This window comes from Eubacterium sp. SB2 (assembly GCF_001244405.1).
Classification (GTDB): Bacteria; Bacillota; Clostridia; order Lachnospirales; family Lachnospiraceae; genus Faecalicatena; species Faecalicatena contortus_B.
Genome location: NZ_LN865153.1, coordinates 1,475,710 through 1,533,380 on the forward strand (window position 1 = coordinate 1,475,710; position 57,671 = coordinate 1,533,380).

Genomic DNA, 57,671 nt, shown 5'->3' on the forward strand with positions numbered 1-57,671 from the left:
GTGTGCAGCTGCCAGCATGATCGCCATGGCATCATCATGCCCGGGATCGCAGTCTATAATAATTTTACGCATTTTTCTGCTCCTTTTTTGTTTTTTGAATCGAATACAGCATCATTCCTATCATTACAGCAAAGTATGGAAGTGTCATAACTAATTCTGCCGAAATATTGCTGAGCTGTAATTCATTGCTTATTGAATCAAAAATCCCAAATAAAAATGCGGAAACAGCTGTCGGAATTACCTGCGCTCGTCCCATAGCAGATGCAGCAATTCCAATCCAGCCTCTTCCGGCTATCATGCTGTTCGAAAACATTGACAAGTATCCCATTGACATATAGACTCCGCCCAGTCCGGATATCAAACCACTTATTCCGAGCGCAATCAGCTTTATATTCTTTGTTTTGATTCCCACGGAGCTGGCCGCTGTCTCGTTTTCTCCCACTGCCCTGATATGCATTCCTAATTTTGTTTTATTTAAGAGAAAATAAACAGCCGCTATGGATATGAGAGAAACATACACCAGGATGTTGTGTCCGGATAATATTTCTTTAAGTACGGGTATACTATCAATCACGGGCAGGTTGATATTGGGCAGCTGTTTGCTCGCTAATAGTGCAGAATTTGCCTTCTGCCCGGTCAGTACAAACAATAAAAATACTGTAAAGCTGGTGGCAAATGTATTTAAGGCAATACCGGCCATAATAATATTGGTTTTTAGATATAAATTTAAGTACCCCAGGAAACAGGAAAATATAATACTTATCATAACTGCGCCCGCCGCCCCAAGCCAGGCGCTTTTTGTATAGGCTGAGATCACGACGCCGCTGAAGGCTGCCAGAGTCATGCTTCCCTCCATACCAATATTTGTTACGCCCGCCCGGTCGGATACGACATTTCCCATAGCTGCAAACAGAAGAGGCGTAGATAATCGAAGGATAACGCCAATAAATTCTATATCAAAAATCTGACCGATTATATTACTCATTACACATCTCCCTCTGCATGATTTTTTTCTGCTTATAATGTCTCAAAACTACATCCGAGGTGATCAGCAGTACCAGCGTAATCTCTACGATACAAGCCACTTCACTCGGCACATCCGTATTTCTGGACATAATGAGACATCCTGTTCTCAAATAGGCAAGTCCCAGCGCAGCAAAGACTGATCCGATCGGATGGTTCCTGCCAATCATGGCGACCAGCGCCCCGTCAAATCCGTATCCGGGAAGAGCGCTCCATGTGAATCTGTCCAGCATCCCGAGCACTTCAACAGCTGCTCCCAAACCTGCAATACAACCTGAGATAATATGTACAAGCAATGTGATCGCAAAGACATTCATTCCCGAATATATTGCGAATTTTTTGTTATATCCGGTGATCCTCATCATATAGCCATGCTTTGTTTTATACAACAGCGCCCAGACCAGTACTGTAACCAGAATTAACAGAATCAGGCCGGAGGAGATACGTGTCCCCGGGATGATCGTCGACAGTTTAGACTCCTCCCTGAACGGCATGGATACAACACCTATAGAATCCGGATCTTTTAACATCTTTTTTAAAATGTAAAACCCAATTCCATACATGATGGTATTCATCATAAGGGATATCACCAATTCATTTGCATCGTATTTTGCTTTAAAAAATCCGGAAACACTCGCCGTCAGTCCTCCAACAAGGGATGCCGCAAGCACGGCCAGCACCAGTTGGAACCTGCCCATGCCCAGTGGCTGCACGGCGACCGACGCCGCTATAATCCCCGAGAAGTAGAAAATACCTTCTGCTCCCAGGTTAAACAGACCGCTCTTGAACAGCAGTGCGCTGGAAATGCCTGCAAAGGCTATGGGAATAGCCGCCTCAAATACATTTCCAAAATTACGAATACTCAAAAGAGGTCCCATTAAAAGCAGTTGGAAGGAATAGATCGGCTGCCTGCTGAATATTAACAGGACGAGAAAAGATATGATAAGGGTAATGAATATGACTACGATTGTTTTGATAATTTCAAATTTAAATTCCCACCTTTTATCATTCATCACCATGTCCCCTTTCCTGTTTTTTTAAACCAAGCATATACAGGCCGATTTCTTGTTCGGTTATCCTCTCCGGTTCATCCAGTTCGGCAGCTATTTCGCCCGAATACAGTACAAAAATCCTGTCGCATACGGCCTGTGCCTCGCTTAAATCAGCGCTGAACATCAGAATGGCTTTGCCTTCGTTTCTTAAATGAATTAAATATTGGTGAATCAAACTGGCAGACCCCACATCGACCCCTCTGGTCGGCTGCTCCGCAATCATCAGTTTACTGCCCATGTATGATTCTCTTGCAAACACGACTTTCTGGATATTCCCACCTGACAAAGAGTTGATTTTATTATTGACTCCATTGCAGAGAATTTCAAATTTTTTAACCAGCTCATTCGTTATTTTTTCAATATTTCCGTCTTTCATAAATACCCTGCCGCTGATTTCCGGAGCCGTATAAAAACTACTGATCATATTCTCTTTAATATTTCCGTCCGCCGCAGTCCCTAAAATCATGCGGTCCTCAGGGATATAAGACATGCCCTGTTTTCTTCTGTTTTTAATATTCATTCCGCTGATGTCCGTTTGATCCAGGCAGATATGTCCGGCGCTGTTCTTTTTCATTCCAAAAAGTACTTCTACTAATTCTGTCTGCCCGTTCCCTTCTACACCAACAATTCCTACAATTTCACCCGAACTCACTACAAAACTGATATCGTTTAATGCAGTTTTACCGTATTGGTCCTTATAGGTAAGATGTTCCACTGATAAGACCTTGGAGCCCGCCGTCTTCTTTCTGATATCCTCATAAGAATACGTAACCCTTCTTCCTATCATTAATTCAGAAATCTGCTCCGCATCCACGTCCTCCGTGTTATGGGTAGAGATTACTTTCCCTTTCCGCAGCACGGTAATACGATCACTGATCTGTTTTACTTCATTTAATTTATGTGATATGAAAATAATTGTTTTTCCCATTTCTTTCAATAGAATTAACTGCTGAAACAGTTTTTCCGTTTCCTGGGGTGTCAGTACTGCTGTCGGTTCATCCAGAATGATGATATCTGCTTTCTGGTACAATACCTTTAAGATCTCTACCTTTTGTTTGTTTCCAACATTAAGATTTTCCACTTTATCATCCAGATTAATATCAAACTGATATTCCCTGCATAATTTTTCTACGTTCTTTCTCTCCTTCTGCAATTGCAGAACGCCTAGTTTATTCGGTTCTCTTCCCAGTAAAATATTTTCCAGTACTGTAAAAGAAGGTATAAGCATGAAATGTTGATGTACCATACCGATTCCCATATGCACTGCATCCAGAGGCGATTTTAATGAGACTTCCTTTCCCGCTAAAAGAATCGATCCTTTTGTTGGTTCTTCAAGGCCAAATATAATCTTCATTAATGTTGTCTTTCCGGCTCCATTTTCTCCGACAATTGCATGGATTTCAGACTTTTCAAAAGCTATATTTATTTCTTTATTTGCCGCTACGCCATTGGAATAAATTTTCTCAATTCCATTCAACTCTAAAATATTCATATTTACTTACACCTCCAAATCAAATAGACATAAATAAAATGTCCATTTGATTCATACTGCAATCTTTTGCCTTTTACAATCAATTCCCGCTTTTTGCTTCTTCCCTCAATGCCTCTACTTCTTCCTGGCTCATTGTAAATGCAGAGCTTACAGTCACTTTCCCCGATTTTAAGTCCTCTTCGGCTTTTGTAACCCAATCTTTTACTTCATCCGTTGCGATCTCTTCATAGATATGGTTCTTTGCAAGATAGATTCCTCCGGTATCAAATCCATATACTTCATGGGTGCCAAATTTTAATTCTCCCTTTTGTGCAAGCTCTATTGCATGATAAATCGAGGTGTCTAACGCTTTAATACCGGATGTAATAATTGTCTTTGCCTTTTCTTCATCCGTTGCTTCATATAATAATGCCTGATCCGTATCTACACCGATTGTATATTTTTTAAGTTCTTTGGCTGCGTCCACAATTCCTGAACTTCCGGTTGCCGCCCCCAGATAAATAACATCGGCTCCGCTTTTATACTGGCTTAAAGCTAATTCCTTTGCCTTGGCTGCATCATAAAAGTCATTGCAATACCCTGTCAGCACCTGGATATCTGGTACAACATACCTTGCCCCCTCAATATATCCAACCAGGAAATCGTTGATTCCCGGAATATCCATAGAGCCAATAAACCCTATTACTTTCTCGCCGTTGGCATTCTCCATATCAGAAACTGAAGCCGCCGCTGCAGCAACGCCGCTCAGCCAGCCAATCTCATTCGTGTTATAAAACATGGTAAATATATTGTCAATTTTAGGATCCGTATCAAAATCAAAATTAATAAACTGCTTATCCGGATATTCTGCCGCTGCTTTTTCTAAGTAGGGTTCGCTCTGCCATGTTCCGGCAATGACTAAGTCATAATCCGCAGCAGCGTCCAAAAAAGCGCTTTCCCATTTTGACTCGTCGTTCCCCATCTCCACTACTTTAGCAGATACCCCCTCCAGATCACTATCAGCTGCTTTCATTCCTTCTGCAGCCGTATCATAGAATGACTGATCTCCTAAAGCCGGTACTAAAAGTACTGTCTTGTATGTATCTTCTTCTGTGCCTCCCTCTTTCAGACCACATCCTGCTAAACTGGACACCACCAAACCACACATTAACAACAAACTAATTGGCCTCTTCATTGTTTCTCCTCCTTATTTTTAGAAAACGTTTTCTAAATAATATCACCCACTAGTTCTTTTGTCAATAGAAAACGTTTTCTAATTATATGTTTTGTGCAATATTACTATTATCTGAACACTTTAAGGCGTATACGACCTCCCGGGGGTTTGGTAAAACAGGAAATTCCAAAGGAATCTCCAATATCACAAAAAACAGGGCTCTATCCGACATTTTCGGATCTGAGTCCTGTTAATATAAACGCTTTATTGTTTCAATCCACGCCTGGTATTTTGCCGTTGGCTTTCTCCATGGATATATTCATTATTACCAAAAGTCAGTCCCCGCTCTTATTACGGGGTTCATATCCCCTGCTCTTCTTTGCCTCATACATGCGTTTATCCGCAAGTTCCATCAATCCACTGCAGTCACTGCCGTCCTCCGGATAGAATGCGTATCCCGCAGACAGTCGCACAGGAATCGAGACCTGTCCGTTGATCTCTACAATGCTTTGGCTTACAGCCTTCTGCACCGCATTGATATAATCTTCCAATTCCGCCCTGTCTTTCGCGCCATAAATAAGCAGGGCAAATTCGTCTCCCCCCAGTCTGCTCACAACTTTCTTTCCGGCCGGGCAGGAGAGCAGTACATCAGCTATTCCCTGCAGGTAGTCATCTCCGCCAGCATGGCCATACTGATCGTTTACCTTTTTTAGTCCGTCGGCATCGGCAAGAAACAGCACTGCTTGGCCGCATTCCTGCTTTCCGCTCATGATTCCTTCAAACCTGCTGTAGAAAGCCCGGCGGTTATATAAACCGGTCAGAAAATCCCGGTCTCTTTCATATACAATATGGTGCTTTTCAACCATGTCTTCCGTCACATCCAGAATAACCCCCAAAGTGCCATTCTCGTAAGGAATGGAATCCATTCGGATATACCGTTCTTCTTCCCAGGGAAGTCGGTAAATCCCCCGTTCTGCTTCCTCCGGGCATCGTCGGATCTCTTCCAGTTTTGCTTCAAACAGCCCATGGTCTGACAGAATCTTCTCAGTTTCTTCCGAAGACAGACAGAGAATGCTTCTTATCCCACTCGTAGCCATCACCCGCTTCATATTCAGCCGATACTCATAGATCCCCACCGGAATCTTCACAATATCCAGCACTGCTGATAATTTATTCGGCATATCCAGCAGGCTTTCTATCATCTCATTAATCTGTTCGCTCAGTTCGGCAAATTCCGGCGTCGTATTTACGCTCACCAGGGTATCCAGGTCACCTCCGGTAATCACACGCAGTTTCTGATTGACCGATGAAATCCCCCGCACTATATATCTGTCCAGATACCTTGAAATTGCTGCAATAATAATCACGCCCAGCAGCGCAAGATACAGGGACAGCATAAGGGTATTTTTATATATATTCCGGTACATTCTGCTCTCAGGGCAGATCCGCCCAAGTATCACAGAACCTGTACGTGAGAACACACAGTAACTCCTCTCCCCGTCAAACTCCGCCCGGAATCCCTTTTCTCCATCCGCCAGAGCCTTCCCTTTTATCCCCAGTTCTTTGACATCTCTGTTAATATAATTGCCGTCTGTAGATCCCAGCACTTTATAGGTATCCGGATCTATCGCACAGATTACATTGCCCTCATCCGCAGTAACAATTGAAAATATATAGGAAAGCTCATTTCTTTTCATAGCCTCTACAACACGGTCGGGTTCCATACCGATTTGTACAATACCTTTCCCGTCTTCCTGCCAGACAGCCGCATACTGCATAAGCTTGCTCTCCGCCGTATTCGGGGTTATCTCCTGGCAGAGCTCAAGAGAACGATCCTCCAGCATTGGAAGAAAAAACTGCATCTGTTCCCCGGAATTAAAATTCATCCCAAAATATTTAGGCTGCGACCCCGCATACAAGTTTCCTTCCGTATCAAATATATGAAACTCATCGATCTGAAGCAGCTTAGCAATCTTCTCCAGTTCCGGCTGATTCCCAATAATCTCCGGCCGGTTCTGCATGATATAAGCCGCGGCCTTTGCATTAATGAGACAGTTCCTCGCAAAATCTGCTTTGATCTGTTCGACGTCCTTTTCATTCTCCACCAATATCTGATTAATCTGCCAGAATAGATTCTCAGATTCCGTCCTCATAGACTTTTCCGCCAGATTAACCTGAAGCAGAACATTCAGCAGCAGAGAGAAAAGCATGGCCGCCGATATGATCAAACATAATTTCTTCCGGATCTGATACTTCATACTGTTCCCCCTCCATCCAACTTTACTAGTACATTATACCATATAAATGAAACACTGCACCCAAAATTTAAAATCTGGTTTTAGTCGGCAGGCTTTTACCTTGTCGTTGGTTGTAGATGCTTAATGACAGAGAGTACGGGGTGACACTGGGGCTGGCTATGCCTGTGCGGGGATACACTTTTTTGGGCCCACCTAAGGAACGAGCCCTTTCCCTGCCGGTCTTTTACACCAGCTCCATAAAAGGATAGCCGAAAGCCCCCATTAGAACCTCTCTGTCATGAAATAATCGGAAAACGGATCTTAATAATTCTCGGTGTAAAATAGCCTGAAAAATGGAGTGACTTTTGGATAACGAATCCAAAAACAGCTGCCCCATCACAAGAAATTATCGTATTTCTCGTAATGGGGCAGCTGTTTCCCGCCTAGAATTATTTAGGTCCGTGTCCACGATTTTTGCATAACAGGGATGTTCTTACTAAGGGCAGTTCTCCCTTCATGAGACATCACTATCCGCGCTGGGCCGAAGCTCGGACTACTTCTTTCGCCCCCTCATTTTCCACCATATTGCCAATACGATTGCTACCGTTGCAACTATAATCAATATAAGCACTGCCGTAAGGGGGGAGGAATCTCCGGTCAATGTACCCGCCTTCTGGCTGTATCCATTTTTGCCTGAGTTTCCTGAGTTGTTGTGTTCTCCCGGCACAGGAAATTCACCTGCTTTTTTTACTTCCTTGTCCGTCAGCACGTAGCTGGAGCAGTGTGACAATTCAAATGTTGCATAACCGTCCACTACGACTATGTTCTTCTGCACCGGCTCTATTTCTTTTTTATCTGGATTATAATAGTAAAGATACAGTTTCCGGCCATCTGAAAAATGGTTTCCGACATATACTTTTATCTCTGCTCTCCCCGGAAGGCTGCCATTATGTGAGAAGTCCATAAGCAGCTTCTCTGCCTCTTTTTCCATTAGGTTCTCTATATCCTGATTCCTGACGTCTGATTTAATGTTGAAATTAACGGTTATATTCTCATTGGTGATCTGATCTCCTCTGAAAGTGAATGAGTATAAAAGTGTCCCGCCGTTTTTAAATGCAAATGTTAAGGACTTATCTTTATCTTTCAGCGCCTGGAATATGGCTTTTTGATCTTCCGCTGTTACCTCCGTCCTGTTTTCAATAATCAACGTCACCTCTGAGGCCTGGCCATTTTCCAACTCTTTTACCACGTCTGCTGCGTTGTTAAATACAGCGCCTAAAGATGGGTTGTCTGGGGTACCCGGATTGTCCGGTGTGCCTGGGCTGTCTGGAGTGTTCGGAGTCTCTGGAGTATCCGGAATGTCCGGAGTGTCCGGAGTGTCTGGAGTATCCGGTGTGTCCGGAGTGTCTGGAGTATCCGGTGTGCCCGGCACTACAGGCTCCCCACCACTTTTGTTTATTGTGACAGACATATTCTGTAAATCTTCTGCTTCGATTTTCCGGATTGTGTGGCTCTGATCCACGGATTTTACAGATACAGGCTGTATGCTAATCTGATCCTCCCCTGGCTCGGTGCTTACATTTACGGTTCCGATTATTACGCTTTTGCTCTTATCCTGAAACAAGGGGTTTGCGTCAGACAGAAAAATGTGTACTTCGCCTATGTCTGGCCTGTATGTATAGGATGTGATACGGTAGGCCTGAGCCGTGCCTTCATTAAACTCAACGGCTGCATCGGTAATTTTCTGGCCTGTATCTACTATCTGCATAGTAAGTTGTAATGTTGTTACGGCGTTCTCAAACATCTCTTCATCCGGCGTAAATATAAGCTCTGCACCTACCTGGCTTTCGTCTGCTTTCCACTGTATGAGGTCACTGTTTTTATTTTCCCCGGCAGACACCGTAACACAGCATCCGAATAGTGCAAGCAGAAGCAGCGGCACTAGTCTTTTTATTTTTTTCATTTTGTCCCCTCCTACTTGTTATCCTGAATTGTAATTTCCGGCAGTACTTCCGGCAATATTACCGGAAGTGTATCGCTTACCAGACGTTCACCCTCATTGGTATGCGCATCATCCACGCGGTAAAGTTCTGCCCTGACGCTTACGGGTACATTTCCCATACTTACAAGTGTCTCCAGATCCTGAGGCTCAATATAGTAAATCCAGGTTCCTGAAGAAATCTCTCCCAGTTCTCCTTTATCGGGCACTTCTGCAAAGATAAGCTGTGTGCCTTCCACAATCTCGCCTTTTTCATTATAGAGCTTCACAGCGTTATAGGCAGGATTCCCTTTGTATTCTCCTGTAAATATGAGAGAACCCGCAGGTATTTTTCCATGATCACTGCTCTTATCATAGTGATAGTCTGACTTCAGAATTCCGATCCCCTGCTCCGGCAGATCTACATTATCTCCTGCCGGGCCCAAAATATCAATCTCTGATATCTCGGCCTTTTTCTGTCCTTTTACCACAAACTTTAGGAAGGACGCATCATACGTATACATCCATGTGTCATTCTCTTTGCTGAAATAAACAAGCGCAGTTCCCTTATCATAGGATAAGCTTCCTGATTTTGCCAGTGTCCACTCAATGCCATCGCTGCTTACATATACTTCATACTGTTTCACTGCATCCGCGCTGCCCACCGGAGCTGTAATCTTCATGCCGGCTGCCGCAAGTGTTTCCTGGAAATGAATGACAAGCTCCGGATTTCCTGCAGACGTCCCTGTATAGCTGTCACTGTAATCATCATTATAAATCTTTCCAATCGCTGAAATAGTTTCCGGTTCGGGATTATCATCGGATCCCTCTTCCTTCATGTCGTCTGGGGAGGCCATATTTGTTGTTACCGACCAGCCTGACTTAGAGACACTTCCATCATGAGAAATCTTAATTGGATGAAGCACCGCCTTTTCTGTTATGTTAAGCAGCTTGTCGTATGCCACTACTTCATATGTAAATACCCTGTTGTTGACGGTTGCTATTGTATCTGTATATTCCGTAACACCGTTGTGTGCCTCTGCAAACCCAATCACCGTACCATTACGGTATATCTCGTATCCAAGCATTGCATCCTGATCCTGCGCCGTATTGGACATCTTAAGAGTTATCTGTCTGGAGTTGTTTTCGTGCTGCATCTCTACATTTACGATACTGCCGGAAGCTGCATCTGACTTGCCTTCGACCCTGTAAGCCCTGGCTTCATCCGTAATATAACAAATATTTCTTGTCTCTTCCGGGAAGAGCGCCGCATATGCCCTAGTCGTATCGTCCGGAATCATTCCCCACTTTTCAAAGAAGGAAAGCAGATTCTTCTGTGCCGCCGCGCAAGCCAGCCGAATCAATTTATTATCCTTATCTGCCCCGTCAAGTGACAGGCCGTTTGGTGCAATCGAGGTATTTCTTGCATAAGCATCCACTCTCGCAAAGAACAGGTTGTTAAATTGATCGGTATAGTTATCATATGTCTTATAATTATAGCCATTATCATATGCCAGGTGCAGCTGCCAGTACATGGCAAGGCTGGTGAACACGCTGGGGGCCTTCCCTTTAGTGCCGGATGTCACTTTGTCATAAACGTCGGCATACTTAAATCTTACTTTTTCATTGGTCTCATCTGCCTGTGCCAGAATCGAGAAGTAATTGTTCGTGATCTCGGCAATCGCATAATCCGGCTGGTTGATTATATGCCCTATCTCATGGGCAATGCCCCAGCCAAACAGATGGCCGCTCACATATTTCCCATTGTCGCTGACAATGGGCTGAGATGCTGCAAGTCCCGGAATACTTTCCCATTCGATCCCGATATGAAGCCCGCCCGCATACATGAAGGCTCCTGCGAACATTCTCATATATCGGATATTCAGCCTGCTCACCGGCAAGCTATTGCTTGTGCCATATTCCTCGGGCACTTCCTGATCCGTGAGCCCCTTATGCTGATAAAAGAGTGCAACCATTTGTTCCATTGCTTCCAGAGACTGATACAGCGCCTCTGTCTGGCTCTCCACTGTCACTGTTTGGCCATTTAACGCAGCACTGCGGTTTATTCCGGCAAGAATCTGCTCGGCCGAAACAGAATACATGACCTGATCCAGCACGATCTCCGTAGCTCCCAGTATACAGTTCTCCTTCTGGTATTCATAATCACAGTGGCTTACTTCCTTTCCAAGATGCAGGCTGTTATGCTGTTCTTTTATCTTCGGAACATAGGCATTGAGCTCTTGCACATAAGCTGAAACTGCGGCACGCCGCTCATCTTCAGAAGACATTTTGGATATATCCAGCATCGGAATCTTTATTCCGCCGCTCACCCGGATCTGTATGTTCAGATTCCTGTTGCTGCCGGTAAACTCAACGTACAGGCTGCCGCCATGCTCTGTATCCAGGCTGCTGATCTTCGGCATCGTGACGATGTTCTGTCCCTGCTTAAGATTCGATACAACGGCTTTACTCCAGTTCCCGGATTCTGCATGGTACTGAGTCGCGATAAGCCGTACCTGGGTATTAGATCCAATTGCGGCGTTTTCCCGGCCCACATATATTGCCAGTTCTTCTCCCTCATGGGCTGTGATACCAAGAGGCTGCCAGGAATTCAGACCCGAGGCTATTTTAAGTACATTATCTTTTGACTTAATAATCCCTGTATCTACCTTGATTGGGTCTGATATCTTTTTGTCATCCAGGATCTTTCTCGCATTTTCAATCTCTCTTAACAGAATCTGGCGCCTTGGATGATACTCACCACTGACCTCATCCTTTGTATTTGTACGATCTTCAAGTTTATCGATCATGTCTGCCGTGACACCATCTGCCAGTGTCACGTGCAGGGAATCGTCATAAAGAGCCTCTATCTCATCGTCCAAACTGTCATAGTAATAAAACTTCAGCTCAGAAATAGATAAACTGTTATTTCCGGCCCAGTATTGTGCAAGGTTTACCTGCACTTTTTTGGCGGTAAACGGTTTGTCAAACCACAACTCATAATATACCTTGCCATTACTGCTTGTTTTCGCAGTAAGGAAACCGTCAATCATATTCACTGCCCCGTTCTCATCCCAATAGCGGGTCTTCGCATAGGCATACTGTCCCACCTGCCCTGCATCCGGTACCACAGTAATACGGTTCATCTCATATAATTGGTCAAATTCTACAATAGGGGAAGGCTTTCCGCTGTTGTATCCACCCCCGTCCCAAGAAGGAAGCATCCATGATGTGGTATAGTCATTATCCACAACAGCCATTTCAGTATCCGGTTTGTTCCTCGGATATTCTACCTTTACAATATGCTCGGTTGCATTGCCGACTCCGTTATCTGTATTAATCAATTTGTAATTGGAAGTAATGGCCGGGTCAATATCCATTGTAGCGCCTGTATAAGGCTTTGAAAAATTGCTTGTCCCACACTCATTGGCAGCGGTAAGGCAAACTTCATATGTCGTCTTATTTTCCAATTCTGTGAGCCGCCAGCTTGTTTTTTTAATATTATCAACTTTCTGATATTCGCTTTCTCCCTTCACCCGGTAATAAAGCGTATAATAATCCGCGTCCTCCATCTTTTTCCATGAAATATCCAACAAACGGTATCCGCCGGTTACGCTTATATTTTCCGGTGCGGAGGGCGCTTTATCTGCGACCGGCACCGCGTCCACAGCCTCACTGTAACCACTGCTCCATTCTCCATTTACGGACTGTACTCTTACCTTATATATCTCTTTATTTTTCAGCTTTTCATTGCCGAATGATGTCACAGCCAGCCGGTTCACCGTTGTCGGTATCACGATGCTCTTTCCTTCATATGTAATCTCAACCTCATACCCGGATACATTCTGCTGTGCTTCCCAGGTAAGCGTAAACTTTTTGCTTCCCGGAGCCACCGAAAGATTCCCCGGTATATTCATGACAGGCACAGGTATCCTTGATTCCATATCATTTAGGAATTCCACTTTGGCAATATCAGCAAGTTTCGTACTTCCCGTGTCTGTCACCTTGATCGTAATCTTCTTCACAGCAACCTGTTTCCCAAGGTTTACCACCAGGGTGCCGTCCGGCTCCTGCGTCACAATGGCCGCCGCTCTGGATCGGTAGTACGCCGCCATACCGCCGATTACGGCTGTTGTTGTCTGTTCATCTCCATTCTCGTCGATGTAGACAATGTCGATCGTCCCCTCTTTGATGACATTTTCAGAATCCTTTGGCGGCGCGATCGTAATCCCATCTATTGGCGCGGTCTCCTGCCCGGATAAATCTATGCTGATTTCTACCGGATTCTCTTTGGAAATTATTTCGTCAGAGACTGGTTTCATAGAGATACTTCCCTTGCCGGTCAACACATCCGATACACTGCTGCCCGCTGCAAGTTCGGTACCTTCAGCCGTCTTTGCCTCTACCATGTCCTCGTCAATAATTACGGATCTTGTTACCGCAGACTCCAGCTGCTCTGTACCATAACTGTATGTAAAACACTGCAGGTCCGCCAGATCGACTGCTCCGTCCCCATTCACATCACAGATAAGTTCCTGGGTCTCCTCACTGATAGCGTCCAGAAGCAGGTTCCGATCCGTATTGTCTACCGCACCATCGCCATTCACATCCCCATAACGAAAAGTTCCCGGATGGGCAGACTCCTGCCCAATAAACGCCGTCATATCCACCAGGCGTATCTTTTGGTTCATCGGCTGTATCTCAATACTCTGGCTATAGGCAAAACCGCCCCCAATGATCTGCAGCTCATACGTCCCTTCAGCCAGCCCGTTGATCTCTGCTCCCGCTCTGCCATTGTCCGTACCCGAAACAGTAAAGCCCGCAGAAGCAGCCTCGCTGCCTTCCTGTGTCAATATGGCCGAAATACTTTCAAGGCGGGTCTGTAGCTCTGCGATGGGCAGATTGCACGTAAGTTCAATCGACAAATTCCCTGTCCGCTGTCTATTCGGCGCCATCTTCATCTCCGCCGTATCCTCTCCCTGAATCAGATCAGCCCCCGGCCCTTCCGTTCGATTCTCAGTTTCATCCAGAGCTGTCTCTTCCCCTTCCGGCTGTGCTGTTTCTTCCTCACCGGTACCGGCTAACTCCCCTGCCTGCCCTCCCGGCGCAGTAGTCCCTTCATCATTGTCTGTCACTATCTCCACACCTGCAGGTTCAGAGCCGCCCTGTCCTTCTTCCGCAAAAACCGTAAATGATGACAGCTGCAGTACCATGCACATTGCCAGCACCCATGCCAACTTTTTCTTCATCTGCCCATCCTCCTTAATACGCCCCCTATTCATTGCTGAAAGGGCTGTCTCTCTCCTTTTATTCAATCCTGGCAAAGTGGGCATACCCACTTCTGCTTCCCGACCCGCACTCATGAAAGGCAAAAATACTTTGGCACCGCAGCGATACCGCTTGGCTGCTATATTCTAAACACCGCGTTAGCATCCTTCAGAGAAATTCGCGATATAGAAAATCCCAGAAAAACTCCCTATATCATCAAAAAGGCGGTATCAAAAAGACTTTGATACCGCCTGCAGATTTATGCGCACTGATAGCCTGGAAAATACACTTTTCCTATTATTCTATCCGACCCACGAATAAGATATTCCCCGGCATTAATCCCCCCGGTTTTCTCCCCCTGAATATCTGCAACTCAGCCATCCTGTACAACTGCCAGGACCTGTAGCTTTGCGTCACTGCCTTACGGCAATTTTGCCTTTTTCGTATGAGTATAAAAAACTTCGCGGTCCCCATCGGCGGAGAATCCTTTATCCACCACCAACCACGTCCGCTAATCTTATATCTAGTGATTCGTCTCTTCACCTATAAAACGTAAGAATCCGTAATCATCTTGTTGCATTTAATATAGCAATTAAAACTTTCACTGTCAATGACACATAAAAAACTTTTACAAAAATCCTCCAGAATCGGGAGTTAGTCGGCTAGCTTTAGCCTAGCCGACGGATGGAGACGCTTCATGACAGGGAGGCCGGGGAGGCGCTGGGGCTGTATATGCCGTTGCGAAATGCTGGAGTGCGCTTAGTGTTTCTTGAACAGCCGCTGCCGGATAGGCGGGTACACTGAACACATCACGGGAAATCTGATGATTTCCCGCGCTGGGTTCAGCAAACACTTGATTCGGAGATCAAGTGTTTCCCCGCCTATCCGGCAGCGGCTGTTCAAGAAACACTAAGCGCACTCCAGCATTTCGCAACGGCATATACAGCCCCAGCGCCTCCCCGGCCTCCCTGTCATAAAGCTGGCTCATCCAATCGGCAGGAAAACTCGCCAACCGGGTGGGATCCCNAAAGGACGGGATAGCCGAAAACCTCCCGGAGAACATCCATGTCCTTTCAAAAATGCTCAAAGCGGGCCTTAGAAATTCTTGGTGGGAAACAGCCCTGAAAATGGAGAGATTTTTGGATTCCGAATCCAAAAATCAGCTGACCCAGCGCGAGAAATCATCGGATTTCTCGTGATGTGTCAGTGGTGCTCCATTTTCAGGGCTGTTTCCCGCCTAGAATTTCTTAGGCCCGCGGCCGCATTTTTGAAAGGACACGGATGTTCTCCGGGAGGTTTTCGGCTATCCCTTCATGGAGCGTCCCCATCCGTGCCGCGACTAAAGCGCGTCACTAATTCCCGATTTAGTTTATGTCTGTGGTTGGATGTATGTTTTGTTTTCTCCTGTTCTCTTCCAAATACCATGCCATTTTTGCGCTCTCCTCCAGTTCTTCTATCCCGTAAAATGCATCCATAAGGCTTTTTCCGCCAACCACTGGGCCATGCTGTTTTAATAGATAGCCATCGGACAGCAAAACCCTTTCCCTCATATAGGAAAAGAGTTGTTGGCTCCCCGGCTTTGCATAGGGGATCAGGCCTATGGTTCCCACCTTCATTTTTAGATAAGGTGTATAGGACGGAATCACATCCGCAGGATCTTCAACGGCCGTGCACGAATAGAGGGTTGCATAGAAGCTGTGGGTATGTATCACAGCCTTTATATCTGGTTTAGCCTGATATATTACCTGATGCAGCGGAAATTCTTTGCTTGGTTTTACTTTGTTCCTCTGTTCCCCTTCAATCGTCAGGCAGGCGAACTGTTCTTCTGTCAGTGTGCCGAAACATGTACCGCTGCCGGAGATGTAGATCTGGTTCCCTGCGCGGAAACTGATATTGGAGGACGATCCGGAGGCGCTCCCTTTTGCAAATAGGGTGTGAGCGATCCATATTGCTTCCTGAAAATACTGCTCCGTCATTTTATATCTCCTCTCCTTTTAACATTTGTATGGCCCGGAAAAAGAAATCCCGCTGTCCGAAATTTCCCGATTTCAGCACCAGGCGGTACTCGGGTCCATCTAAAGGGGTCATTATTGGGACACCCGGTGCAACGCTGCTTCCGATAAGGTACCCTTCGAATCCCAGCGCTTTCATCGCGGCGCCGGAAGTCTCACCTCCGGCTATCATATATTTCCTGATGCCGTTTTTTCTTGCAATGGTTATCAGATCGGCCATGGTATCCTCTATCTTCCGGGCTATGGCTTCCTTTCCCATCTCCTGGTTTTTCTTTACCTCCCCGGGAGATGCGGAACTGTAAATCAGTATCTCCGAGGCCTGATCTATCTGTGCCTCTCTCCATATGCCCGCTGCATCTAAAGAGCCGTCTGCCAGCCGGGCAGGTATCACCTTATAATATGGAAGGCCTTTTTTCTGATATTCAGCAATCTGTTCTAAAGTAATTTTAGAACAACTGCCTGCGATGAGCAGTGTCGGGCCTTTTACGGGTGCTTCCTCTGCCTTTTCCATTTCGAATCCATACGTTCTCCCAAAGTATTTCCCCAGATGTTCTATCAGCCCCGAGCCTCCGGTGTAAAAACCAATGCCTGGAAAGTCTTTGGCAATCTGCTGGCCCTGAACATCCGTTTCATAATCCGGCACCACGTAACAGTGCGCATTTTTATCAATTTCCCGGGCAATCTCTTTTTTCGCTTTTTCCGTTAAAGGGGTCCTTGTTTCTATACAGCGGTATTTCCCCTGGGACTTCATGAGATCCCCCAGACGTGATTTCTTCATGGGTGTCAGCGGATGGTTTTTCATGTGGCTCTCTTCTAAAAGCTTCCCATTCACATAGAGCCTGCCCTCCGTAAGCGTGCGTCCGTTGACCGGTAGCGAAGGGCATAGTACCGTATAGGAAAATCCCATTTTTTCCATAACTGCATCGATTACCGGTCCGATATTTCCCTCCTCCGTGGAATCAAAGGTGGAACAGTATTTGAAGTAAAAGATTCTGGCTCCCTGCTCTTTCAGCCACGCAAAGGCTTTGAGAGATTCAACCACCGCCTGCTTCTTTTTAACATTTCTCGTTTTAAGAGCAATGACTGCACCCTGCACGTTCTTATCTTCCAGATTTTTCTTAGGTATCCCGTTATACAGTACCGTAGAAATACCGCTTTTTACAAGGAACGAGGCCCCGTCCCCGGCGCCGGTGAAATCATCTGCCACACATCCGAATAACAGTTTGTTTTTCTGCATAGTATTCCCCCTTTTCAAACAGACGGATTTGCATAAAAAGCAAATCCGTCCTTAATGTTAAGACCATCCAATTCCCTGTGCAATTACCAGAAGAATCATACATGCCAAATACCATATACCGATCAAAGGAATAATAAACTTAAACCACTGTTCGTATTTGATTTTACCATAGCCAATACAAACCCACAGATATCCCAGAGTCGGCCACACAATATTGGACAGTCCATCTCCAAACTGGAAGGCCAGAACCGCCACCTGTCTGCTGACGCCCACCAGATCGGCCAGTGGGAACATGATAGGCATAGATACCAAAGCCTGTCCCGACCCGGAAGGTACGATAAAGTTGAAAAGCAGCTGTGTAATCAGCATCCCTACTGCTGCCACTGACGGGGGCAGAGCCTGGACCAGCTGTGCTACCGCATTAATGATGGTATCGATAATCTTTCCGTTTTCCAGCACAATTGTGATTCCGCTCGCAAAACCACTGATTAAAGCGGCGCCGATAAAGGCGGAAAGCCCCTCTGAAAATTTATCACAGATTTCCGTCAGGGACAGCTTACAGATAAAACCTACAAGCAGACCCGTGATCAGGAACATCGTTCCGATCTCAATCAGTCCCCAGGAGAATTTTAATGCTCCCACAATCAGAATCGCAAAACAGATTAAGAAGGCAAACATAGCCACCTTTCTGCGGCCGGTCATTTCTACCTTTTTGCCAACCCCATACTCTTTTCTCAGCTCAATGTCTGTTTGATAAGTTATGCTGAGCTCCGGTTTTTTCCGGACTTTTATGGCATGGCGCATGACATACGCGATCCCGATTGCAGTAATCACGATGAGACAGATGGTGCGGTATCCCGCGCCGGAATACAGGGGCAGTTCCCCAATCGGCTGAGCCACAACCACAGTAAAAGGATTGGCCACGGCGGCGCCAAAACCGGCTGCCGTGGAAACCAGGGCCATGGCAATCGCTGTCAGGGAGTCAAAACCCAAAATCAGACATATGGGGATCAATATTGGAATAATAACCATGGAAAGCTCCAGCAGGCCGATGAAACAGCACATTACGGAGGCGGCAGCCATAATGATAGGGATCATTAGCAGCTCTCTGCCTTTAAATACCTTTTCAACTTTACCCAATGCTGATTGAATCATACCCGTTGATACGATAATGGTAAAGGAACCTCCAATAAGCAGAACTCCAAAAATGATGGTAGCCGATTTGACCATCCCCTGCGGAATCGCCATAAACCCTTCCCACACGCTTACCGGACTCGCCTCTACTCCGTGATAGGAACCGGCTACTACCAGGGTTTTCCCGGCATCATTCATTTCCCGGTCAAACTCTCCTGCGGGCAGGATCCAAGTGGCGATCACGCCAATTAAAATCATAACAACCAGCAGGGCAAATGCCGGGGGCATCGAAAATTTTTTCTTCTCTTTTACAGCTGTATCCTTACTTGACATAAATTCCCTCCTCATCTAATCAGAGTACTCAATCAAAGAACTATTCCAAAACAAAAGGCAGCGCCGCATAGATCTTCGCGGCCTGATAAACGTTGCTCAGGCTGACTTTTTCGCATTTTGAATGGGCGTCTTTTATACTTCCCGGTCCAAACAGTATACAGTCGCACCCTGCATCATATAAGACTCCTGCATCCCCCCAGAAGGGAACGCCGAAGATCTCCGGCTCCTTTCCCAGCACTTCCATGCCTGCTTTTTTCATCCCCTGTACGATGGGATGCCCCTCGGGAATATCCATGGGCGTTTTGCTTACCTTCAGGCTGTAGGGCATAGATTCGTAAGTAATCGCGTACTCTTCCTCATATCCTTCATTGCACTTTTTTACTGCTTCATCTAATTCCGCTTTTACACTCTCCAGAGTCTCTCCGGGGATGTATCTTCTTTCTACCTGAAGATGAGCGTCTCCCGGTACCACGTTAGGCTGTTCCCCGCCCCATGCTTTTCCCAGATTCACCAGCGACGGTCCCAGAAGGGGATGTATTCTTTCCTTCAGCTTTGGTTCCAGCTCTTCATTGATGCAGGTCATCAGCTTATTGAGACGCTTCAATGCATTGATCCCCGTAGATGAAACACTGGAATGGGTCCGCCTGCCGGGAATATCAAACTGGAACCAGTGAAGACCTTTCTGTGCAGAACCAATCTTCATGTCCGTTGGTTCCCCACAGATCCCATAATCAGTCAGTTTGGTATGCTTTGCGTAATAAGTGGCGCCGTCGCTTCCATACTCTTCTCCGATCATGGCCGACAGCACGATATCACCCTTTGGGATAAGGCCTGCCCTTTTAATGGCTATCATTGCGTAAGCCATGGCAATAATGCCGCCCTTCATATCGCAGGCCCCCCTGCCGTACAGGTCATCCCCCACGATTCTGCCTGAATAAGGATCTTCCATATCAATCGGAGGGATGCTGTCCATATGGCCGTTAAAGGTAACGCTTTTGCCCTCACCGGTTCCGTGAATAGTGGCAAGCACGTTAGCCCGTTCTCCTTCTACCACTTGGAGTTCTGTTTCAACTCCTTCGGCAAGCAGCTTTCCGGCGATATACTGCCCAATTTCTTTTTCCTGGCTTTCCAGCTCAATATGGCTGGGGATCTGAACTGCCTTCTGCAAAAAATCAGTCAGCTCCTGCCTGTCAATCTGTTTCATTAATTTTGCTAAATCCATTTTTTACACCTCTTTTCTTATAACGAGCGTGCTCATAACTGATGTTTTCTCATAGTTTCTTCTATGGCCTGCTCCAGCATGGCAGCCACCTGGTTTATTTCTTCCTCACTAATGATAAACGGGGGGGCTATCTGCAATGCATCCCCTAAAATACCATCAGCGCTTCCTGTTACACCTCCCGTTATCATAATTCCATGCTGAAAACAATATTGTGAAATTTCCGTGGAAAAATTAAAATCCAGCGGCTCTTTTGTTTTGCTGTTTTTTACAAATTCTACGCCAAGTAAAAGGCCGATCCCCCGGATATCACCCACAACCGGGTATTTTTTCAATGGCTGCAGCTTTTCCAGAAAAATCTCGCCCATTTTCCGGCTTTGTTCAATCAGGCCATGATCCATGATGTAATCCAGTACGGCCTCTGCCCCCGCACATGCCAGCGGGTTCCCAGAGAAAGTAAAGCTGTGTGTTAAGGCCCCTGTACCAGCCGCGATAGCGTCTACAATTTTCTTATGTACGATAACGCCGCCTATGGGCACATAACCGCTGCCAAGCCCCTTGGCAAATCCAATCAGATCCGGGGATATCTGGTAATGGTCTACTGCAAAATTCTTTCCGGTTCTTCCAAAGCCGGTAATCACTTCGTCTACGCAGAACAACACATCATACTTATCACAGATTTCCCGGATTTTCTTCATATATTTTTGAGGCGGTGTAATGGCTGCCGCAGTGGTTCCCGTAATAGGCTCCATCACAAAGGCTGCTACCGTGTCCGGCCCTTCGTATTTGATTTTTCTTTCCAGTTCCTGGGCGCACTGACAGGAACAGCTCTCCTCTTCTAAACCATAAGGACACCGGTAACAATTACAGGGGGCGATCTGGGAAATATTCTTAGGAAAGAAATCCTCATATTTTTCCCGCCAGGACGGCCTTCCGCCCAAAGCCAGCGTTCCCATAGTATTCCCGTGATAGCTCTGCCACCGGGATATGATTTTATTTTTCTTTGGCCTTCCGGCTTCCAACTGATACTGCCGGGCGATCTTCATCAGTGACTCCATAGCTTCGGAACCACCCGAACAGAAAAAGACTTTGTCCATGCCCTTTGGTGCAATCGAGACAATCTTAGCCGCCAAACGCCTTCTGACATCACTGGTAAATGTGCCTCCGTAAACAAAACTGATCTTTTCCGCCTGCCTTGTCATCTTATCAATGACATCTTTCACCCCGTGTCCGATATTTACCACGCCGATTCCGGCTGCACAGTCCATGTATCTTTTTCCCTGTTTATCATAGATATACATTCCTTTTCCGTAATCTACTTCCGGATATTCTTTCTCTATTACTGCATATAATGCGCTCTCCTTATTCATACTGATTCTCTCCTGTCGTCTATAATTTAATATCTAATATTTTAGATTAAGCTAAAATATCTCAATTGTTCAAAAATGTAAGAATACTTCGATAGCTCTGCGGGCAAAGCGCAGCCTTCGGACATGCTGCCTCATGCTCTTTAATCGCGGTGTCAATCGCTTCCTGAAGCGTGTCATACTTCTCCATGTGCATAGCTGCCAGGTCTTCTTTCGATACATTTTCTGAGACAACCATGACTCTGGTTTTCTTTTTCAGGATCTCTCTTATAGGAACGATGTGATCCATCTGTATCTCATAGTGGCTCCAGACGTATTCCTTCAATTCCTCAAGATCCGGATAGGCCCGGAAAGGTTCAATAAAATCCGGAGCGTTGATACCCTCGTTGAAATCGCCGTACAATATCACCGTAGTATTCTCATCTGCCAGTTTGTGCAGGGCAATTAACGGCTTAACACCCTGGTACATATCGATATTTAAGGGATGCCCGGGACATACCACATAGATATCTGGCTTTGCCGGAAGCTCCACCATACAGAACCCTTTTAAAAAGGCAGCCGCAGCCTCATGTGATTCCCGCAGTTCCCCTGAGAAGATTCCCGCAATCTCATATTCCTGATTCATTACGATATTCACCGAATAGTCCACACCACACATGTTAGCGGCCTCGAGCATATCCTCGTGAATGGGATTTCCCTCCAGATTGCCTGCATAGCTTTTGGGATGCACCATCATCTCCGGCCTGTGGTTGATCACAATCGTCTCCTGTGAAGCAACACCCGGCAATATGGACTTTCTTCCCCCTGAAAATCCGGCCATATCATGCAGCTCTACTTTACCGATCGTGATCACCACGTCGCTTTCGTACACCTTCTTATTTACCTTCACCGGTGTATGGCGGGAAGTCATACCAAGATATACCAGCTTAGTGTCGTCGAAAGCATCATGATTTTCAATCGCAATTTCTCCCATGAGAGTGCCCAAGAATCCCTTCATTTCACTTTCCGTGGCATCCCTGTGGACTCCTAGAGCCACAACAAAGACAATATTCTCCTTTTTCATACCGGCCGCTGTCAGCTCCTGAATGATATACGGTGCAACCCGCTCCGTTGGTACGCCGCGGGTAGCGTCCGATATAATAACCGCTGCCGTTTCCGCCTGCTTCCTGCTTACAATATCCCTTAAACGTTCCCCCTTTCCCACCGGGCTTATTACGGCGTTCTTGATTTCTTCTGCCTGAATGGACGGAGGATTTCCGGTTTCGTACATTCCCATGAAATTCTCTAAAGGCAGAAATGCGTCTCTTTTTTCTTCGTCGTCAATGTAATGTATTTTGTCTCCGGCCGCTTCGATTCTGTACATATTTCCCCTCCGATTTTTTGAAATGTAAAATTTCACATTTTTCTTTTTGAAAGGCGCCGACGATCTTACGCCGGCACCAACTGCCTCACCACTGATTAATAATTTCAAAACAATCCATAATCTCTTCTTTTGTGTGGTGTATATCCGTGGAAATCCACCGGATGCTTTCTTCTAACTCTTCATTGATCAAAGTTTCAATTAAACGGACATGAATTTCTATCTCTTCTTTAAAGCACTCCCAGCCTGCCTTGTGCAATTTATAAATTATATGGAGTTTACGAATCCGCTTGGTCAGATCCACCAGATTCATGATCTCCGCTCCGATAATGGATGGACAGGCGTCGATTAAATGCTCATGGAAATTAATCTCTATCTCAAAAAACTTCTCCACGACATCCAGTACCTGCTCTTCCCCCTCCACAGAAGAAACACTTAAAATAAGCCGGAACTTTTCCCCGAATTCTTTTAGCTTCTTCTTATCCAGCTTTGTAATGGCTTTCCGGATTACCTGGGCTTCTAATACCTCCCGGAAATCAAAAATATATTCCAGCTCTTCCTTTGTCAACTCTCTTACATAACTGCCGCTTCGGGGATTGATTACTACGTAGCCGTCCTTTTGCAGGGACTTCAGGGCATTGGTCACGGGTGTGCGGCTGACCCCCAGAGATGTGCTCAGGTAGTCAATGTCCAGCTTTTCGTTTGGTTTTAACTCATTTGTGAGAATCTTGCTCTTTATTTCGTCGTAAATCAACTCATTTAAACTGCTGTATTTTACTCTGTTAAACATAAATTACCTCGCATTGCATTTATGCATCTGAAATTTTAGATTATAGTTGTATCATAGCTAAAATTCCAGAATATGTCAAGTAGGTAATTTATTTGATAACTATTCGTTACTGTTCATGACTATTTCCCCCGCTTTACAGTTCCTTCACCGCCATACAGGACTTCCACTTCCTGCGTCAGGCCGCCGTCCTGGGTCTTTTTCTGACGGAAGATTCCCCAGGCTTTCCCATTACACCAGAATCCGGTAAAGTCATCTGCATGAAGTCTGGGTGCAAACGTCTGTCTGTTGCTGCGCATGTCATACTCATAGCCCAATAATGCTTCATATACTGACCATGACGCCATGGCTCTTGTATAGTAATATCCTGATTCATTCTCACTAAAGGGGTTCCGTTTGAAGCCGTCGTGCCGGTCGCGAATCGCCTTCACGATGGTCAGGGCTTCTTCGACCTGACCCGTTCTTGCCAGCAGCGCCGCTGCTTCATATTCAATTCCAGTCCATACCTCGCCATAATAGACAAAAGGAAATACCGGACGGCCGCCATTCGGCCAGGTACAGGGCGTCAGGCCTTTTTCATCATTTAAAATAAACGCCCTCTCCGCATGAACATTCTCTTTTGCACGTTCAACAAAATTGTACTTGAAGATGGATGCCGCAGCCTTTTTCACATGTTCTTCAGACATCACATAACCCAGCTGTGCATTAAAGGCCATGAACTGACCCAGCAACTGATCGGAAAGGCATCCTTTCCCGTACTGATAACGATACGCATTCACGTCGTCAACAATCTGCTCATAAAATTCGCCGTTCCAGCTGATTTCGTCCAGTTTTCTCCTGCCATTTTGTGCTAATTCCCTGTATTTCTCAGCGTCTCCTGCATGCCCCATATGCTCCGCCATCTCAGCCGCCGCTGTCAATGCCGCAAAATAAATGCTCCCGGTCATACTGGATATTCCATACAGTTCGGTATCATAAGTCACATGCTGGGGCTCCTCTAACAAACCGTCGCCGTCACGATCCCATATTTGCTCGGCATATCTCATAGTTTTTTCAACCCCCGGCCAGCATTCCCTGACAATCGCATCGTCGCCGCTGATCACCCATTCCCGGTACAGCCTCACGACGCTTCCCAATTGTCCGTCTGCCGAAGGCGTCATTTCCCATTGGGGCAGATCAAAAGGTGTGTACGCCCGAAAAGGCATGTAACCATCCTCTCTTATTTCATCGGCCAGCTCAATCCGGCGCATGGTTCGTTCCAGCTCCGGAAATAGTACCGCCACACTTTGGGCGTAATTCCAGACATGAGTGCAATTTCCCGGGCCGCAGCCCAAATCATTATCAACGCCTTCCCAGCCAAGAAAGTCGCCATTCTCAATCCGGAAACAGGTGGGGCTGCGCATAACCGTTATATTATCGGCTGCTGCCTCTAAGACATATCCCGGTAAAGTGGTGCTGAAAAATGCATTAGAAAAGGCCTTGCTCTCACGGTACAGGCGCTCTTTTTCATTGCCCAGATAAGCAGCTGCCTCCCATGCATCTGCAAAAAGGGTTGCATAATAATTTTTTGTCACCTGGTAATTGCCTGCATTGATATCGGCTCTGTCCTTGTCGAGTTCAATCCACATTTTCGGACGGTTTGGAAAATACCAGGTCAGTATAAATGTAAACGTCTTTTCTTCCCCCGGTTCCAGACTGTGCGTAACGCTTAAAGAACCAATTTTGTCTGTAAAATGAAGAAAGCTGAAATCCGAATTTTCTGCCCACGTACTGCCTACCTGTTCATAAATGCTGGCCTCATCCAGCCTGCCGTCACTAGAAAAATCCTGCCAGAAATCCTCGCCCCCATCTGTCCACTGCCCCTGATACCAAACAGGTTTTGCCGTTATATTTTCTGCGGGCGCTGTGGTCGTAAGAGCCATATCCCCCCAGGTAATATGCTGGTCGGAAAATCCACTGCCCGTATATGTAATCCCTCTGACTCCATTATCATCACGGTATCTGTTTACTCTTTCACCTGCATGCTGCATAAAAGAAAAGTTATTATACCCTTCAAAACCCACGGCATTGTTCATCGAACCGGCAATCGACACTTCCACCTTTTCTCTTCCCGGATTCTTTACTTTGTATTGTAAATACGCTCCGGGTATTCCTGAATCATCCGCATTCAACGGAATGAATGGCGTAAATGCTTCTAAGCTTACCTGAACCGGCATCTGATCGTCCGTAAATTTAAAGTTAACAAATGGATATTCTGAGCCCATTTCTGCACTGTCAAAGCGTGGTAAACCGGCCATTTCGTTTCGGAAGAAGCCCTGAGATTTCGCAAACGGGGGATTCAGCCTGCTTTCCAATACTCTTGCAACCGCCTTCCCATGTTCGGGTTTTGCCCAGATGGAAAAAAAAGTATACGGCATTCTGTTGAGCTGTCCCGGTTGATTAAATATCTGCCAGGTTGTCAAATTCCCTCTTGCCCCCAAAGATACATTGCCTGTACCGATTCCGCCTAAAAGGAAATCGACACACCCTGCGGTTCCGGGGTACTTTTTTTGTTCATTGTCACAGAATAGCTCTTCTGTGGGATATATTAAATGTTTCATGAATAATCTCCTTTTTTTCGTTTTTTATTAAATATCGTCCGGGCGCGCTTATCCTTTTACAGCCCCGGCGGTCATGCCTTCCACAATATGTTTCTGGAAAAGCAGATAAAACAGAAGCTGCGGGATAATAATAATCACCGTGGCTGCAATCATTCCGCTGTAGTCCATGCTATACCGCCCTCTGAACATAGAAGCTCCCAGGGATATTGTCATCATTTTAGGGTCATTTACCAGAACCGACGATATAGGGTATTCATTCCAAAAATACAAAACATTAAAAATAATAACCGTAGCAAGTACCGGTTTAATAACCGGAAGAACAACTCTTGTACACATCTGATAGATATTACAGCCATCGATGATTGCCGCCTCTTCAATTTCTTTTGGAAAGTCCCTGAGGAACCCGACCATTAAAAGAACGCCCAGTGCCATCGTCGTTGCCGCCAGCGGCAGGATCAAAGACGCCCTGTTTCCCAGCAATCCCATGGAAACAATCATACGGTAAGTAGGGAAAATCACAATATAAGGGGGGATCGTAAGGCCTGCCACAAATAGCAGATAAAGACCATTCTGTAAACGCTTTGATTTAAACTGCAGGCGTGTAATAGCATAAGACAGCATAAAGGTACAGACCAGGCTGATCGCCAGGGCAAAAACTGCTACAAAAAGAGTATTACCGAACATCTTTATCAGGGGCAGCGTATGAAGCGCCCGCTCATAATTCGAAAAACTGATACTTTCCGGCAGAGAAAACGGGCTGTTCAGAATTTCCGTATCCGTCTTAAAGGAAAGAACAAAGAGCCACAAAAACGGAAATGCGGTTAATGCCGTGATCACAATCAGCACGATACGGCTCAGGGCTTTTGGCCATCTGCGTGTTTTTGACATCATCTATCCCTCCTCCTGATGCATCGACTTATTCACTTTGGTCAGATATATGATCGAAAAGATCAGACAAAATATAAAGGAAACTGTGGCAATGGCCATACCATAGCCATAACGTGAGGTTGTAAACGTGGTGTGGTACATATAAGTAACCAGCACGTCCGATACATGATTGGGCCCGCCATTTGTCAGCTGTTGAACTGTCTCAAATATTTTAAACCCGCCAGTAATAATCAAAACTGTATTAATCACGATGGTATTCTTCATCATCGGAATCGTAATCCGCCAAACCTGCTGAACCCGGTTTGCTCCGTCGATCTGAGATGCCTCGTAAATATCCGAAGGTATGCTGCGCAGTCCCGCCATATTTATGGTTGTATAAAACCCCAGAACCTGCCACAAATAGACGAATGCTACCGCATAAGGCGTCAGTGTCTGTCCGCCAATCCATTGCTGCTGCCATCCTTCCAGCCCAATTCCTTTCAGGACCGCGTTAATCAGTCCCATTTTGGGGTCTAAAATAAACAGCCATATTAAGCCTACCAGGATCGGCGCCACTACATTTGGCGCAAAGATCATGGATTGAATGATTCCGCTTCCCTTGAAGGACTTTTCCAACAGTAAAGCCACAAGAAAAGATATAGGTAATACTGTGATTGTTATACAAATCAAAATGATGAATGTATTTTTCAGGGCGATGAAAAAGAACTTATCATGAAATAATACCCGATAATTTTTCAAGCCTATAAAGTGTGCCTCTCCGATACCTGTAAAATCCGTAACACTATAATAAACACTAATAAAAATAGGTATAATAACAAATCCCACAAAAAGAATCAGAGCCGGCAGCACCATAATAATTTTCGTACTTCTTTTGCTCAGCCAGTGCATTAAAATTACCTCTCTCTAAAAGAAAATGAATTTCCGGTTTGATTGAAAAACTCGCCTGCGCCAAGCGGCATCAGGCGAGCAGTCTGCTTTATTGGATCAGCCCCTGTGCTTCAGTTTGTTCATCCATATACCGGAGCGCTTCTTCGGGCGTATAGATACCGTTGATGACTCCTGCCATGCTTTCAAAATAAGTGGTCTCAAACTGTCCGGGCAAGGTCATATTGGGGCAGGTCTCGGGACTTTCCCAATCATCATTCATACGCTCCATAACTTTCGCAAACACCGGGTACGATTCTGCATCAATTTCACCTTCATATCTGGTCACCGGCACGCTCTGGTTATCCCTGGCAATGATGGCTGTCCCCTCAGGGCCATAATAAAACTTAAGGAATTTGATGATTGCCTGATATTTTTCCGGTTCTTCCTCTTTCGTTTTTGCAGATACGCAATATGGATGAGAAGGCGCTTTCATAGCCAGTTCCTGGTTGCCGATACCATCGCTGAAAGTCGGTCCCCACCAGAAGCCAATGTCTTCTTTCCATTCACTTTCATCAAACTTTTTGGTATCCCAGGCCCCGCTGTCAAACATAGCTGCCTTTCCCCCAAGGAACATCTCGGTCGCTTCCCAATAACCAAGAGAAGCCGCATTATCCGGAAACATCCCTTTTTCTGACATATCCTGAAGCTTTTCATAGAACAGCAGGTAATCGTCGTTCAGCCAGTTGTCCGTGCCCTGGAAAATCCCATCTATATGGTCAAAAAATCCGTATCTGGCGTGCATTGTCATTAACGACCAGCTGCTCCAGACATCCTTAGTACCACGTGCCATAGGGACAATTCCCTTTTCATTAAATACTTCAGCGCAATGTATCAGATCATCATATGTCACGGGTATTTCCAATCCGCATTCTTCAAAAAGCGCCTTGTTATACCAGATCCCATTGCAGAAAATCTCTGCTGGCAGCCCATAAATGGCTCCATCCATCTCCATTACATCCAGCATTCCCGGCAGAAAACCATCCACAAATTCCTGATCATCCGTAATGTCTGCGGAAATATCTGCAAGCAGCCCTGCCTCCGCCATAGCATCGGCATCCCCTTTTAGTGAATAGAACAGATCCGGCAGAGTATCCGATTGTGACGCTAATTTTATCTTCTGAGTGTGTTCATCCTGCGCTGAACCAGTCATGTCTATCACAATATCCGGATTCTGTTTCATAAATTCCTGAACTACAGCATATACCTGGGGCGCCTGTTCTTCAATATTCGCCACATGCTCTGCAAACGTAAATGTTATTTTACCATTCCCCGCATTCTTATCTTCTTTCTTATCTGTAGAATTACCAGAGCTGCCGCACGCTGTTAATCCCAGCAGTAACGCACTCATGACTAATACACTAATTACACGTTTTTTCATGATTTTCTCCTCACCTTTTAAACATGGTTATACTTGTTCATATTTATTATTAACCATCGCCTCCGGATGCAATGACTTAATAACTGGTTTGGGCCCTTATTTCATCTATTTCGAATCTAAGATTTTTACCGAATCACGTACGATGAGCATCGGATCAATCACCAGCCGGACCGGCTCATGAGGTTTACCGGCACTTCCTGAGTTCGACAGGATATTTTTACAGAGTGACCCTGCAGAATCAAAAGCATGCCCAATCGTGGTGATTCCCGAGGCTGCCGCCCAGGGTAAATCATCATAAATAATCAGACTGACATCCTCCGGAAAAGACAGTTTCATTTCGGTAAGCGCAGCAACTGCAGCGGTAGCAATGATTTCATTCACTGCTAAAATAGCAGTAGGCTGCAATTCCTGAATATGGTTTTGAATCATTCCCCTGATACTGTCATTATAGGGAATATCATATAAGAAACGGGAATCAACTTCCAGCCCTGCCTCTTCAAAGGCCCGCCTGTAGCCGTCGCCTCTTTGCGGAAAATCTTCCCGGTATTTATAAAGCATCAGAATATCTTTATGCCCGTTCTGCAGCAGGTATTTTACTGCCCGGTATGTTCCCAGCTCATCATCAAAAAGAATGGTATCTGCGCCCTGGTGGGTACACATAAAAATCTGGATAACCGGCTTGCCTTCCTCAATCATTTTTTCGATCTCTGGATAGTTGTAGTTTGACACCGCTGCAAAGATTAATGCATCAACCCCCAGGCGCTCCAGGCAGGCCACATTCTGCTCTTCTCTGTCTGTATCTTCGTTGCTGAATAATACAACGATTTCGTATTCGCTTCCCAATTCTTCAATGATCATCTGGATCAGGTCGTTCGTGAATGGATTCTTCGCCTCGCTGAACATTAATCCTAACAGCTTACGGTTACGGACTACTGCATGGTGCGTATAATTCACTTCCTTGCAGGCCTCCAGTACACGCTCTTTTATTCCCGGGCGGGTACTGTAGTTATCATTAAAAACCTTATAAACCGTAGATACCGAGACTCCGGCTTTTTTAGCTACATCTTTTATGGTGCCCATATTTATCCTCCTAATGTCATGCAGACTAACTAATATTCCATTTCTTTTCTTAATTTATATAGCTACATTATATCAATTTGGAGAAATAAGTCAAGCAAAACAGAGAATTTTTTCTCTATTTTTATTAGTTATTCTCTATAATTTTCTATTTTTATTAATAATTTTCTTTTATATTATTTTTTTAATCTTTTTTGGTCTATGAAATGACCTTAATTTTGTGTGGAATAAAACATCCTCTCTTATGATCATTTGCCAAGTGGCGCTGGTGATCATAAGGGAGGATTGTCCGTCTCTATTTTAGCCATATTAAAGTTTTACTCACATTTGTTTATCAAAGCATCCCCATTGGGCATTCCTTAACTCCTGCCTTCTTAGTACTACAGCAATTCAATTTATTTTTACATAATATTCTTTCATATCGCCCGCTCTACCAGTTCCGCCGGTATGGCCGATTTTGCACCAAATGCCACTGCTTCATCCAGTGTTCTGTTTTCGTTCAGCGATAAAACCGCATCGCAATAATAATGATATGCTTTTTCGAAGTCCTCCAGGTGGAATGCATCTGACATTAACGTCATGAACGATGCGGCCTGATCGGTTCTGCTACAGTGCTCGATGTTTCTCCTATTGCATTGCCTCTTGAATCTCTTACTGTTCCCATACTTCATTCTCCTTTCATCATTCACAGCTTTTTGCTGTGGCCTTCTTGTTTCACCTAGGATACCTCATTTTGCACAAAAAGATATGTGCAAAAAATTGATTTTTTTGTTTTTACCCAATAAAAACACCTACCATATTTTCAGCCAAAATATCTTTTATCTACCCGCATTCCCAGTTCATTTTTTACTCTAAGCAGGCTGTTTAGCATCTGATTGAATTCTTTACAGGAGAGCTAGCTGTTTTTTGAATTCATCCCCCGCGTTTTTGGGAAAAGAAGCTTTGGTAGTGCTAAAATATTTGGCCCCAAACTCTTCTTTTGCATATTTTGCTGTCTCGAACACATAGTCCAGATTCTGCTTCGTCACAACCATATTCAGACTAATGTCAACACCATGATCCACTAATTTTTTAATCCCTGCAGCCGCACAACGCCCGGCGCCCGGTCTGCCGGTGATCTGATCAAATATAAAAGTATCGGAACACAGCAGTGAAACAAAGGGGCCGATTTTGTTCATTGCCAAAAAATCTGCGATTTTATCTGTTACAAGCACAGCATTCGAATTAATAGAGACATTGATTTGATTATTAATCAACTGCGTAATTGCTCTTTAATCTTATCCCAGGCTAAATGGACACCATTACTTTACAGCAACAGTGTCCATTCTTATATTACTCTTTATTCCCCTGCTTATATGCAAACCATTCAAAGTCTGCATAGCAGTCCCCTTCATAACAATTCTGACATGCCATCCCCACAAAGCTTCCGGTAAACCGCTCCTGAGATACCCGGCGGTATGCTTCATCGGTCATGTCTCCGCAGTACAGGCTGTCGGCAGCCTGTTCATACTTTTCCCCATCTAATGACCAGTAAAAGGAAATTCTATCATAGTACACCATCATTTTGAGCCAGACAGCACCCTCATCCGATATAGGGATTCCTTCTCTTCCCATTGGGAAATGATAGTTGCCCATGTCATTATGATAGAGATTAATAACCCGCTTTCCATCGTCATCTGCAGATATATACAGATAAAAATGATTCATCGTATCGTAAAAATAGGTGATTCCGGCCATTTGAAAATAATTCTGCGGCTGAAATTCCATTTTAGTTTCGGCTGTAAAGCAGAACTCTTCCTGACGCCTGGCCGTCATTACGTTGGAATGGTCTGAGCTTAGTGATTCTCTGCCATATAAGCGCAGATACCCCGGCCGCTCGTCCAGACGGATATATTCTTTCATAGGGATACGCAGAGTCTGAAATCCGATGGGCAGCTCCTTTGTGTGAAAGTTCCAGAACTCTTTGCGCTCATAAGCCTCCTCTTTCAAGCCACTTTCGAAAGCTTCATCGGGCGTCCCTGTACCGTTCACCGTTTCAAGCCATCCCGCCTGGTTCCACTGCACCTCCTGTATGGCGGTTTCTCGCCCCATTACGCTTCCGCCTCTGGATGGCAGCGGCCTGCTGCATAAATATACCATGTACCATTTCCCATTATGGGCTTCTACGATATCGGCATGGCCGGCCCTCTGCAGCTTTAATGTACAATCATTTCTGGATGTCAAAATAGGATTTCCCGGGTTCGTCTCGTAGGGGCCCCAAATATTTCTGGAACGGGCCAATGTGACTGCATGCCCCTCAAACGTTCCGCCTTCCGCACACAGCAAATAGTAGTAACCGTCATGATAATACAGATGAGGCCCTTCTACTGTCCCAATTTCTGTCCCTTTGCATATAATTTCGGACTTCCCGACCAGCTTCCTGCTTTCCGGATCATATTCCTGCAGCACTATACCTGACCATAGCGGATAGTTTTTCTGTATGTCCCCTTTTCTATAGTCAAATGTCATATTCACCAGCCATTTACGCCCGTCTTTGTCATGAAACATCGATGGGTCAAATCCCGAGGAGTTCAGCTCTACCGGGTCAGACCATTCTCCGGCAGGATCTTTTGCCGTAACCAGATAATTATGGCAGTCCCAGAACAATCCTGAGTGATTTTTTGTATCTGTATAGACCAGATAATAGATTCCATTATCATAGGACAGACACGGCGCATACACTCCGGCTGAACTTTTATTTCCTTTCATATCCAACTGGGATATTCTGTTCAGCGGCGACGGCAGTTGCTCCCAATGCTCCAGATCCCGGGAATGATAGAGACAGACTCCCGGAAACCATTCAAAAGTCGACGTAGCAATATAGTAGTCTTCCTTTACCCTTATGATGGACGGATCCGGATGGAATCCGCGGATAATTGGATTTTTCATAACTTTCACCTCATTTTTTATTAATTTTTTATTTTAGCGCCGCACCGGCCGCAAAGCTTTTCTCAACCTGTTCACTGAATATAAAATAGAACAAAAGAATCGGAATACTTGCAATTACAATTGCCGCCCCAAGCGGCCCCCAGTCTGTCAAATACTGTCCCTTAAACGCCATGAGGCCGACGGGAAGTGTATTCAAACTCTGATTCTGTAAAAATGTGGACGCCATGATGAATTCATTCCATATATTCATAAAGGAAAATATAGCGATTGTCGCCGTAGCGGGTTTTAATATCGGAAGGATAATCTTAAAGTATGTTTTCGTTATTGAACATCCGTCGATTGCCGCTGCCGATTCCATTTCAAAGGGAATGCTCCTGATAAAGTTGGAATAGATAAATACCGCAAGGGGCAGGCCGGTTGCAATATATGGCAGTATAATCCCCATGTGGGTGCTCAGCAGATGCATCTTCCTTAATACAATAAACAGCGGGATCAGCGTCGCATGGATCGGAATCATCATTCCCAGCATCAGTAAGTTAAAGGTGGCTTTTTTCCATTTCCATGTAAGCCTGGTGATGGCATATGCCATCATGCCTGCTATCAGCAAAATCCCACCTACGCTGACTGCAGATACCAGGACACTATTCATAAAGTATTTTGCTACACTTCCCTTGATCCACGCTTCCTGGTAGTTGCTCCACACAATTGGATCCGGCAGCGCAAGGGAGCTTTCCGTAAATATCTGGGCAGTTCCTTTCAGCGAAAAGTTAACCAGCCATAAAAATGGGAAAATCTGAATCAGCGCGAAAAGCAGCATGACTGCGTAAGCTATTATTTTACAAGTCTTTTTCTTCATTAATTATTCCCCCCTAATATTCCACCGCTTCTTTGGTCATCACCTTGTTGATAATCAGAAATGCTGCTATACAGATAACCGACAGCAGAACCGCAATTGCACTGCCGTATCCAAACTGCATTTTCAGGAAGGATTCTTTATACATCTGTATGGCAATGGTTGTAGTAAAGTTGTAAGGCCCGCCCCCTGTCATAATATAGATATTATCGAATATCTTCAGCCCGCCAACGGTTGCCAGAACGACACAGATCTTAAGGATATCCCTCAGTAAAGGCAGCGTAACATAGAAGAACGCCTTAAAGCCGCTGGCGCCGTCAATCTTTGCTGCTTCTTCATACTGTTCCGGAATTCCCTTCAGTCCGGCATAAAGAATGATAAGATGATACCCGATGTACTGCCATATAACCGGGATAATGACAGCGATTAAAGCCGTCTTCTCGTCAGTAAGCCACCCTCTGCACACTTCTGACATCCCAAGGCGTGTGAGAATGTCATTAAGAACGCCATAATTAGGGTCATAAATTTTCTGCCATAAGAGGGAAATGGCTGCCGTTGAAAGAATCACAGGAATAAAGTAGGCATTTCTGAAAAAACGGGTTCCCTTTGTAAATTGCCATAGCAGCACTGCAAACAGCATGGCCGGCAAAAGCTGCCCTATAACAGCCACCACCAGGATAATCAGTGTATTTTTTACTCCCGTACGGAACACAGAATCAGAGCTTAAAAGTTTTATATAATTCTCGAAGCCAACAAATTCTTTTGCACCGATTCCTACCCAGTCTGTAAAGCTAAGCCCTGCTGTATAAATAATCGGAAAGATAAACATTGCCAGAAATATAACCAGTCCGGGCAATACAAAAAGAAGAATATATTTTTTGTTTGACAGCATTTTCTGCATGGTATAACCGCCTTCCTGTCTATTTACATAGAAAATACCGACAGGCAGCGCAACTGATCTGCCTACCGGTATTCCTATTGTTATTGTTTCATGATTGTATTCAATTCCGTCAGAAAATCATCGACTTCTATCTGTCCCGCGAACTGCTGGTGTGACAGATCACGCATAGGTTCGCCGATCTTCGCATCAACCAGACTGAACCACCAGGTCTGCATAACTTTGTAGTTTTTAAAATCTTTTTCATACTGCTGCAGGATTTCATGAACCTCGCCTTCTGGCTTGACATCTGTTTCCATAAATCCAACATTTCCTTTTTTCACATTAATGTCATTTATTTTCTGACCGTAACGTACAATGAATTTTGCTGCTTCCTCCGGAAACTGACTGCTTGCCGACGCTACCAGCCCCTGAGACAGACTGCCTGACATACAAGTTGTGGCGGTCTCAACTTCTTCTGCCGCGCCTGTTGCAGGAAACATCATATATCCCGTTTTATCAGCCAAATCTCCCTCGATCATGGTAGAAAGCATCCATGAGCCAACCGGATACATGGCAATCTGGTCTGCCCTGAACATCTCAATGACCTCTGATGTCGTCGCCTGCATGTATCCCTTCTGGAATGCACCCTTTTCAACAAGAGTTTCTACCTTTTCGGCTGCATTTTTAAATGCTTCGTCCGTAAATGCACCATCGCCGTCCATGGCCCTGTTATAGGCATCTGTATCTTCCCTGAGCACCATCTCATTGTAGAAGAGGTCTCCCTCCCAGCGGTCCTTATTTCCAAGTCCCAGAGCGTAGATTCCCTGCTCATTGCATTTATCCACCACTGCTAAAAGCTCGTCCCAGTTTGTCGGCACATCCATACCCAGCTTTTCGAAAACCTTTTTATTATAGAACGTCATATATGTCCCGTTTGCCTGATGGGGAACCGTATACATATGGCCGTCCTCATAAGGTACAGCATAGGCCGGATAAAGTTCCGCATCAAATTCCTTCAGCGCGTCATCAATCGGATAGAGGGCTTTTGCATCCAAAAACGGCTGTGTATAAGAATCCCCCCATGTAAAAAAGATATCCGGCAGTTCATTTCCCTGAAGGGCAACACGGATCTTTGTCTTATAAGTTTCCGTGTCTACCCGTTCTACATCGATCTCATATCCCAGCTCATCCGCCACCTCATCAAAAGTAGTCAGATATTCCTCCCCGAGAGTCTGTGGATCAAACTCAGTCAGGATTTTTAACTTGACTGTCTCATCTGCCTTTGCACCATCCTTTGCTGCATCTGCTTCCTTGCCTGTGCTGCCGCAGGCCGTCAGTGAACCGAGCATTGCAAGAGCTAATACAGCACTGATCATTTTCTTCTTCATAGCTTTCCCTCCATGTATTATTTGTTGTTACGAACTATGTACATCTTATCATTCTTATATTCACAGTAAAATTATGAATATTAAGGTAATATTAGTTTTCTTACTATTTATAATGTCTTATTAAATCGGGATTTAGTCGGCAAGCTTTAGACTTGTCGACGGACGGGGACGCTTCATGACAGGGAGGCCGGGGAAGTGCTGGGGCTGTATATGCCGTTGCGATATGCACCCGTGCTGCTAAGTGTTTCTAGAACAGCCGCTGCCGGATAGGCGGGTACGCTGAACACATCACGGGAAATCTGATGATTTCCCGCGCTGGGTTCAGCAACAACTTGATTTGGAGATCAAGTTGTTCCCCGCCTATCCGGCAGCGGCTGTTCAAGAATCACTAAGCGCACTCCAGCATTTCGCAACGGCATATACAGCCCCAGCGCCTCCCCGGCCTCCCTGTCATAAAGCTGGCTCATCCAATCGGCAGGAAAACTCGCCAACCGGGTGGGATCCCTGACCAGGGCGGCATATGTGGATTGGCTATGCGTATCTTTTCATCTTCAAGATGTGTATTGAATTATTTTGATACCGGAACCGTATCCCATTGCTTTTTACACCTACTGGGGACATAAAAGTGCCACCAATTCTATATCCATACGCTGCCCCCGCTTGAGGCCCCTCCTTAGAAACGAGCTTTTTCCTGCCGGTTGGATGCGCCAGCTCCATGAAGGGATAGCCGAAAGCCTTCCGGAGAACATCCATGTCCTTTCAAAAACGCTCTAAGCGGGCCTTAGAAATTCTTGGTGGGAAACAGCCCTGAAAATGGAGAGATTTTTGGATTCCGAATCCAAAAATCAGCTGACCCAGCGCGAGAAATCATCGGATTTCTCGTGATGTGTCAGTGGTGCTCCATTTTCAGGGCTGTTTCCCGCCTAGAATTTCTTAGGTCCGCGGCCGCGTTTTTGAAAGGACATGGATGTTCTCCGGGAGGTTTTCGGCTATCCCTTCATGGAGCGTCCCCATCCGTACCGCGACTAAAGCGCGTCACTAACTCCCGATTTACTGATACTGGCTGGGGTTTGAAAAATAACTATAATTTTCTTTCTATGATAGCCGACTTTATATATTCGTCTTGAATCCAGAACACAAATATGCTATATTTAAGACATAAAAAGAACAACCGCCAAAGTGGTTGACCTTAAATGAATTACTGAAAATCCACCCAGTCCGCCAAGACTTTGAGGGTGGTTTTTCTATGCACTAATGACTAATCAAGTAAATGAAGGTCAGTAATGCGATTATGAACATTCCAAATTGCATCAAGTCTTTGAAGTCAAATGGTCTTTTGTCCATTAGCACCACCTCCCATCTATGTAAAATGAGAGGTCAGCCACCCTGTACGGTTGTTCTATTGGAATTGTATCACATAAGGTTATCCTATTCAATATTAAAGCTCGCTCACTAACTCCCGATACACCGATCTATATTCCCCCGCCGATATCCCCACGGCCTTTTTAAACATCTGCGCAAAGTAGATATAATCTTCATACCCCACCAGCTCTGCGATCTCAAACACTTTGAAGTCCGAATTCTTCAAATAATATTTTGCCTTGTTCATCCTCATTCTGGTAAGGTAGTTCACAAAGGTTTCCTTTTTCTCTTTTTTAAAGAGATTACAAAAATAATTCTTACTCAAATTAACATAGTCGGCGACCTCCTGCAGGGATATCTTTTCTCCGAGGTGCTCCTCTGCGTATTCTATTGCATCTTTTACGGCCCGGCTGCTGCTTTTGTCACTTTCTGTTTTAAACTCTGCCAGTGCCTGGGCGATGATGTTTTTCATTTTTTCACACAAAAGGCTGCATGAATCGCTCTGGTTTATTTCTGCCAGCCTCTGCAGAATCTTTTTTTCCAACTCACATTTATGAAATTGGGATGCCATACTGTAAAGTTCCAGCAGCACCTGGATGCATATGCTCTGATACAGCGCGTAGACGGCATTTCTGCGTTCTAACTCCCGAAACATCTTTTCCAGTGCAGTTATTGCTTCTTCTTCCAGCATCAGATGGAGCTTCAGATATAGACTTTCCAATGACCGGTACTCAATCTGGGAATACTCAATGGGTATTGCAGCAATTCCATCGTATAAGGCGAAAGTCTCCCCGGTATTGGCCAGGAGATATTGGGCTGCCACCTCACATTCCTCTTTTGCCTGCCCCGCATCTTCCAGTAAATGATGCTGCGCGCTCAGCGCTATGTGCAGGACAGCGCCCATGGTCTCTGCATACTCTGCGGACAGTTGCTGGGATGCGTTTTCCAAAACCTCCACATCATCTACGTCCTGCAGGATGGCATACCAGATACCATGATTCAGGAAAACTTCAATTTCTCCGATTGCCTGAAACTGTTCCAGAATCATGAAGTGCTGATACTGCCTGATAATCTCCAGATTCCCATACTCCCCGTCTGCTGCTTCCAGCCTGTCAGCCAGGAATTTTACCAGATAATAGGGCTTTCTTTCTAAATGGATTTCATAATATTCTACCCGCTCCCATATCTCGTCTTCTTTCATTCTATATGTAATGAGGTCGTTAAAAAACTGGTTTCTGCCAACCGGCTTCATATCTGCAGCCAGCTTCTTCATTCTTTCATATTCCTGTTCCCACATCTTTTTTCGCGAAATCTGACCGGCAGCTTTGCACAGTACCTGATGCAGCTTGTCCGGATCTGTCGGCTTCAGCAGATATTCAATTGCTCCGAACTGCAATGCACTTTGTACGTATTCGAATTCATTATATCCACTGACAAGGATAATCATAGTGTCCGGACTTTCTGCCTTTATCTGCCTGGACATTTCGATCCCGTCCATCAACGGCATTCTGACGTCTGTGAGTACAATATCCGGAAGCAGTTCTCTGAATTTTTCCAGTCCTTCCTTTCCATTATAGGCCCGGGCACAGACCGATAAGTTTATTTCTTCCCAATTGACGATCTGAACCATCGCATCTATAGCGGCAGGCTCATCATCGACGATCAATACTCTCAGCATTACATCCCTCTCCTTTCTTTGGTATACGTACCGTAACTCTCGTCCCGCCTGTTTTCATATTCTCATAAGTAAGGCCGTACTCGTCCCCAAAATGCAGCTTTATCCGCTCGTTTACATTAAAGACGCCTTTTCCGTGCCCTCTTGTCTGAGAACCACGCTCCTCCCCGTTTAGAATTCTCTTCATCAGTTCTTCGTCGATGCCATTTCCATTATCTATGACATAGAGCCGGATTTCTTCATTGTAATCCTCGCCTATAATATAGACCTTACCATTGCCTTCAATATTACCGACTCCGTGATGGATGCTGTTTTCTACAAGTGGCTGCAGTGTAAATTTTAAAACCCGTGTCTCTAAGAGTTCATCCGGAATATCAATAAAAAAGTCCAGTTTATCCTGAAACCTTTTTTTCTGGAGGAGCAGATAATTTCTTATATTCTGGATTTCTTCAGACAAGGACGTTTCTTTTGTTTTCCCGCTTAGATTAAAACGGAACATTTCGGATAGCGCGAGAATCATCTGGCTGATTTCTTTTTCCCCATGGGCAAGTGCTTTCCAGTTGATACATTCCAAAGTGTTGTATAGAAAATGGGGGTTTATTTGGGCCTGCAGGCTTTCCAGTTCTGCCTGTTTGGAATGAAGCTTCTCTTTATAGACCTCATTTACCAATATGTTAATCTGACCGGTCATGCTATTAAACGATTTCACCAGTGTCCCAATTTCATCCTCTCTGTCCACTGGAATCTGCTCTTTAAAATTAGCGCATTCCATCCTGCGCATTGCATGCATAACATCAGAGATCGGTTTTGTAATGGTTTTTGCGAATCTTTTATAAAAATAAAAAGCCAGCGCAATCGTAAGGATTGCCGCGAAGATGATTACCTGAAGATTGATCAGAAAATCTCTGTTGATTTCTTTCATCGGAGTCTTACTGTATAGAATCCATCCCGCATCGTCGGCTATTTCATAATGAAGCAGGCTTTCCGTAAGACCCTCTCTAATTATAAACGTATTGTCGTTCTTATGCGCAAATACTTCCGATACCGCACCTGCCTTTTCTTCTTCGGTGCTGAATATAATATCCTTATTCTCGGTTGTCAGAGTCAATGCGGTCTGATTACCAAGATAGATCTGCGACAGCATGTTCTCCAGATAGGATTGATTCAGGGTAAGCGTCAGAATTCCCACAGGCTGCTGGGACATCTGGCGGTTTACTACTCTGGTCAGTATCAGACGTTCAAAATTTTTTTCCAAAGAGAGATCTTCAAACTTAGCCCACTCCCAGCAGTACATTCCTTTTGCCTCAAATACCTCCTGAAGCCATCCCTGATTCTCCAGCATCCGATAATCCCTGGTCAGGGCAGGACCAAAGCCGATGGATATCCCATCTCCGTCTAAATTGTATAATCCGATGGATTCTATATACGGTTTGTATGAAGCCAGGTTTGCCAAAATCTCCCTCATTTGATTGCAATGAGCCTCATAAGCCTTGGTTCCTTTTCCTTCCAAAAGCATATTCTGAGCCGTAGATTCACTGATAATAAATCTGGACATGTTCTCCATATCCAGGATAATATAATCCAGGTTCCTCTTTGCCTCTTTCAGAATCTGTTCTGTCTTCTGGCTGCTGTTTTTGATTGATTCGGCACGAAGCAGAATACTGGAAAGAACCAGTATACAAGTCATGGACATCAAAAAGATGACAAGAAAAACAGCACATAATTTGGTTTGTAATTTAGCATCTAACAGTCTTTTATATAATCTTTTGCGCATTCTATTCCTCCCGGAGTGTGTCTCATATTCAGGTATGCGTCTGCCCGCTCTATAGCCTGCGGTATGCAGATGGTGAAATCCCAAAATAGTTCTTAAAATATTTACTGAACGAACTGATATCCAGATATCCCAGCTGCTCTGATATTTCCTCTATCTTTTTCTGGGGATCTTTTAAGAGACAGCATGCCAATTCCATTCTTCTGCTGTTATAGTATTCGATCGGAGCAATTCCGCAATGTTTTTTAAAGAATCTGCAGAAATGATACTTTCCCATCCCGGCTTGTCTGCTGATTGCATCCAGGTCTAAATGATCACATAAACGGGACTCCATGTAACGTATGATTTCCTGGATTTCCACGGGCATATTGTCCATATGGCCTTCCTGAAAAGAATAGGTTGAAAGGATTCTCATAAGCATGCCATATAGATGTCCAGCCAGTTCAGATTCTTTCTTGTCAGTATCTTCCTGTACTATGGCAAAAGCCTTATAAAAATCATCTTCCAGACCATCGTCTTGAAAGATAAAGGGCAGTTTTCTCTCCTGATACAGCTGCTCCAGGAGCTGTTCCATGCCCGCCCCCCGAAAATGAAACCACAAAATATGTGCCGTGTTCTCCGGATCCGTGTAATACTTGTGGGCATCCGTCAGGCGCATCATAACTCCCTGTCCAGGCTCCAAGGCATGCTTCTCTCCATACTGTTCCACCCAAAGCAGCCCTTCCAGAACATACATCACCAGATTGTTTTTAAAAACCTTCCTGTCAATTAAAAACTCACTGTCAGCCGTATAAGCCATAGCATCTGAAACGAGAAGACATTTTTCTGCTGCAGCAGATACACTTTTAAAGTAGCTGAAATGATAATATTTGTTCTTCAATATATTCCCCTCCTGCAAGAAATGACAAATTTTAAGCAACTATGCTTCTGGTATAATCCCAAATAATTTATTAACATAATACCACACTCATATTTAATTGTATAATAATTTCAGGCAGGAGGTATCCCATGGAAAATGATGTTAAAATTTTGCGTGAATTGGCGTCACAGTACGCACAAATTGCTTTTTCAGACCATCAAAAAGATATGTATGAACTTCATGCATCCGTCAATGATCTGCATCCAGAGCGGCCTATTGTATTAATGAATGAAATTCCCTGGAGCGAATTAAACTATGACGGTTCGCTGACGCTCCTGTGTCAGGATGAGGATTTCAGGATGTTTGAAGATGAACTGAGAAAAACGCTGTTTCAGTGGAAACATTTCCCCGCTGATATGTTGGTGAAGCCCTATCTGTCCGTTGAAAAAAAGATTCATTCAACCGGCATAGGCCTGACCGTTCAGGAGGAAAGACTCGCAAGCGATCCTGACAACGAGATCGTCTCCCATAAATACAAGGAACAGATACGGGACATGCATGATATAGACAGGCTCCATCCACCGGTGATCAGATACGACAAAGAAAAAACACTCCTTACTTTTTATAAAATTGCGGAGGCGGTGGGTGATATTATACCGGTCAAAATCACCGGGTCTGACACCGGCTACATGCTTGGACTGATCACCTGGGACATCATTGCACAGTACATGGATATCGATACGCTGTTATATAACCTTATAGATGAGCCGGAATTTATGCACGCTCTGGTAAGCCGGCTAACTGGTATCTTCACGGAAACAATACGTCAATACGAGGATTTAAATCTGCTTAATCCCGACAGCGCCTATGTGCACTGCTCCTGCGCCGCATCCAAGACACTCCGTGATGGAATCGGGAATTATGAGCACATTACCGCCGGCAACGTATGGGGGCGCGGCCTGGCACAGATATTTTCAAATGTCTCTCCACAGATGCATGATGAATTTGAAATACAATATGCCAAAGAGGCGCTTGCCCCCTTCGGATTTGTATACTATGGATGCTGTGAACCTCTGGACACAAAAATTGAGCTTCTCCGCCAGATTCCGAATCTGAGAAAAATCTCTATTTCACCCTGGGCCGATGTGAATGCGGCTGCGGAGAAGATTAGCAGGGATTATGTACTGTCGGCCAAGCCTTCACCCACGAATGTTGTATCCGCCGCCTCCAACCCTGATTTAATTCGGTCTGAGCTATCCGAAATACTACGGGCCTGTGAACGCAGCCACTGCCCCACTGAAATCTTATTGAAAGATATCAGCACGGTGGGACATCGTCTGGATAATTTAATTACATGGGAAAGGATTGCGATGGGGCTGGTTAATAACGGGTAATAACCTAAGGTACGGATGGGCATTGCATTATGCTGTGGATGTCTGTATTCAAAATACAAAAACAGGCACCTCCCCATAAAAGAAGTGCCTGCCCGTTCCCGTTACACCATATCCAATTCTATCCCTTTCTCCTGGATCAGTTGTACCCATTCCGCTGAAAGGTTCGTGTCTGTTATGATCCGGTCAAAGATATCCAGATCTGTCACAAAGCAGGGCTTAATCATCCCGAACTTGCTGGAGTCTACCAGCAGGATCTTCTCTGCTCCCGACTGGATAATCGTCTGTTTAATCTCCAGCTCATAATTATTCATGCAGGTTACCCCCATTGTGTCATGGACTCCCGCCGCCGATGCGAAGACCTTTGTGGCCCTGATATTTTTGATCAGCGTGATATTTTCCGCCGACTCAAACAAGGTCGTATCCGGATGATAATAGCCGCCGCCAAAAATAATAGAAATATTGGGATTACTGCAGATCTTATTTAAAATATTCAAGTTGCAGGTAAAGACCGTCACCTTCATATCCTTCGAAATACTATCCGCCAGATATTCCACCGTAGAGCCGTTATCAATGATCACGCAGTCATCCTGTTTAATTAAGGAAGCGGCAAACTTTCCAATCCGCTCCTTTTCCTTCGCATGTGATCGGGTTGCCATAGAGAGTTGATATGCATCGTCTTCCCCTTCATATGTATATTGGGTATTCAGGACCGCTGCACCCGGAATGTCCAGTATCACGTTCTTCGCCTTTAGTGCGTCCAAATCTCTGCGCACGGTCATCTCTGATACATCCAGCATCTGTGCCAGATCACGGATCGTAGCGCCATTCTGCCTTTTCAATATTTCAATTAACCGGTTTAATCTATCCTCTTTTTTACTCAAAAGAAATACCTCTCACTCTACAATATTCCCCGCTGAACATATATCACGGCGCCTCCGGCGGATGCGCAGCAGCTTTCTGCGGAACCGCAGAAACTGCTTAATGCGCAATGATATAATGTACGCTCTGTGTACATTATATCATGAATTCTACGCCCGCGGGTACTTTTTCCGTACACAGTTTACCACAGCGTCGGCTGTAAATCCATATTTTTCGAATAATTGTCCCGCCGGCGCCGATGCGCCGAACTCATCCATTGTCACATAACAGCCGTCTATACCGGCGTATTTTCCCCATGACATGCTGCTGCCGGCCTCAACTACAACGCGCTTTGCAACGCTTTTCGGAAGTATCTCTTCCTGATATGCCTCGTCTTGTTCCGCGAACAGATCCATACACGGCATACTTACCACCCTGACTGATATACCGTCCTGCTCCAGCATGCCGGCCGCCTCCAGGGCAACGCTGACTTCTGAACCTGTAGCCATGAATATCATATCGATTGCCTCACCGGATTCCTTCTTAAGGATATATCCCCCGCGCAGCGCGTCTCTGCCAGTCTGCTCAATCGCAGGAAGATTCTGTCTGGAAAGCACCAGGCAGGTCGGTGTGTGTGCGGAGGTCAGCGCCGAATACCAGGCCGCCTTTGTCTCGACTTCATCCGCGGGCCTGAACACATGCATGTTCGGAAGGGACCTGAGCATGGTGAGCTGCTCCACCGGTTCGTGGGTAGGTCCGTCTTCCCCTACTCCGATGCTGTCGTGGGTCAATACCGAAATCAACGGCAGGCCCATCAGAGAAGAAAGGCGCAGCATCGGCTTCATATAATCCACAAACACAAAGAAGGTCGCCGCATAGGTACGCAGTCCGCCATGCAGGAGTATTCCGTTAGCCACCGCCGTCATCCCAAGTTCTCTGACGCCGTAATGAAGGTTCCTGCCTGCGGGACACTCAGCGGAATAATCTGCCTCCCCGTTCATAACGGTCTTATTTGACGGGCCTAAATCGGCGGAGCCGCCAATCAGGTTCGGAAGCCGGTCTTTGACAGCATTCAGCACCTTGCCTGAAATGCTCCTCGTGGCCTCAGCTTTTCCATTTCCTGCCCAGAACGCCTCATCGTCAAGAAGACCGGATGCTGCGTCAAAGTCATAATATGTTTCCAGCATTGCCTTCAGTTCCGGGTATTTACTGCCATATTCCTCAAACATCTGCTGCCAGAAATACTGTTTTCCAGCACCTGCACGCGCCAGCGACCGGTAATGTTCGTAAATTTCCTCCGGTACCGCAAATGCTTCCTCCAGCGGCCAGTCGAGTGACTCTCTCAGAATCTTAACGTTTTCCTCGCCCAGCGGCTCGCCATGTGCACTGGCCTTTCCTTCTTTTGCCGGCACACCATGCCCGATCCTGGTTGTTATTCTGATAAAGGAGGGACGCTCTTTTTCCGACTTGGCCTGCTCAATTGCCTTTCCGATTGCCACCGGATCATTCCCGTCCTCCACGGAAAGAACCTGGAATCCAAAGGCCTCGAACCGCTTCTCCACATCTTCTGTAAACGCAAGATCTGTATTCCCTTCTATTGTGATGGAATTGGAGTCATACAGGACGATCAGTTTTCCCAGCCCCCATGTGCCTGCCAGAGACATGACCTCCGAAGAGATTCCCTCCATCAGGCAGCCGTCTCCGCAGAGTGCAAATGTGTAATGGTCAAAGACGGGATATCCATCTCTGTTGAACACTGCCGCCATATGCTTTTCCGCCATGGCCATCCCCACCGCCATGCCAAGCCCGGCGCCTAACGGCCCTGTCGTCGCTTCTACGCCGGCTGTATGGCCGTATTCAGGATGGCCGGGAGTCAGGGAATTCAACTGCCGGAAGTTCTTAAGATCATCAATTCCAAGTTCCCCATAACCGAATAAATGCAGGAGGGAATATAACATGGAAGAGCCATGCCCAGCCGACAGGATAAACCTGTCCCGGTTGATCCATTGGGGATCCTCCGGATTATGGGACATCTGATGCGCCCATACTTCATATGCAATCGGGGCGGCGCCCAAAGGCAGCCCCGGATGCCCGGAATTTGCTTTCTGCACCATATCCGCGGACAGAACCCGGATTGCATTCACTGCTAATTTCTCTATTTGCTTATTCATGCCGTTTTCTCCTTTTTCTTTTTATGTCCAATCACGCCTTTTATCTTCAGCTTTGTCGTATAAGAGCTGATTGCCAATGCAAGAATCGCGAAAATGAATGGGAACATCTTGATGATAGAAGGTGAAATATTCATTCCCATCAGCTCAATTCTGATTCCGATTGCATCTGCAAGCCCGAAGAGCAGTGTTACCAGTGAAGAGAATATCGGATGTGCATTTCCGAAAACAAGTGCCGTAAAGGCATTAAATCCTCTTCCCTGAATCATATCTTCGGAGAACTGGGAAACAGAAATTGTGGACAGATATGCCCCCGCAAGCCCTGACAATGCGCCCGAGATCAGGATGACCTGCCATTTTACAACCGCCGGCTTGATGCCTGCGGTCTTCGCTGCAATCTCGGACTCCCCAACCGCACAGATACTTAAGCCCATCTTCGTCTTGAACAACATAATATAGATCACGATGATCAGCACGATAGCAAAATAAGTCACAATACTCTGTCCGCTGATGCAGCTCAGGATCGGGATATTTTTGATGACAGGAATATTAATCATTTCCAGCTTACTAATCTTGTCCGGCGTGTAAGCTCCCTGCACCCCGAACATCGCCCGTAAGAGATATGAGGTCAGCCCCGCGCCCAGCATGTTCATGGCGATACTGGCTATAATATTATCCGCCTTGAACCTTGTTACAAACAGGGCGAACAACGCGCTGTACAAGGCGCCGATCAGCATCGCCCCGATCAGTCCTGTCCAAACACTTCCACCTGTAAACTGCACAACTGCAATGGCGGCAAATGCGCCTACCAGTGAGAAACCTTCCAGCGCGATGTTGAAAACGCCTGCCCGCTGGCAGAGAAGACCGCCTAAGGCCATCAGCATCAAAGGAGTGGCAATTCGTATCATCGATGCCAATGTATCAGAAATAACTGCTAAATTCATCCTATTTACCTCCTTCACTTGCCGGTGTCTTTTTGGCTGCTTTTTTCTTTAACTTCGGGAGCAGGAACTTCGCACTGATTGTAATAAATATAATTGCCGTTACGATTTCTGTTACCGCTGACGGCACATCTGTGATACGTTCCATATTGATTCCGCCGTTCTTCAGGGCGCCGAAGAAAATACCAGAGAACAGCACGCCGATTGGATTGTTATTTGCCAGCAGTGATACTACGATTCCGTCAAATCCAAAATCAGGGTTAAAGCCCGCCAGAAGCCTGTGCTGTACCGCTGTCACCTCAACCGCTCCGACAATCCCCGCGATAGCTCCGCTCATCGCCATGACCTGAAGGATCGTCTTCTTTGGCTTCATTCCGGCGTATTTCGCCAGGACCGGGTTAGAGCCGACTACCTTAATCTCGTGCCCAAAGGCCGTCCTAAAGAAAATAAATGTTAAAATAATCATAACTATGATTGCTATGTAAAACCCGATATTTGCAGAGGAGGGCTCGAAATACGAAATACGCGGAAGCCATGTATTTTCTTTCAAAATAGCGCTGGCATTGAGATTCGTCCCAGCCTCCGGGTCACGCAATGGGCCCGTTACCAGATATTCTACAAATAATACTGCGATAAAGTTTAAAAGCAGTGTCGATACCACTTCGTTCGTGTTCAGGAACACCTTCATCAGCGCCGGTATCATTGCAAACAACGCTCCTGCCAGCATGGCGGAAAGGAAGATAAGCACCAGCGCCGCCAAATGGTTCATTGATTCCGGGATATTTACTGCTACCGCCGTTGCTGCCGCCGCCCCCATATAGAGCTGCCCGTCCACACCAAGGTTGAAAACCTCTGCCTTGTAAGTTACGCAGATTGCAAGGCCGGAGAGAATCAGGGGTGTCGCCCAGCGGATCGTGCCGGCGATATCCAGGGTCAACCCGTCCATAATTCCGTTTACAATCGCCAGTGGCTCGTAACCGGAAGCTGCCAGGAAGATTGTTGCAAGAATCAGCGCAATAACAATCAGGCTGACCTGTTTTCCTACGACGCCCAGTGCGGATAATATTCTGTTGTTTTCTTTATTTTTCATCGTCATCACCGCCTTGTCTCTTTGCGCCTGTCATATAGACTGCAATGGTACGCTCATCTGCTTCTCCACGTTTGAATTCTGCCATAATCTCTCCTTCGTACATTACCAGGATCCGGTCCGACAGAGAAAGTATCTCGTCTAATTCCGCGCTGACCAGCAGCACGCCCCGGTTAGAGTCCCGCACTTCTATGATTTTATGATGGATTGATTCGATGGCTCCGATATCCACCCCGCGGGTAGGCTGTGCCGCAATCAGCAGATCCGGGTCTGCCTCCATCTCACGCGCAAAGATCACCTTCTGCATATTTCCACCGGAAAGCGTCCCCAGTTTATAATCGGAATCCGGCGTCTTAACGTCAAAGTTTTTGCACAGATCCTCCGACAAATCGTGAAGCTTTTTGTTGTCCAGAATGCCGCCCTTGCAGTATGGCTTCTGATAGTACCTGTTCAGGATCAGATTGTCTCTGATGGTACAGTTGACCGCGCTGCCCATCTTCAGCCGGTCCTCCGGGATATGGGACATGCCGCCTTCTCTACGCTCGCGTACATTCTGCGCCGTTACATCTTTGCCCTCGAAGATAACCTGGCCGCCCGTGGGCTTTAGCATGCCTGAGACAACCTCGATCAGTTCTGTCTGCCCATTGCCTTCTACACCTGCAATACCCACAACCTCGCCCCTGGATACATGGAAGCTGATCCCATTCAGTGCCGGAAGCCCTCTCTGGTTCAAGGCACTTACGTCCCTGACTTCCAGTACCTCTTCTCCTGGCTGGTACGCCTGCCGTTCAATCTCCAGGTTTACTTTTCTTCCGACCATCATATCGGAAAGCCCCTCCGTATTCGCCTCAGAGGTATCCAGAGTTCCTGTTACAAGGCCTTTTCTCATAACTACAATTTTGTCGGTGATTGCCATGACCTCGCGGAGCTTGTGTGTAATAAAGATGATCGCACAGCCTTTTGACTTCAAAAGCCTAAGCACCTCCAGAAGCTTGTCTGTCTCCGTGGGCGTCAATACGGCTGTCGGTTCATCCAGAATCAGGATTCTGGCTTCTCTGTACAGCGCCTTAATAATCTCCACTCTCTGCTTTTCTCCGACAGACAGCTGGTATATCTTTTCGTCCAGATTTACAGGGAGATCGTAGGTATCCATTATCTTTTGGATCTTTTCCTTTGCTTCTTTTGTATCAATCAACCCATTTTTAGTTGGTGTCTTTCCTAAAATAATATTCTGTAAAACACTTAAATTGGGCATCAGCATGAAATGCTGATGTACCATTCCAATCCCCAGTTTAATTGCCATATTCGGAGACTGGATTCGGACTTCCTTCCCTGACAGCCTGATTACACCAAGGTCCGGCTCCATCATCCCATACAGCATATTCATCATCGTCGATTTGCCGGCGCCATTCTCGCCGATCAGTCCAAGTATCTCCCCCTCATTCACGCTTAAGGATACATTATCATTCGCCACAACGCCGGGGAAGAATTTCGATATATTCAACATTTCAACCGCTACTGCCATATTATCCTTCCTTTTCTGGCAACAGGCCAGGCAGACCTGAACTGTTACCTTTTCTGCTCATCCACCATAGATTTGGTCTTTTCGTATCTATACCTGATTTTTCTTCACGCTCAGTTTTACTTCGCCTGTTTCATCCCACTCTTTGAGTATTTTCATCGCTTCGGCCGCTGCCAGACATGCCTTCTCTTCTCCGCCATTGTCGCCCCAGCGGTCCAGCACCCTGTTGGAAATTACGGAAAGAACCGCTCCCATCCTCATTTCGTGCAGATAACCTACCACGAACTGTCCGGAGGTCTCCATCTCGATGTTCGTCACACCGGCAGTCTGCAGATCCGGGATAATCTTTTCTGCAAAGGAAGGCCAGTATCCGCTTCCATCCTCATTCAGGGGACGTCCCTGTCCGATGTAGAAAGAGCCGACCGTGTAATCAAGGCCCAGTCCGTAACGGAATCCCAGACGCTCGCATGCCTCCATAAGGGCCATGACCACATAGGTATTTGCAAACGCCGGAAATTCGGGCTCTACATAAGTGGCAGAGGTTCCGTCTTTTCTGACACAGGCAACCGGGATGATCAGATCTCCCAGATCGAACTGCGGTACAATACATCCCGTCGTCCCCACACGGATGCAGGTGTGCACGCCCAGTGTGTTCAGCTCGTGAAGGCAGATCTCGGAACTTGGCCCGCCGATGCCTGTGGAAGTGCACGCCATATCCATCCCTTTATATTTTCCCGTAACTGTTTTATATTCCCGATAGGATGCGACTTCCTTCACATCCTCCCAATTTTTCGCAATTTTTAAAGTTCTTTCCGGAGCGCCCGGCAGAATCACGTACGGCGGGACATCCCCTGGTTTGAGCTGTAGATGATATACCCCTTCGTTCTCTGCCTTTGGTGCGGATGCTTTGTTCATGTTTTCTTCCATAATGATTGACTCTCCTTTAACAATGCTTCGTTTATCTGTTTTATTATCTTACAGAAGCCGCCCTGTTTAAGCTGCCTGTAACTGCAGCTTAAGGGGCAGCCTCTGCCGATTTCGTTTTATTCTGCTGAAGATTTAATTTTTTCCCAATTCGGCACGTCAGTATTGAATGGAATTTCTAAGGAGCCGTCCTTAATCTGTTCTTCCAGTTTCTGTGCCTCTTCAATCGCTGCTTTCATTACATCTTTATACTCGTCGTTACTGTCTGCGAATCTGTTGAATGAATCCCAATCCATAAAGTATCCGCCGTTTGTCAGGTCACGGATTCCGTGCTCTCCGCCAGGATATTCTCCATTCTCCAGCATTTCAATTGCTTTGTATACGGTGTCTCCAAATCCAATGCCTTCAATGCCATAGAACCCATCGTATGTATCATAGTAATCGCTGATCTCACCTGCACACAGGATGCCTGCTTCTTTACATGCCTCAACTACGCCTGCATTCGAAGCGCCTGAGTCTGTCTGGATGACATCGCAGCCTTTTGAGATCATTGCGCTCGTTACTTCTTTTGCCTTCGCCGGATCTTCATAGCTTCCTACATAAGAAAATTCAACAGTGGCATCCGGATTGGCCGCCTTTACACCCATCATAAAACCATTGCCTTCCGCATTTGGCGTCGGCTCCTCTGCGCCTACAACAAAGCCTACGTGATTCGCTTTTGTCAGTTTTCCGGCAATATATCCGCCAAGGTAGAAAGCGCCTTCGCCGTGAAATTCCGTATCCCATACATTTTCATACTTTTCACTGCCGTCATTGATGGTCTGGAAGATTGCCGCATACTTGGTATCCGGATATTCCTTTGAAACAAGCTTTGTTGCGTCTGTCATGTAGCCGTATGTAGTTACGATCAAGTCATAACCTGCCTTGGACATTGCACGCACGTCTTCTTCGAATTTGGAAGCCTCCGCAGACTCCAGCTTTTTAATCTCAACTCCAAAGTCCTCTGCCGCCTGATCCGCGCCTTTTGCGAGGTCATCCATGGAGGCTTTGTCGCCGAACTTCTGGTTTACAACAAGCGCAACCTTTAACTGCTTCGTTCCCCCATCATCTTTCCCGTCTGAGGCCGCAGGTTCGTTTTTCTTTCCGCATCCTGCCACAAGTCCAATCACCATCACTGCTGCCAGCATAACTGCCAATACTCGTTTTTTCATAATATGTTCCTTCCTTTTCTTTTTTCTATGAAGAAAGTGCCCTTCCTACTTTTTCCGAAGTCTTCTGCACTTTTTCCATGACATCCTTTACGTCTATTGTCTGCAATACCCCATCCGCTACTACATGCCTTCCGTCCACAAAAACATCCGTTACGTCACGGCCTGTTGCATTATAGATAAGAGCGGACGTTACCGTCTCCATTTCCCCCAGAAGCATCGGCTGCATATGGGGAGCTCTAGTCTCGATTAGAATAAAATCTGCCTTCTTCCCTGCTTCGATGGTTCCATAGTCGTTTTCCAGTCCAAAGCATTTTGCCCCGTTGATTGTCGCCATATCCAGAATATCCGTCTTCTTCAGACTGCGGATTCCTTTGTGGATCGTATGGAGCAGGGACATCCCTTTCATTTCCCGGAAAATATCGTTAGAGTTGTTCCACATTGCCCCGTCTGTACCCAGGCATACGGTAACGCCCCGCCTGACCATCTCCGGAATTGGCGCGATGCCGTCCTGAATCTTCATCTCGCACAGCGGCGTATTCACTACCTTTGTATCCGTCTGTGCAAGCTGTATTACCTCGTCTTCGGAAGCGTAGACGACGTGGGAGCCGATTACGCCCGGATTCAGCAGCCGGTTCTGATGCAGATATGCAATCGCCGTCCCATGGTACTTCTCTTTTACAATCTCCTGCCGCCATGTGTTCTCCGCTAAATGGCAGGTAAGCAATATCTTGTGCCGGTCTGCGATCGCCTGAATCCTTTTCAGCCTCTCCGTATCATAGTCTTCTTCCGAAATCCCACCCAGTACAGGAACAAAATCATTCTCTTTGCACACTCTGATAAACTCTGTAAGAAATTGTTCTGATATAAGCTCATCCGGTTTCTGAAAATCTACCCGGACATCCTCCGCCAGAGCTCCTCTGATACCAACCTCCTTCATCGCACGGACAGAATCTTCTTTAAGCCCCCAGTACATATTTTCCATGATAAATGTGGTACCGGAAAGCAGCGCCTCACAGTAGGTGAGCTGCCGGGAATAGAACCTGTCCTCGTCGTCAATCAGGGTATAAAACCACCCGGTATCAGCAAACTTATGGTTTTGCTCCAGCAAAGTCATATCATCCCCCAGCCCTCGCGCCAGTGTCATGTCCCCGTGGCAGTGCCCGTTGACAAGTCCGGGCATCAGGATCTTTCCATCGGCATCCAGCCAGACCTCACAGTCTTCCTTTTTTAGTTTTCCTTCCATAACGGCCGCAATCCTGTCCCCGGACACGCCTACCGAACCGATAAACGGCCGGTACCGGTTTTGCGCCGAGACAATAACTGCCCCGCTGATACCTATTTCATACTTCATATACCCACCCTACTGTGCCATTCTGTAAATTGCTTCCACATCATCGGCATTCAGAACCTTCAGCCCACCGATATTGCCGAACCTGCATGCATCTTCTGCCATCTTCCGGAACTTCTCATCGCTTTCGACTCCGATTTCCTTTAATGTCACGGGAGCACCCATGGATTGGAAAAATTCCTTCAATCTGCGGATTCCCTCCAAAGCGGTCTTCTCCTGGTCATAAAAATCTATCTCAACGTCAAACACGCGGTTCGCAAACTGTACGAATCTCGGAAGGTTTTCTTTGTATACGTACGTCGCCCAACATGGAAATAGCACGGATAGGGTCGAACCATGTACCGCATTATACTGCGCGCTCAGCTGTGCGCCGATCGTATGCGTCGCCCAGTCCTGATTCCTTCCGGCTGCAAGAAGCCCGTTGTGTGCTACAATAGCCGTCCACATGAACTCTGCCCTGGCATTGTAATCATCCAGGTTCTCCATCAGCGCTCTGGCATTGACCAGAATTGCCTTCATAACACCTTCACACATATAGTCTGTCAGATGCACATCCACAGAGCTTGAAAAATACCGTTCCAGTACATGAGAAAACATATCGATAATGCCAAATACGGTCTGTCTTTTCGGTATCGTCAGCGTCAGATCGGGATTCATTAAGGTGAATGAAGGCCTTAAAAAATCTGCCATGACATCCGCGCTCTCGCCTGTTTCCGGATTATTCAGCACGCTTCCATTGCTGCCTTCGCTTCCTGTCGCCGGAAGTGTCATGACTGTGCCTACCGGAAGCGCCTCAGCCGGAACGGCCTTCTTGCTGTAAAAATCCCACACATCGCCGTCATACTTTGCCCCCAGGGCAACTGCCTTAGCCGTGTCAATGACGCTGCCGCCCCCAACTGCCAATACGCAGCCGATCTGATGCTCCTTACAAAGCGCTGCGCCCTCCCGGACCAGCCCGACCTTCGGATTCGGTTCTACCCCTGGCAGCTCATAATACGTAACCTGCGCCGCCTCCAGAGCCTTAATAATCCTTGCGTGGAGCCCGGACTTATACATATAACCGTCTCCGTAATGAACAAATAACACTTTATCAGATATCTTCTTAACTTCCTGCCCGCAAAGCTGATCTGCATCCTTGTCCAGGATAAACTTCGTCGGTGACATAAATTCAAAACTATCCATATTTCCTACCTTACCTTTCTATCTCCTTCAGAAAAGAGGTACCCGCCTGAAATTCATAGCCAAAATATTCTGCAACGGTCGCCGCAATGTCTGAAAAGGTACTCCTGGTTCCTATATCGATTCCTGCTTTCAGCCGCTTCCCGTATAAGACAATCGGAATATACTCCCTTGTATGATCTGTTCCCGGCGTTGTCGGGTCACATCCATGGTCCGCCGTGATCAGGAGAATATCATCTTCCTTCAAAAGGCTGACCATCTCAGGTACAAAGGTATCAAAATACTCCAGCGCCTCAGCATATCCCAGCGGGTTATTGCGGTGTCCGTAAAGCATGTCAAAATCAACCAGATTCACAAATAAAAGCCCGTCAAATCCTGTCTTCAGATAAGACAGGGCAGCCTGTATGCCTTCTCTGTTGTTCTTCGTGTGATTGATCTCCGTCAGGCCGCGCCTGTTGAAAATGTCTTCAATCTTCCCGACGCCGATCACGTCTTTCCCCTTCTCACTCAGGAGGTCCAAAACTGTATACCCCGGCGGGTCTACGGAAAAGTCTTTGCGGTTTTCCGTGCGGTAATAATTACCGCTTTCGCCGGTAAACGGCCTGCAGATCACACGGCTTACCGTGTCATCCCCTGTGAGGAGCTCCCTGGCAATCCGGCAGATCTCATACTGTCTCTCTAAAGGGATGATACTCTCATGCATCGCAATCTGCATCAGGCTGTCAGCCGATAGATATACGATCGGATACCCGGTCTTTACATGCTCATCTCCCAGCACTTTGATGATCTCGGTACCGGACGCCGGATAATTCCCAATCACCTTCGTCCCAATCCGCCGCTCCAGCTCCTCTATAATCCGCGGCGGAAAAGATTTCCCAAATACTTTGAACGGCGTCTTCACGGTCAGCCCGGCAATCTCGAAATGTCCATTCGTTGTATCCTTTGCCTTTCCCAACTCTGCTGCTTTTCCGAAGCACCCTTTGGGAGCCCTGATCCCCGTAAGTCCTGTTCCCTCGATATTATACAACCCAAGCTGCTTTAAATTCGGGATATTCAGCCCTTCTCTGTACTCGTCCACATGCTTCAGCGTATTGGTTCCTGTATCTCCGAACTCTGCCGCATCCGGAAGCTCTCCGACCCCTACGCTGTCCAGCACGATAATTGTAAAACCTGGCATGGCTTCCTCCTATTCTGTCGCTTCATCCAGAAGACCCGGGCCATTGCCTTCTTCCCAGGCAAACACTTCCCATACATTTCCTTCAAAATCCTGAAAATAAGCCGCTCTGGAGCCAAAACCATAGGTGGTCGGTTCCTTGATGCAGTTTACCCCGTTGCCAATCAATTCTTCTGCTATATCGTCTACGTCCTGCAGAGCGGGAACCTTCACAGCCATCATAAAATGATGTCCTTCCCCATCGATATAGGTATGGTCCACCACTTCGCACAGCCCCTTTTTATCCCAGAGCGTAACCGCCGTCCCATGGAATTCAAATTCCGCATAATTGGCATGCTCAGGGTCCGGCTGAAGTCTCTTTACTTTGAACCCGAACTTTTCTGTGTAGAATTTAAGCGCTCCCTGAAAATCTTTTACAAATAAGCAGATATCATTTAACTTTGTCAGCATTTCTAACTTACTCATGTGCCTGATACACCTCCATCCATGTAGCAGTTCAGACATGCCTGAACTGTTACGCATCTATTCCTTTCTTACCCGGTATCTGTCCGGAATCAGGAACAGATACGCTGAAAATCTTGCCTTCCAGCCATTTCCGAAACACGATGCTCGTCCAGCCGGACAGCAGCCCGAATATACAGTATAGAAGTACAATCCCTGCGGACTGCCACATTTTGATACCTTCAACATAGCTGTTAACTCCGAAAAAGGCGCCCGCCCCGACAAAGAACACGGCAACATTACTGATACACCACGGGGCAAATTCAAAATACATCATAAAGGGAACCACAATCAACGCCACCAGCGGTACCGTCAAAAGCTTCAGATCCGGTAAAATGGCCGACATCCCAATCATAATCACTGCAAACAGAATCCCCAGGACATACCCGCAGAATCCCTTTACGGCGCCCTTCACACTGCTTCCCAGCAGAAAGTAAAGCGCCCAGCCCTGAAACGCGATAAACACAAATCCACTGTGGCCGCCGGATACAAGATGCGTACCGATCACCTGGTCCGCCAGCTGAAGCAGAAAAGACTGGATTCCCACAAAAATCGCAAATATTAGATACTGGCTTTTCTTCATTTCTCCTCCTGCCCGCTTTTTAACGCAATCCTGTCCAGTGCCTCCCGGCGCAGACAGCGGGTGCTATAAATTGGCGTATTTACGCCGGGAGATCCAAAAAAGAGGCGCCCGAGTCTGCCCCTGGTGCCCCTTCAATAAACTACTTCTCACCATTCGCAGCGTTCATGAATCTTCTCTGATATGTAATAATTTGCGGTGCCGATGTATTCTGGGCTAAGTAACTTGGTTCTGTCGTAATTACAATCCTGTCCGTCATATCCTTGAACTCATCTTCTGTCATCAGTTTGTCCAGCTCCGGATACATTCTTGAACCTTCGATACTGCAGATGATCAGCCTGGTGTCCTCCAGATTAGAATTCCGAAGCATCCGTAAGTTATGCCTTACGCCGTCCATGCCGTCGAATCCCTCGTGTTCGTTGATCTTTCTATATTCAACTGTCTCTCTTGCCATCTTTTCAACCAGACGCAGATCCGCATCCTGGTCATTCTTGGAGAGGAAGTCCCATTCGATCATAAAGCTGCGCAGGGCCTGCAAAAATCTGT

Annotated in this window: 44 protein-coding genes and 1 riboswitch (2 of these 45 only partly in view); of the genes, 1 reads left to right on the forward strand and 43 read right to left on the reverse strand. The window is 46.1% G+C overall.

Annotated elements, in window-relative coordinates; all coding sequences use genetic code 11:
- The 30 genes from BN1938_RS18945 to BN1938_RS19085 form a co-directional block, all read right to left on the reverse strand.
- Window positions 1-72 carry the 5' end (the start) of a nucleoside hydrolase gene (locus BN1938_RS18945; RefSeq protein WP_050642024.1) on the reverse strand. The gene continues 855 nt to the left of window position 1, outside the view, so only the first 72 of its 927 coding nucleotides appear in the window; its start codon is at window positions 70-72; the stop codon falls past the left edge of the window.
- A complete protein-coding gene (locus BN1938_RS18950) occupies window positions 65-985 on the reverse strand; it encodes an ABC transporter permease (RefSeq protein WP_050642025.1) in 921 nt (306 codons plus the stop codon). Before BN1938_RS18950 ends, BN1938_RS18945 begins: the two co-directional genes overlap by 8 nt.
- Window positions 978-2,036, reverse strand: a complete 1,059-nt coding sequence (locus BN1938_RS18955) for an ABC transporter permease (protein WP_187376325.1) — start codon at window positions 2,034-2,036, stop codon at window positions 978-980. The genes BN1938_RS18950 and BN1938_RS18955 overlap by 8 nt, the downstream gene beginning before the upstream one ends.
- Window positions 2,029-3,567: an ABC transporter ATP-binding protein gene (locus BN1938_RS18960; protein WP_050642027.1), complete on the reverse strand. Its 1,539-nt coding sequence runs from the start codon at window positions 3,565-3,567 to the stop codon at window positions 2,029-2,031. Before BN1938_RS18960 ends, BN1938_RS18955 begins: the two co-directional genes overlap by 8 nt.
- 79 nt (window positions 3,568-3,646) lie before the next feature.
- Window positions 3,647-4,741, reverse strand: coding sequence for a BMP family ABC transporter substrate-binding protein (locus BN1938_RS18965; RefSeq protein WP_082203069.1), 1,095 nt, complete (start codon window positions 4,739-4,741; stop codon window positions 3,647-3,649).
- Window positions 4,742-5,055: 314 nt separating this feature from the next.
- Window positions 5,056-6,978, reverse strand: coding sequence for a GGDEF domain-containing protein (locus BN1938_RS18970; RefSeq protein WP_050642029.1), 1,923 nt, complete (start codon window positions 6,976-6,978; stop codon window positions 5,056-5,058).
- A gap of 532 nt (window positions 6,979-7,510) precedes the next feature.
- Window positions 7,511-8,920 carry a hypothetical protein gene (locus tag BN1938_RS24010; RefSeq protein WP_050642030.1) on the reverse strand — a complete coding sequence of 470 codons (1,410 nt, stop codon included), beginning with the start codon at window positions 8,918-8,920 and terminating at the stop codon, window positions 7,511-7,513.
- A gap of 11 nt (window positions 8,921-8,931) precedes the next feature.
- The gene (locus BN1938_RS18980) at window positions 8,932-14,184 is read right to left on the reverse strand and encodes a fibronectin type III domain-containing protein (protein ID WP_050642031.1); all 5,253 of its coding nucleotides are present in this window, start codon (window positions 14,182-14,184) and stop codon (window positions 8,932-8,934) included.
- Between the two features lie 383 nt (window positions 14,185-14,567).
- Window positions 14,568-14,650: riboswitch (cyclic di-GMP riboswitch) on the reverse strand.
- Between the two features lie 917 nt (window positions 14,651-15,567).
- On the reverse strand, window positions 15,568-16,179 hold the full coding sequence (locus tag BN1938_RS18990) for a class II aldolase/adducin family protein (protein WP_050642033.1): 612 nt from the start codon (window positions 16,177-16,179) through the stop codon (window positions 15,568-15,570).
- Between the two features lies 1 nt (window position 16,180).
- Window positions 16,181-17,452, reverse strand: coding sequence for a 3-oxo-tetronate kinase (otnK, locus tag BN1938_RS18995; protein ID WP_050642034.1), 1,272 nt, complete (start codon window positions 17,450-17,452; stop codon window positions 16,181-16,183).
- Between the two features lie 57 nt (window positions 17,453-17,509).
- Window positions 17,510-18,919 carry a YfcC family protein gene (locus tag BN1938_RS19000; protein WP_050642035.1) on the reverse strand — a complete coding sequence of 470 codons (1,410 nt, stop codon included), beginning with the start codon at window positions 18,917-18,919 and terminating at the stop codon, window positions 17,510-17,512.
- A 40-nt stretch (window positions 18,920-18,959) separates the two neighbouring features.
- A complete protein-coding gene (locus BN1938_RS19005; RefSeq protein WP_050642036.1) occupies window positions 18,960-20,141 on the reverse strand; it encodes a M20 family metallopeptidase in 1,182 nt (393 codons plus the stop codon).
- Between the two features lie 32 nt (window positions 20,142-20,173).
- Window positions 20,174-21,508 carry an aminotransferase family protein gene (locus BN1938_RS19010; RefSeq protein ID WP_050642037.1) on the reverse strand — a complete coding sequence of 445 codons (1,335 nt, stop codon included), beginning with the start codon at window positions 21,506-21,508 and terminating at the stop codon, window positions 20,174-20,176.
- A gap of 61 nt (window positions 21,509-21,569) precedes the next feature.
- Window positions 21,570-22,868, reverse strand: coding sequence for a nickel-dependent lactate racemase family protein (gene larA, locus BN1938_RS19015; protein WP_148487252.1), 1,299 nt, complete (start codon window positions 22,866-22,868; stop codon window positions 21,570-21,572).
- 85 nt (window positions 22,869-22,953) lie between these two features.
- Entirely contained in the window at window positions 22,954-23,655 is a 702-nt protein-coding gene (locus BN1938_RS19020; protein WP_050642039.1) for a GntR family transcriptional regulator, read from the reverse strand.
- A 119-nt stretch (window positions 23,656-23,774) separates the two neighbouring features.
- Complete coding sequence (locus tag BN1938_RS19025; protein WP_050642040.1) at window positions 23,775-26,252, reverse strand: GH116 family glycosyl-hydrolase; 2,478 nt, start codon at window positions 26,250-26,252, stop codon at window positions 23,775-23,777.
- 48 nt (window positions 26,253-26,300) lie between these two features.
- Window positions 26,301-27,143 (reverse strand): carbohydrate ABC transporter permease, encoded by an 843-nt coding sequence (locus BN1938_RS19030; RefSeq protein ID WP_050642041.1) that lies wholly within the window; start codon window positions 27,141-27,143, stop codon window positions 26,301-26,303.
- Window positions 27,144-28,028, reverse strand: a complete 885-nt coding sequence (locus BN1938_RS19035; RefSeq protein WP_050642042.1) for a carbohydrate ABC transporter permease — start codon at window positions 28,026-28,028, stop codon at window positions 27,144-27,146.
- Between the two features lie 88 nt (window positions 28,029-28,116).
- A complete protein-coding gene (locus tag BN1938_RS19040; protein WP_050642043.1) occupies window positions 28,117-29,445 on the reverse strand; it encodes an ABC transporter substrate-binding protein in 1,329 nt (442 codons plus the stop codon).
- A 105-nt stretch (window positions 29,446-29,550) separates the two neighbouring features.
- Window positions 29,551-30,525 (reverse strand): LacI family DNA-binding transcriptional regulator, encoded by a 975-nt coding sequence (locus BN1938_RS19045; protein ID WP_050642044.1) that lies wholly within the window; start codon window positions 30,523-30,525, stop codon window positions 29,551-29,553.
- A 413-nt stretch (window positions 30,526-30,938) separates the two neighbouring features.
- Complete coding sequence (locus tag BN1938_RS23795; protein WP_148487253.1) at window positions 30,939-31,193, reverse strand: hypothetical protein; 255 nt, start codon at window positions 31,191-31,193, stop codon at window positions 30,939-30,941.
- A gap of 213 nt (window positions 31,194-31,406) precedes the next feature.
- The gene (locus BN1938_RS19050) at window positions 31,407-31,778 is read right to left on the reverse strand and encodes a radical SAM protein (protein WP_050642045.1); all 372 of its coding nucleotides are present in this window, start codon (window positions 31,776-31,778) and stop codon (window positions 31,407-31,409) included.
- 76 nt (window positions 31,779-31,854) lie between these two features.
- Entirely contained in the window at window positions 31,855-33,450 is a 1,596-nt protein-coding gene (locus BN1938_RS19055; protein ID WP_050642046.1) for a glycoside hydrolase family 43 protein, read from the reverse strand.
- A 28-nt stretch (window positions 33,451-33,478) separates the two neighbouring features.
- On the reverse strand, window positions 33,479-34,306 hold the full coding sequence (locus tag BN1938_RS19060; protein WP_050642047.1) for a carbohydrate ABC transporter permease: 828 nt from the start codon (window positions 34,304-34,306) through the stop codon (window positions 33,479-33,481).
- A gap of 13 nt (window positions 34,307-34,319) precedes the next feature.
- A complete protein-coding gene (locus BN1938_RS19065; RefSeq protein ID WP_050642048.1) occupies window positions 34,320-35,204 on the reverse strand; it encodes a carbohydrate ABC transporter permease in 885 nt (294 codons plus the stop codon).
- An 80-nt stretch (window positions 35,205-35,284) separates the two neighbouring features.
- Entirely contained in the window at window positions 35,285-36,571 is a 1,287-nt protein-coding gene (locus BN1938_RS19070) for an ABC transporter substrate-binding protein (RefSeq protein WP_050642049.1), read from the reverse strand.
- Window positions 36,572-37,822: 1,251 nt separating this feature from the next.
- Complete coding sequence (locus BN1938_RS24305; protein WP_334296479.1) at window positions 37,823-37,915, reverse strand: putative holin-like toxin; 93 nt, start codon at window positions 37,913-37,915, stop codon at window positions 37,823-37,825.
- A gap of 94 nt (window positions 37,916-38,009) precedes the next feature.
- A complete protein-coding gene (locus BN1938_RS19075) occupies window positions 38,010-39,611 on the reverse strand; it encodes a response regulator transcription factor (protein WP_050642050.1) in 1,602 nt (533 codons plus the stop codon).
- Window positions 39,586-41,382, reverse strand: a complete 1,797-nt coding sequence (locus BN1938_RS19080; protein ID WP_050642051.1) for a cache domain-containing sensor histidine kinase — start codon at window positions 41,380-41,382, stop codon at window positions 39,586-39,588. Before BN1938_RS19080 ends, BN1938_RS19075 begins: the two co-directional genes overlap by 26 nt.
- Before the next feature lie 49 nt (window positions 41,383-41,431).
- Entirely contained in the window at window positions 41,432-42,259 is an 828-nt protein-coding gene (locus BN1938_RS19085) for a helix-turn-helix transcriptional regulator (protein ID WP_050642052.1), read from the reverse strand.
- A 128-nt stretch (window positions 42,260-42,387) separates the two neighbouring features.
- Between BN1938_RS19085 and BN1938_RS19090 the strand changes: the two genes are divergently transcribed.
- Window positions 42,388-43,632, forward strand: a complete 1,245-nt coding sequence (locus BN1938_RS19090; protein ID WP_050642053.1) for a hypothetical protein — start codon at window positions 42,388-42,390, stop codon at window positions 43,630-43,632.
- A 101-nt stretch (window positions 43,633-43,733) separates the two neighbouring features.
- On the opposite strand, the gene BN1938_RS19095 is transcribed toward BN1938_RS19090, so the two are convergent.
- From BN1938_RS19095 to BN1938_RS19155, 13 genes are all read right to left on the reverse strand, one after another.
- The gene (locus tag BN1938_RS19095; protein ID WP_050642054.1) at window positions 43,734-44,513 is read right to left on the reverse strand and encodes a DeoR/GlpR family DNA-binding transcription regulator; all 780 of its coding nucleotides are present in this window, start codon (window positions 44,511-44,513) and stop codon (window positions 43,734-43,736) included.
- Window positions 44,514-44,660: 147 nt separating this feature from the next.
- Window positions 44,661-46,661 (reverse strand): transketolase, encoded by a 2,001-nt coding sequence (gene tkt / locus BN1938_RS19100; RefSeq protein WP_050642055.1) that lies wholly within the window; start codon window positions 46,659-46,661, stop codon window positions 44,661-44,663.
- Window positions 46,658-47,602 (reverse strand): ABC transporter permease, encoded by a 945-nt coding sequence (locus BN1938_RS19105; protein WP_050642056.1) that lies wholly within the window; start codon window positions 47,600-47,602, stop codon window positions 46,658-46,660. The genes tkt and BN1938_RS19105 overlap by 4 nt, the downstream gene beginning before the upstream one ends.
- 1 nt (window position 47,603) lies before the next feature.
- Window positions 47,604-48,689: an ABC transporter permease gene (locus BN1938_RS19110; RefSeq protein ID WP_050642057.1), complete on the reverse strand. Its 1,086-nt coding sequence runs from the start codon at window positions 48,687-48,689 to the stop codon at window positions 47,604-47,606.
- On the reverse strand, window positions 48,679-50,211 hold the full coding sequence (locus tag BN1938_RS19115; RefSeq protein ID WP_050642058.1) for an ABC transporter ATP-binding protein: 1,533 nt from the start codon (window positions 50,209-50,211) through the stop codon (window positions 48,679-48,681). Before BN1938_RS19115 ends, BN1938_RS19110 begins: the two co-directional genes overlap by 11 nt.
- 87 nt (window positions 50,212-50,298) lie before the next feature.
- Window positions 50,299-51,135, reverse strand: coding sequence for a nucleoside phosphorylase (locus BN1938_RS19120; protein ID WP_050642059.1), 837 nt, complete (start codon window positions 51,133-51,135; stop codon window positions 50,299-50,301).
- 116 nt (window positions 51,136-51,251) lie between these two features.
- Entirely contained in the window at window positions 51,252-52,343 is a 1,092-nt protein-coding gene (locus tag BN1938_RS19125) for a BMP family ABC transporter substrate-binding protein (protein ID WP_242843891.1), read from the reverse strand.
- A 25-nt stretch (window positions 52,344-52,368) separates the two neighbouring features.
- Window positions 52,369-53,694 carry an amidohydrolase family protein gene (locus BN1938_RS19130; protein ID WP_050642060.1) on the reverse strand — a complete coding sequence of 442 codons (1,326 nt, stop codon included), beginning with the start codon at window positions 53,692-53,694 and terminating at the stop codon, window positions 52,369-52,371.
- 9 nt (window positions 53,695-53,703) lie between these two features.
- Window positions 53,704-54,873, reverse strand: a complete 1,170-nt coding sequence (locus tag BN1938_RS19135) for an iron-containing alcohol dehydrogenase (RefSeq protein ID WP_050642061.1) — start codon at window positions 54,871-54,873, stop codon at window positions 53,704-53,706.
- A gap of 10 nt (window positions 54,874-54,883) precedes the next feature.
- Window positions 54,884-56,047, reverse strand: coding sequence for a phosphopentomutase (locus BN1938_RS19140; RefSeq protein WP_050642062.1), 1,164 nt, complete (start codon window positions 56,045-56,047; stop codon window positions 54,884-54,886).
- Window positions 56,048-56,056: 9 nt separating this feature from the next.
- Window positions 56,057-56,509 (reverse strand): VOC family protein, encoded by a 453-nt coding sequence (locus BN1938_RS19145; protein ID WP_050642063.1) that lies wholly within the window; start codon window positions 56,507-56,509, stop codon window positions 56,057-56,059.
- A gap of 49 nt (window positions 56,510-56,558) precedes the next feature.
- Complete coding sequence (locus BN1938_RS19150; protein ID WP_050642064.1) at window positions 56,559-57,128, reverse strand: DUF1097 domain-containing protein; 570 nt, start codon at window positions 57,126-57,128, stop codon at window positions 56,559-56,561.
- Window positions 57,129-57,267: 139 nt separating this feature from the next.
- A protein-coding gene (locus tag BN1938_RS19155; RefSeq protein WP_050642065.1) for a transaldolase family protein crosses the window boundary here: on the reverse strand, window positions 57,268-57,671 show its end. 910 nt of this gene lie beyond the right edge of the window; 404 of the gene's 1,314 nt are visible here — the last part of the coding sequence; its start codon lies beyond the right edge, outside the window; the stop codon is at window positions 57,268-57,270.

Bases quoted from the DNA above. Each gene is read 5' to 3' on its own strand.
- BN1938_RS18950 (WP_050642025.1), bottom strand. From the start codon at position 985: ATGAGTAATATAATCGGTCAGATTTTTGATATAGAATTTATTGGCGTT.
- BN1938_RS18955 (WP_187376325.1), bottom strand. From the start codon at position 2,036: ATGAATGATAAAAGGTGGGAATTTAAATTTGAAATTATCAAAACAATC.
- BN1938_RS18960 (WP_050642027.1), bottom strand. From the start codon at position 3,567: ATGAATATTTTAGAGTTGAATGGAATTGAGAAAATTTATTCCAATGGC.
- BN1938_RS18965 (WP_082203069.1), bottom strand. From the start codon at position 4,741: ATGAAGAGGCCAATTAGTTTGTTGTTAATGTGTGGTTTGGTGGTGTCC.
- BN1938_RS18970 (WP_050642029.1), bottom strand. From the start codon at position 6,978: ATGAAGTATCAGATCCGGAAGAAATTATGTTTGATCATATCGGCGGCC.
- BN1938_RS24010 (WP_050642030.1), bottom strand. From the start codon at position 8,920: ATGAAAAAAATAAAAAGACTAGTGCCGCTGCTTCTGCTTGCACTATTC.
- BN1938_RS18980 (WP_050642031.1), bottom strand. From the start codon at position 14,184: ATGAAGAAAAAGTTGGCATGGGTGCTGGCAATGTGCATGGTACTGCAG.
- BN1938_RS18990 (WP_050642033.1), bottom strand. From the start codon at position 16,179: ATGACGGAGCAGTATTTTCAGGAAGCAATATGGATCGCTCACACCCTA.
- otnK (WP_050642034.1), bottom strand. From the start codon at position 17,452: ATGCAGAAAAACAAACTGTTATTCGGATGTGTGGCAGATGATTTCACC.
- BN1938_RS19000 (WP_050642035.1), bottom strand. From the start codon at position 18,919: ATGTCAAGTAAGGATACAGCTGTAAAAGAGAAGAAAAAATTTTCGATG.
- BN1938_RS19005 (WP_050642036.1), bottom strand. From the start codon at position 20,141: ATGGATTTAGCAAAATTAATGAAACAGATTGACAGGCAGGAGCTGACT.
- BN1938_RS19010 (WP_050642037.1), bottom strand. From the start codon at position 21,508: ATGAATAAGGAGAGCGCATTATATGCAGTAATAGAGAAAGAATATCCG.
- larA (WP_148487252.1), bottom strand. From the start codon at position 22,868: ATGTACAGAATCGAAGCGGCCGGAGACAAAATACATTACATTGACGAC.
- BN1938_RS19020 (WP_050642039.1), bottom strand. From the start codon at position 23,655: ATGTTTAACAGAGTAAAATACAGCAGTTTAAATGAGTTGATTTACGAC.
- BN1938_RS19025 (WP_050642040.1), bottom strand. From the start codon at position 26,252: ATGAAACATTTAATATATCCCACAGAAGAGCTATTCTGTGACAATGAA.
- BN1938_RS19030 (WP_050642041.1), bottom strand. From the start codon at position 27,143: ATGATGTCAAAAACACGCAGATGGCCAAAAGCCCTGAGCCGTATCGTG.
- BN1938_RS19035 (WP_050642042.1), bottom strand. From the start codon at position 28,028: ATGCACTGGCTGAGCAAAAGAAGTACGAAAATTATTATGGTGCTGCCG.
- BN1938_RS19040 (WP_050642043.1), bottom strand. From the start codon at position 29,445: ATGAAAAAACGTGTAATTAGTGTATTAGTCATGAGTGCGTTACTGCTG.
- BN1938_RS19045 (WP_050642044.1), bottom strand. From the start codon at position 30,525: ATGGGCACCATAAAAGATGTAGCTAAAAAAGCCGGAGTCTCGGTATCT.
- BN1938_RS23795 (WP_148487253.1), bottom strand. From the start codon at position 31,193: ATGAAGTATGGGAACAGTAAGAGATTCAAGAGGCAATGCAATAGGAGA.
- BN1938_RS19055 (WP_050642046.1), bottom strand. From the start codon at position 33,450: ATGAAAAATCCAATTATCCGCGGATTCCATCCGGATCCGTCCATCATA.
- BN1938_RS19060 (WP_050642047.1), bottom strand. From the start codon at position 34,306: ATGAAGAAAAAGACTTGTAAAATAATAGCTTACGCAGTCATGCTGCTT.
- BN1938_RS19065 (WP_050642048.1), bottom strand. From the start codon at position 35,204: ATGCAGAAAATGCTGTCAAACAAAAAATATATTCTTCTTTTTGTATTG.
- BN1938_RS19070 (WP_050642049.1), bottom strand. From the start codon at position 36,571: ATGAAGAAGAAAATGATCAGTGCTGTATTAGCTCTTGCAATGCTCGGT.
- BN1938_RS24305 (WP_334296479.1), bottom strand. From the start codon at position 37,915: ATGGACAAAAGACCATTTGACTTCAAAGACTTGATGCAATTTGGAATG.
- BN1938_RS19075 (WP_050642050.1), bottom strand. From the start codon at position 39,611: ATGCTGAGAGTATTGATCGTCGATGATGAGCCTGCCGCTATAGATGCG.
- BN1938_RS19080 (WP_050642051.1), bottom strand. From the start codon at position 41,382: ATGCGCAAAAGATTATATAAAAGACTGTTAGATGCTAAATTACAAACC.
- BN1938_RS19090 (WP_050642053.1), top strand. From the start codon at position 42,388: ATGGAAAATGATGTTAAAATTTTGCGTGAATTGGCGTCACAGTACGCA.
- tkt (WP_050642055.1), bottom strand. From the start codon at position 46,661: ATGAATAAGCAAATAGAGAAATTAGCAGTGAATGCAATCCGGGTTCTG.
- BN1938_RS19105 (WP_050642056.1), bottom strand. From the start codon at position 47,602: ATGAATTTAGCAGTTATTTCTGATACATTGGCATCGATGATACGAATT.
- BN1938_RS19110 (WP_050642057.1), bottom strand. From the start codon at position 48,689: ATGAAAAATAAAGAAAACAACAGAATATTATCCGCACTGGGCGTCGTA.
- BN1938_RS19115 (WP_050642058.1), bottom strand. From the start codon at position 50,211: ATGGCAGTAGCGGTTGAAATGTTGAATATATCGAAATTCTTCCCCGGC.
- BN1938_RS19120 (WP_050642059.1), bottom strand. From the start codon at position 51,135: ATGGAAGAAAACATGAACAAAGCATCCGCACCAAAGGCAGAGAACGAA.
- BN1938_RS19125 (WP_242843891.1), bottom strand. From the start codon at position 52,343: ATGAAAAAACGAGTATTGGCAGTTATGCTGGCAGCAGTGATGGTGATT.
- BN1938_RS19130 (WP_050642060.1), bottom strand. From the start codon at position 53,694: ATGAAGTATGAAATAGGTATCAGCGGGGCAGTTATTGTCTCGGCGCAA.
- BN1938_RS19135 (WP_050642061.1), bottom strand. From the start codon at position 54,873: ATGGATAGTTTTGAATTTATGTCACCGACGAAGTTTATCCTGGACAAG.
- BN1938_RS19140 (WP_050642062.1), bottom strand. From the start codon at position 56,047: ATGCCAGGTTTTACAATTATCGTGCTGGACAGCGTAGGGGTCGGAGAG.
- BN1938_RS19145 (WP_050642063.1), bottom strand. From the start codon at position 56,509: ATGAGTAAGTTAGAAATGCTGACAAAGTTAAATGATATCTGCTTATTT.
- BN1938_RS19150 (WP_050642064.1), bottom strand. From the start codon at position 57,128: ATGAAGAAAAGCCAGTATCTAATATTTGCGATTTTTGTGGGAATCCAG.